The organism is Microcoleus sp. MON2_D5 (genome assembly GCF_036701905.1).
Lineage (GTDB): Bacteria > Cyanobacteriota > Cyanobacteriia > Cyanobacteriales > Microcoleaceae > Microcoleus.
In genome coordinates this window covers 1-46,001 of sequence record NZ_JAUBRM010000061.1, presented here as the reverse complement: position 1 = coordinate 46,001, position 46,001 = coordinate 1, and the positions used below count along the sequence as shown (strand labels likewise).

The 46,001-nt window shown below is 43.2% G+C and carries 33 protein-coding genes; 11 read left to right on the top strand and 22 right to left on the bottom strand.

Features of this window, described 5'->3' with window-relative positions:
- Positions 1-74: 74 nt before the first annotated feature.
- The 3 genes from QUA47_RS21475 to QUA47_RS21465 all read right to left on the bottom strand — a co-directional run bounded on the left by QUA47_RS21475 (position 75) and on the right by QUA47_RS21465 (position 3,208).
- The gene (locus tag QUA47_RS21475; protein ID WP_333432246.1) at positions 75-965 is read right to left on the bottom strand and encodes a restriction endonuclease; all 891 of its coding nucleotides are present in this window, start codon (positions 963-965) and stop codon (positions 75-77) included.
- A gap of 200 nt (positions 966-1,165) precedes the next feature.
- Positions 1,166-2,017, bottom strand: coding sequence for an adenine-specific DNA-methyltransferase (gene yhdJ, locus QUA47_RS21470; protein WP_333432245.1), 852 nt, complete (start codon positions 2,015-2,017; stop codon positions 1,166-1,168).
- 66 nt (positions 2,018-2,083) lie between these two features.
- Complete coding sequence (locus QUA47_RS21465) at positions 2,084-3,208, bottom strand: THUMP domain-containing protein (RefSeq protein ID WP_333432244.1); 1,125 nt, start codon at positions 3,206-3,208, stop codon at positions 2,084-2,086.
- Positions 3,209-3,672: 464 nt separating this feature from the next.
- On the opposite strand from QUA47_RS21465, the gene QUA47_RS21460 reads away from it, so the two are divergent.
- The 3 genes from QUA47_RS21460 (at position 3,673) to QUA47_RS21450 (ending at position 6,217) form a co-directional block, all read left to right on the top strand.
- Complete coding sequence (locus QUA47_RS21460; protein WP_242724717.1) at positions 3,673-3,825, top strand: hypothetical protein; 153 nt, start codon at positions 3,673-3,675, stop codon at positions 3,823-3,825.
- 142 nt (positions 3,826-3,967) lie between these two features.
- Positions 3,968-5,116 carry a JmjC domain-containing protein gene (locus tag QUA47_RS21455; RefSeq protein ID WP_333432243.1) on the top strand — a complete coding sequence of 383 codons (1,149 nt, stop codon included), beginning with the start codon at positions 3,968-3,970 and terminating at the stop codon, positions 5,114-5,116.
- 78 nt (positions 5,117-5,194) lie between these two features.
- Complete coding sequence (locus QUA47_RS21450) at positions 5,195-6,217, top strand: sucrase ferredoxin (RefSeq protein WP_333432242.1); 1,023 nt, start codon at positions 5,195-5,197, stop codon at positions 6,215-6,217.
- 95 nt (positions 6,218-6,312) lie between these two features.
- Here the strand turns inward: QUA47_RS21450 and QUA47_RS21445 are convergent, their stop codons facing one another.
- From QUA47_RS21445 to QUA47_RS21425, 5 genes are all read right to left on the bottom strand, one after another.
- Positions 6,313-6,747 (bottom strand): GNAT family N-acetyltransferase, encoded by a 435-nt coding sequence (locus QUA47_RS21445; RefSeq protein ID WP_333432241.1) that lies wholly within the window; start codon positions 6,745-6,747, stop codon positions 6,313-6,315.
- A gap of 94 nt (positions 6,748-6,841) precedes the next feature.
- A complete protein-coding gene (locus QUA47_RS21440) occupies positions 6,842-8,188 on the bottom strand; it encodes a TldD/PmbA family protein (protein ID WP_333432240.1) in 1,347 nt (448 codons plus the stop codon).
- A 146-nt stretch (positions 8,189-8,334) separates the two neighbouring features.
- Positions 8,335-9,813, bottom strand: a complete 1,479-nt coding sequence (locus QUA47_RS21435; protein ID WP_333432239.1) for a TldD/PmbA family protein — start codon at positions 9,811-9,813, stop codon at positions 8,335-8,337.
- 306 nt (positions 9,814-10,119) lie between these two features.
- Positions 10,120-11,424 carry an aspartate aminotransferase family protein gene (locus tag QUA47_RS21430; protein WP_333432238.1) on the bottom strand — a complete coding sequence of 435 codons (1,305 nt, stop codon included), beginning with the start codon at positions 11,422-11,424 and terminating at the stop codon, positions 10,120-10,122.
- Positions 11,425-11,673: 249 nt separating this feature from the next.
- Positions 11,674-12,711 carry an adenosine deaminase gene (locus tag QUA47_RS21425; protein ID WP_333219732.1) on the bottom strand — a complete coding sequence of 346 codons (1,038 nt, stop codon included), beginning with the start codon at positions 12,709-12,711 and terminating at the stop codon, positions 11,674-11,676.
- Positions 12,712-12,966: 255 nt separating this feature from the next.
- Here QUA47_RS21425 and QUA47_RS21420 point away from each other — a divergent pair, with 255 nt between their 5' ends.
- The 4 genes from QUA47_RS21420 to QUA47_RS21405 all read left to right on the top strand — a co-directional run bounded on the left by QUA47_RS21420 (position 12,967) and on the right by QUA47_RS21405 (position 20,175).
- Complete coding sequence (locus QUA47_RS21420; RefSeq protein WP_333219730.1) at positions 12,967-14,304, top strand: adenylosuccinate synthase; 1,338 nt, start codon at positions 12,967-12,969, stop codon at positions 14,302-14,304.
- Positions 14,305-14,494: 190 nt separating this feature from the next.
- Entirely contained in the window at positions 14,495-15,100 is a 606-nt protein-coding gene (locus QUA47_RS21415; protein ID WP_190656458.1) for a 50S ribosomal protein L25/general stress protein Ctc, read from the top strand.
- Between the two features lie 154 nt (positions 15,101-15,254).
- Positions 15,255-15,383, top strand: a complete 129-nt coding sequence (locus QUA47_RS21410) for a hypothetical protein (protein ID WP_333432237.1) — start codon at positions 15,255-15,257, stop codon at positions 15,381-15,383.
- Between the two features lie 184 nt (positions 15,384-15,567).
- Complete coding sequence (locus QUA47_RS21405) at positions 15,568-20,175, top strand: tetratricopeptide repeat protein (RefSeq protein ID WP_333432236.1); 4,608 nt, start codon at positions 15,568-15,570, stop codon at positions 20,173-20,175.
- Between the two features lie 172 nt (positions 20,176-20,347).
- On the opposite strand, the gene QUA47_RS21400 is transcribed toward QUA47_RS21405, so the two are convergent.
- From QUA47_RS21400 to nadD, 13 genes are all read right to left on the bottom strand, one after another.
- A complete protein-coding gene (locus QUA47_RS21400) occupies positions 20,348-23,575 on the bottom strand; it encodes a tetratricopeptide repeat protein (RefSeq protein ID WP_333432235.1) in 3,228 nt (1,075 codons plus the stop codon).
- A gap of 91 nt (positions 23,576-23,666) precedes the next feature.
- Positions 23,667-24,662 (bottom strand): STELLO glycosyltransferase family protein, encoded by a 996-nt coding sequence (locus QUA47_RS21395; RefSeq protein WP_333432234.1) that lies wholly within the window; start codon positions 24,660-24,662, stop codon positions 23,667-23,669.
- A gap of 360 nt (positions 24,663-25,022) precedes the next feature.
- Positions 25,023-27,275, bottom strand: coding sequence for a glycosyltransferase (locus tag QUA47_RS21390; RefSeq protein ID WP_333432233.1), 2,253 nt, complete (start codon positions 27,273-27,275; stop codon positions 25,023-25,025).
- Positions 27,276-27,277: 2 nt separating this feature from the next.
- A complete protein-coding gene (locus tag QUA47_RS21385) occupies positions 27,278-30,688 on the bottom strand; it encodes a glycosyltransferase (protein ID WP_333432232.1) in 3,411 nt (1,136 codons plus the stop codon).
- Between the two features lie 60 nt (positions 30,689-30,748).
- Positions 30,749-33,088 carry a glycosyltransferase gene (locus QUA47_RS31055; protein WP_445302536.1) on the bottom strand — a complete coding sequence of 780 codons (2,340 nt, stop codon included), beginning with the start codon at positions 33,086-33,088 and terminating at the stop codon, positions 30,749-30,751.
- 139 nt (positions 33,089-33,227) lie between these two features.
- Complete coding sequence (locus tag QUA47_RS21375) at positions 33,228-34,445, bottom strand: DegT/DnrJ/EryC1/StrS family aminotransferase (RefSeq protein WP_333432230.1); 1,218 nt, start codon at positions 34,443-34,445, stop codon at positions 33,228-33,230.
- 44 nt (positions 34,446-34,489) lie between these two features.
- Positions 34,490-35,080: an acyltransferase gene (locus tag QUA47_RS21370; protein WP_333432229.1), complete on the bottom strand. Its 591-nt coding sequence runs from the start codon at positions 35,078-35,080 to the stop codon at positions 34,490-34,492.
- A 9-nt stretch (positions 35,081-35,089) separates the two neighbouring features.
- Positions 35,090-35,758, bottom strand: coding sequence for a methyltransferase domain-containing protein (locus QUA47_RS21365; RefSeq protein ID WP_333432228.1), 669 nt, complete (start codon positions 35,756-35,758; stop codon positions 35,090-35,092).
- Positions 35,759-35,776: 18 nt separating this feature from the next.
- Positions 35,777-36,373 carry a sulfotransferase gene (locus QUA47_RS21360; protein WP_333432227.1) on the bottom strand — a complete coding sequence of 199 codons (597 nt, stop codon included), beginning with the start codon at positions 36,371-36,373 and terminating at the stop codon, positions 35,777-35,779.
- Between the two features lie 293 nt (positions 36,374-36,666).
- The gene (locus QUA47_RS21355) at positions 36,667-37,272 is read right to left on the bottom strand and encodes an aspartyl protease family protein (protein ID WP_333432226.1); all 606 of its coding nucleotides are present in this window, start codon (positions 37,270-37,272) and stop codon (positions 36,667-36,669) included.
- A gap of 21 nt (positions 37,273-37,293) precedes the next feature.
- A complete protein-coding gene (locus QUA47_RS21350) occupies positions 37,294-38,247 on the bottom strand; it encodes a GDP-mannose 4,6-dehydratase (RefSeq protein WP_333432225.1) in 954 nt (317 codons plus the stop codon).
- Positions 38,248-38,665: 418 nt separating this feature from the next.
- Positions 38,666-39,685: a type I glyceraldehyde-3-phosphate dehydrogenase gene (locus QUA47_RS21345; RefSeq protein WP_190656404.1), complete on the bottom strand. Its 1,020-nt coding sequence runs from the start codon at positions 39,683-39,685 to the stop codon at positions 38,666-38,668.
- Positions 39,686-39,875: 190 nt separating this feature from the next.
- Positions 39,876-40,592: a nicotinate (nicotinamide) nucleotide adenylyltransferase gene (gene nadD / locus QUA47_RS21340; protein ID WP_333432224.1), complete on the bottom strand. Its 717-nt coding sequence runs from the start codon at positions 40,590-40,592 to the stop codon at positions 39,876-39,878.
- A 963-nt stretch (positions 40,593-41,555) separates the two neighbouring features.
- Here nadD and murC point away from each other — a divergent pair.
- From murC to QUA47_RS21320, 4 genes are all read left to right on the top strand, one after another.
- Positions 41,556-43,112 carry a UDP-N-acetylmuramate--L-alanine ligase gene (gene murC, locus QUA47_RS21335; protein ID WP_333432223.1) on the top strand — a complete coding sequence of 519 codons (1,557 nt, stop codon included), beginning with the start codon at positions 41,556-41,558 and terminating at the stop codon, positions 43,110-43,112.
- Positions 43,113-43,262: 150 nt separating this feature from the next.
- Positions 43,263-44,219, top strand: a complete 957-nt coding sequence (gene murB / locus QUA47_RS21330; RefSeq protein WP_190656399.1) for a UDP-N-acetylmuramate dehydrogenase — start codon at positions 43,263-43,265, stop codon at positions 44,217-44,219.
- Between the two features lie 62 nt (positions 44,220-44,281).
- Positions 44,282-44,632, top strand: coding sequence for a YbaB/EbfC family nucleoid-associated protein (locus QUA47_RS21325; protein WP_006634273.1), 351 nt, complete (start codon positions 44,282-44,284; stop codon positions 44,630-44,632).
- A 166-nt stretch (positions 44,633-44,798) separates the two neighbouring features.
- Entirely contained in the window at positions 44,799-45,302 is a 504-nt protein-coding gene (locus QUA47_RS21320; RefSeq protein ID WP_333407537.1) for a low molecular weight protein-tyrosine-phosphatase, read from the top strand.
- Position 45,303: 1 nt separating this feature from the next.
- Here QUA47_RS21320 and QUA47_RS21315 read toward each other — a convergent pair whose 3' ends face one another.
- Complete coding sequence (locus QUA47_RS21315) at positions 45,304-45,915, bottom strand: hypothetical protein (protein WP_333432222.1); 612 nt, start codon at positions 45,913-45,915, stop codon at positions 45,304-45,306.
- Positions 45,916-46,001: the final 86 nt, after the last annotated feature.

Sequence of the window (46,001 nt, the reverse complement as noted above, 5' to 3'; positions counted from 1 at the left end):
TGAATATTCTTTAACTCTGCTTGAATATATCCCTCGCTCCTGTTCTTAGTTTGCGCTCGATTATTCAGCAAGCCCTAATTAAATTCTAATCTGCTTTGCTTAATAATCTCGCTCAATATAGTGCTTAAGTACCCTTTGGCAACAGCTTGTTCAAATCTTTCTATCAGAATAGGAACATTTATTATTTCTTCTATACATTCCATGTACTGAGATACTATAGCATTTATTGAATACAGCTTTCGAGCTTGTGCTTCAATCTTTGATTTAATTTCACTATCTGAATCTAAAGATTTAACTACAAATGTTATCGGATACCTTTCAATTTTATCAATGTCTAGGAAATATTTATTTACATCTACAGTTTCAGTCACTTGAAAAAAACGTCCTAGGGGTTTCATTACAAAGTCAATTCCCCCATCATTAGCATTTGTCCTACCTGTTTTAAACAGCTTTAAATTTTCTTGCTGGAGTCTGTCTAGTGCATAACCCCAATAAATAACTCGGTCATTGTAGTAGTATTTTAATATACTGTAGCTGACTATCTCTAAAATTCGAGCATCTACATTTGGCGCTACCATTTGTTTGATAAATTCTCTGACTTGAACCTCTGTCAATCTTTGAGCATCTTTACAAATTTGAATAAACTTTTCAAAGCTATCTCTCTTAGCTTCAACGTAAGCATCAATTATTTGGATTACTGTTTCTGCTATATTGTGTTCATTCTCATTGATTTTGACTTTTAATAAATTTTCGTTAAACCAATACCTGTTATTTTTCTGATTTCTCAAAATTGGGATGAACTCACAAGTGGGAAAATATTTTTTAAATTCTTCATTCATCCTATGGTTCAAGCCATGATTTTGAAGCTTTTGCCCGAATGGTAATTCACGCTGTCTCTTAAAAAGATTGGTATAAACTGCACCTTCATAATCTGAATACATTCCTGTCCGATCAAATTTTTTCACCAAATAATCTTCAACTAAAACCTAGATTGCGTATAAGTTGGCAAAACTTCCTCTTGATTTTGAGCCTTTATTTGAAGATTTATTCTTTATATTCAAATATAAAATTAGCTGGCTTTCACGCAATATTTGATACCCCACGTCGCCAAACTTATCCTCTAAAATGGTTTTAATTATTTTTGTAAATTCATGTTCCATTTTTATTAGAGTTGTAAGTTTAGTGTTAGCTGCTGTGGCGAAACTTCACCGGAGTTGACTTCAGACATGAGAGCCTCTTCACTCTCATCCGGAGTAATTTGCAACCTCCGCAATCCTATTTGTAGATACTTTTCTTGTAATTCTATGCCGATTGACTTTCTTTTAAGCTGTTTGGCAACAAATGATGTTGTAAAAGTTCCCGAAAATATATCTAGTACAACGTCACCCTCATTACTACTGGCTTTGATAATTCTTTCTAACAATGATGTTGGTTTTTGGGTAGGATGTTCCTCATACTCAGGCATACGATATCTCACTCTCGGAAACTCCCACACATTACCTGGAACTTTTTTAGAATTATATACTGATGGTGTAGCCTTGCGGTAGTCAATTAGTTTTCTCACAGATCCGGTTTTTGCCTCTACCAGAATATCGGAGGAATTGAATGTATAATTTCGTTTGTCCTTGACACAATATAAAATTGGTTCGTACAGAGAACCGTAAAAATTTTTTGCTTGTACGCCCGAACTGTCATAATACCACACTATTCGAGAAAGGATTGTTAAGCGATCGCGCAAATATAAATCAAAGTAGGGCATACTTTGAGTTGACGCCATCAGATACAAACTGCCATTATGCTTGAGCTTATTAACACATAAGTTCAACCAAGTATAACTCCATTCTAAATAATCGCTTTCAAATTCCCACTTGTCTTTAACACCATTGAAATTTTTGCCAATATTATAGGGAGGATCGGCAAAAATTAAATCGATTGAGTTGTCTTGGATTTTACTGCCAAGCACTTCTAACACATCTCCTAAAATGAGCTTGTGGTCGTCAATTTCAAAAATCTTCATTCAGCCTAACCTCTTCCAATTAATATTGGCTATTGCCAAGTGTAGTGAGATATGTTCTATAAATATTTAATACAGTTCATATTTGAGCAAAGTACACGGAATCGAGCCATTAAAAACCGGAATCCGCCGCGATGTCCTGAGTCCCACCTTTTTGCCCAACTCCTTATTTCCAGTCAAAATAAACGCATTCCAACCTTTAAAACGATTCTTGAAAATATCCCCCAACATCTGGTACAAATCTCCCAATTCGCTAGCATCTCCCAGGCGCTCTCCGTAAGGAGGATTGCAAATCAGAACACCTCTGTCTGCTGGTGCTTCCAACTGAGATAACTCGGTTTGAGCAAACTGAATCTTACCAGAAATACCAGCTTGCTGCGCGTTCGTGCGAGCTTGGCTTAACATATCGGAATCGCGATCGCACCCTGCAATCACCTCTTTAAGTTGCGGCAATTCGCTATTTTCAGCTTCGGCCCACAATTTATCCCACAAAGGTTCGTCAAAATCCCGCCAAGTCATAAATCCAAAATTTTCTCTAAACAATCCCGGTGCAATATTCAAGGCCTTTAAAGTCGCTTCCAAAGGCAAAGTTCCCGAACCGCACATCGGGTCTAAAAAGGGCAAATCTGGCGTCCATTCTGCCATCTCCAACAAAGCCGCAGCTAGGGTTTCTTTGAGGGGAGCAAGCCCCATCGCCGGTCGATATCCCCGGCGGTGCAAACTGCCGCCAGAACTGTCTAAACTTAAAATAGCTCTATCTTGATGAATGTGAATGTTAATTAGCAAATCGGGATGCTCTACATCGACATTAGAACGCTTGTTAAATTGAAGGCGCTGTTGGTCGGCGATCGCATTTTTGACCTGCAAAGCTGTAAAGTGAGTGTGGTTCAAATTTTCGTTGCCACCGGTGCAGTTTACTGCTAAAGTATTTTCGGGATATAAGTATTCGTCCCAAGGGATTTTCTGCACTTCCCGGTAGAGCATATCCGAGTTGTAACACCGGAATTCGGCGATCGGCATTAGCACTCGAAAAATTGTTCTCGACCACAGATTGACGCGGTACAATAAAGCGCGATCGCCCGCAAAGTAAACCCCTGTAAAATCTGGCTTGACATCCTGGGCCCCTAAACGTTCTAATTCTTGGGCGGCAATAGTTTCTAAACCGCGCGCAACTGTAGCAAAATATTGATTCATTTGTTAATGGTTAATGGTTAATGGTTAATTGTTATTTGTTAATTGTTAGTGGTTACTACTGACAACTGATAACTGACCGATCACCATAGTAGCTGGTTTTAATCATAAGTCTCAAAAAAATAATCTACCTTAAGGCAGATGCGTAGGTTCGGCAATGCTAGCTTATTAAAAATAATGTTCAACAAGCGCTCGCATTTCCCTGCCTCTATTTATTTATAGCGCTGACTGCGAGAACACATACGCTAAACCTTAAAACTCTTACTTTAACAGGAATTCAGCTCTCAAGCTCAACTTGATATCTCACTTTTGCAGATGAGTTTGCTTGTCTATTATTGAAAATTTTTATTAACAACTTCACAATTTATTGACTTTATGCTAAGGTACTTAGAGCTTGAGATTGAACCCTCAACACAATTGTTAAGGAACCTCTTAGCTAGATCGGTTTACTACATTTGGAGACATTTATGTCAAAGCAAATTGACGGATCGACTTTCAAACAATCCCGTGCCAGCAAAATTCAAGTTGAAGTCAAGGAAATTGCCAAGCAGGTAACAGCTAAAAACATCTCTTCTCATCTGAATGTTGATGCTGATGGTGACGATGTTAGCAACGAATAATTAAAAGTCTTTTCTGTTAGACTTCGCATCCCCAAGCAAGAAGTAATAGATTTTACTCCTTGCTTGCGGGATAACTCTAGGGGCATTGCCTCTCACAGTTAATTTGTTCAATTTTTATTGATAAAAATTGTCATAAAGAATTATGCGATCGATCGCCAACCTATTGCAACCATACAATCTCAAAGAATTTTTAGACCACAATTGGACAACCAAAGCCGTTTTGATCCCCAGCGAAGGTAAGAAAAATTTTGCACACCTATTTTCGTGGGAAAAACTAAACTACATCCTCAACTTTCACCAACTAAGATATCCCGATATTCGCTTAGCAATAGGAGGAAAAGTCCTCGATGAAAGCGCCAATGAAAACCTCATCAAATCCTGCCAATCGGGAGCAACTTTAATTATCAATGAAGTACACAAACTAATTCCCGAAATCGCTCACTTTGCTGCGGCAATCAAATCAGACTTAGGTTATGCAAATCAAGTAAATGCTTACTGTTCCTGGCCCGAAAAACAAGGATTTTCCTCCCACTACGACACCCACGAAGTTTTTATATTGCAAGTAGATGGAATCAAGCAATGGTATGTATTTGAAGACACAATTAAGTATCCGCTGAAAGATCAAAAATCCTCATCTTTTCCACCACCAGAAACCGAAGCAGATTTAAGCTGTATTTTACATCCAGGGGATGTGCTTTACATACCGCGCGGACATTGGCATTATGCAGTTGCTTGCGAAGAACCCTCGCTGCATTTAACATTAGGAATACATTGCAAAACCGGAATTGACTTTTTAGAATGGTTGGTTAGCGAATTGCGCGAACAATCAGATTGGCGCAAAAGTTTACCGCTACGAACAAACGCCGATGCGATTAATGCAAATGTCAACAGTTTAATTGCTGAATTGCACCGCTACGCAAACAGTAAAAATCTTGCAGATGAGTATAGCAGTTATCTGGACAGTTTAGGAAAACCTGTTGCCAAATATTCTTTGCCTCATCAAGCAGGGTTCAATATTTTTCCCTCTGGTGTGCAAACCAAGTTTAAAATTCCCAAGTTTCAGCGGGTAAGAATTCACGAATTATCTGATGATGGCGGATACAAAATAGTTGTTGCAGGTAAAGAAGTATCCCTGAGAGGAGTCACAGCTAAATTTATGGACAATTTATTTAGTACGGAGTTTTTTACTGGGGAAGATGTTATGGATTGGTTGCCGGATTATGATTGGGAAATAGATATAGTGCCACTTTTGTCAAAGCTGGTAGTTGAAGGAATTATTTTTGTTGGTTAAAACTGGAGAAGAACATGAGTTCTTATAAATGGGTTGTAAAAAGAGCAATTTTTGACACATACAAGGAGTTAAACAATAATGGATAAGTTTTTTTGTGCTGATGCTTCTAAATGCGTTAAAGAGGATATTATTGGCAGCGGTAGTAATTACCAAACCTATATATTAATTGAATGTTGTTTTCCTTGGGAAGCTGAAGCGTTTAATTCTAAACAAATTTCCCAAAATCTCAAGGATTTGGTAGAGGAAGTAGAACATTCAAAACAGAAAATCCGATTTTTATTGATAAATAACGACCGAACCAAATGTTCAGATCAGCGTAAAGTTGTGATTTATGAGAATAAAGATCTGGAACTTTTTGGGGGTTACGAAAAGCATGAATTTAATGTAGATAGTTGTGATAAAGTAGCGGGAATTATCAACAGCTATTTAGCTGGAGAAGTTCCTGGTTGCGAAACCGAAAACAAGCAAACTAGAGATATTTTGGTTTGCACTCACGGCAGTCACGATATGTGTTGTGCGAGATACGGCAATCCTTTTTATGCCCAAGCAACTGCTTTAGCTTCTGAGTTAGAATTGAATGATGTTCGCGTTTGGAGAGCCAGTCACTTTGGCGGACACCGCTTTGCACCGACTGCGATCGATTTGCCTGATGGCAGATATTACGGAAATCTCGATCGCGCGTCGTTCCAATCCATTTTAACGCGAACTGGCGATATCGAATGCTTGAATAAAGTTTATCGTGGTTGGGGAATTTTGCCAAATCCTATCCAAGTTTTGGAAAGAGAATTGCTCGTGCTTTACGGGTGGGATTGGTTTAACTACAAAGTCGCCAGCAAAATTCTCGATTTAGACACAGAAAATGATGCTTTTTTAGCTGAAATTACCTTTGAAAAAGCCGACGTTACGTACACTTATCGTGCCGATTTGGTAAAAGATGAAACAAAAACTGTTCGACTCAAAGGTTCCTGTGGTGCTAAAAAAGAGTCAGAATTTGTCAAATATTCGGTAGAAAATATCCATTTTTACTCAACAAAAACAGACGAGTTAAAGTTGGCAATCTCTCCTTCAGTTTCGCTGCCCAAATTGGTCGAGACTACGTGATCTGCTGTCCCGCATCTAAATTATTCTTTTTTGCGGGCGGGACACCTCACAAGAATTTCATCAAACTTGAGTGTAAAATTTAAATATGCCGATGATTAAATCTCTAACTGCATAAATATGTGCGGGATTCCCAGGTAGTCAAAGGGGTTTTCTTGTTCGGAAAATCCGAGTTTTTTGTAAAAATTAGTGGCATTAATGCGAGACATAAGTCTCAAAGTTTTGATATTTTTTTGCTGAGCTTTTGCTATTAATTTTTTAATCACTTTAGTGCCAATTCCCTGATTTTGAAATTCAGGAAGTACGGCAACGTAGCTGATGCTTCCTAATTTTGGGGATAATTCTCGCAGTCGGGCTGAAGCAATGATTTTGCGATCGCACATGGCAATTAAATGCAAAGCACCATCTTCGTGATTATCCCTTTCGCTACCCATCTCCATTCCTAGAGGCGATCGCAAAACCAGCCACCGCTGGTAAAACATCTCTTCTAATTCTTGTTTGTTTCTAACCGGGCGTATATCTAGTTGAGGCATTTTTATCTTGTAGGGTGCATCGCCGCCAGATTTTAGATTTAATTTGCAGATTATACCGTAGGATGCCGACGCACCATACGGGATAATGTGCGAGTTACAAACTGTCAGTAATACTGGTGAAATTAAAAGCTTTCACGCGCACTCCGGGCACGACACTACCGCCGTAACGCTTCACCGCACTAACTGCATCCACATCGCGCAACATATCAGGTAAAACTTGATTGAAACGCAGGTTTTTAATCGGGTAAGCAATTTTGCCATCCTCAATCCAAAAAGTACCGTCGCGAGTCATTCCCGTTACTTCCAATGTTTTCGGATTAACGTAACGCACGTACCAAGCTCGACTGACAAAAATTCCGCGCTCGGTTTGAGCAATTAAATCTGCTAAACTTTGGTCGGAACCTGTCATTACGATCGGGTAATAAGCACCTTTTGCCTCTTTGCCTTTTTGTGCGGCCCAGTAGCGAGAATAAGACAAACTTTGAGGGACGCCATCTTTGATGATTTCCAAATAGTTATTGCTCAATCCGTCGCCGAAAAAAGTATTCGATCGCAACAAAGGATGAGCCGGATCGCGCTGCACTTGCACTAACGGGCTAAAAAGTTGTTCCCCCGCGCGGTTTCCCGCTGGTTTTCCCTCTGCATCGGCGATCGACATAAAGGATCGCCCCTCATCCGCCGCCCTCGCATCCAGCCCCCAAATCACCCACGGTAGCAAGCCCGCAAAAGCAGCGCCGTCAAAGATTACTGGATAAACGCCCGGAGTGATGGGGCGCGGGTTGCGGGATGCGATAGCCCGATCGAGCACTTGTTCTGCTAATTGGGCGATCGGCAATTCGTTGATACTCCAAGCAGTGCTCTGAGCCCAACTAGAACCGTCTTCAACGCGAGCAGTAAAGCTGAAATCCGCCTTTGTAGACTGGTTGCAGGCGCGGAGTCCGGTTGACGAGGCGATCGCGTACAGCGACGCCTCAGTGCTCAAAGTGCCCGAACCATGAGCGCCCCCCTGGGAGGATCTCGCGCAAGCTTGCTGCACCATTTCTGCCCGCGCTAGAGGCGATATAGTTGCGGTTGCTGTGTCGAATGCGGGCGATCGCAAATCGTAGGTTTGAGGCGGCAGTAGCGGCATCCATTCGGGGTCTGTCGGCGCAATTCGGGCCAATTCTTCCGATCGCTTGACTGCGGAGGCGATCGCATCTTCATCAAATTCTGTAACAGCAGCAGAGGCGCTTTTGTTGCCAAAATAGCTAGTAATGCTCAGGCTAAATACTGTTTTGCTGATATTTTGGCTGATTTGATTTTCCGAGAATCTCGAAAGAGATTCCTCGCCTGTAGAGAGACTGACAAATACTTCCTCTGCTTTGGATAATTTGACTGCTTTTTCTACTACAGATAAGGCTTGGTCTTCACTTAAACTTGCGGGCGATGTTGTTACAATCATGATTAGTAATTAGGCATTGCGAATTGGGCATTGCGAATTGGGCATTGCGAATTGGGCATTGCAAATTGGACATTGGGCATTGGGCATTGTTAGCAATTAACTAATAACTAAGAACCGATGCCCCATGCCCCATGCCCCATGCCCTATTACCCAATTTGAATATCCCTCACTCGCACCGGCACACAAGCGTGAGTCATCTGAGCAACCTGCACCGGCTCGCCCTTGCCGCATATATGAGTACCGCACTGAACCAGCTCCGAAGCCGGCCCGATTGCATCTATTTGATTCCAGAAATCAGTAGTCATTGCTTGATAAGTTACATCCTTCAACATACCGACAACTTTACCTTTTTCCACCTTCCAAAAAGCATCGCCGCCGAATTGAAAATTGCGGCGCTGCTGGTCGATCGAATAACTACCCATACCGTCGATTAAAATCCCGTCTTCCGTATCCGCAATCATCTCTGCCAAAGTAGCAGTATGGCTGCCGCCATCCGGGCCCGGTTCCAATCCCAAATTAGGAATTCTCACCATCGGCACGCTCGACCAACTGTCAGCGTAAGCAGAACCGTTGCTGCTACCGCGTCCGAGGCGATAAGCCGTCTCTCTGTCAGTGAGATAATCAACTAAAATTCCATCCTTGACAACGTACCAATCTTGTGATTTTACGCCCTCATCATCGTAACCCATTGTACCGCGGCCGCCCGGTTGAGTGCGATCGCACTTAAAATTCACCCAAGGTGCAGCGTATTGCAGTTTATTTAACTTATCAGTAGTAGCAAAGCTCGTGCCAGCAAAATTAGATTCGTAGCCGTAAACCCGGTCTAATTCAGTTGGATGTCCTACTGATTCGTGGATTGTCAAAAACAAATTTGTCGGCTTGAGAATCAGGGATTTGCAAATACCAGCAGGGATTTTAGGAGCGCGGACTTTCTCAATAGCTTCGGCAGCAACTCTTTCAACTTGACTCAACAAATCATCGGGATTAATATGTTCGTAACCGATATTAAGTGGCGGGCGTTCGTAACTGCGACTTTGGGCATCGCCGCCCGCAATTGCCGTACAGTCAAAGCCCGGATAGCTGCGGTAGATTGTTTGTTCGATTAGCGAGCCTTCTGTAGAAGCAAAAACCTTGTCTTCGCGGCTGGACTGCAAAAAAGAATCAGCTTTTTTGATGCCTTGTGCGCCGTGTGCTAGCAGCTTCTCGTTGATAGTTAGCAGCAGTTCCGCTTTATCAGCAACTGGTACCGAAAAAGGGTCAATGGCGATGGGAGTAATGTAGGTATCGACATATTTTTCGATCGGCACTAACCGCACCGGTTCCTTTTGAGTCAAGCGGCTGCCTTTAGCGATTTCTACAGCCAAAGCGACTATTCTTGCAACCTCTGCCGGTGTTTTGCTGTGACTGGCGGCAAACCCCCAAGCGCCGTCTAGAAGCACCCGCACGCCAAAACCGGAACTTACATTATCTGACAGTTGACTTAAAGATCGATCGCGCGCGTAAAGATTCTGCCTTCGGTAAGTGCAAAAACGCACATCACCGTACTCGCAACCTGTTTTACGAATCAAATCTACAGCCAAATTTGCTAACTCATTAGCAGAGATTTTTGCCGTTAATTGCACCATAGTTATTCGTCATTCGTCATTAGTTGTTAATTATTATAGCGCTTTTTAATTATTTGAACGAACCGCGAAGACGCAAAGAGCGCGAAGGAAGAACTGCATCTTCTTCTTTCTCCTCCTTCGCGTCCTTCGCGCCTTCGCGGTTCATTTAGTCTAATATCTTGCACCATTATCCATAGATATTTTATGGGCGGGCAGGATGCCCACCCCACAAGAAATTTACTGTTTGTGGAACAGGCATCTTGCCTGTTAATGTGGAACAGACATCTTGCCTGTTAAGCGAGAATGGTGGAAAATCTCATTTTAATCCTACTCCATCTCCTGCAAAACCCCTGTCAAAATTTCCACAATGCGATCGATATGTTCCTTCTCAATAATCAACGGTGGCGACAAAGCAATAATATCACCCGTCGTGCGAATTAGCAACCCTTTTTCATAGCACTGCAAGAAACAATCAAAAGCCCGTTTCCCCGGCTTCCCAGCAAGAGATTCTAACTCAATCCCAGCGACAAGTCCCAGATTCCGAACATCAATTACGTGCCGCACCCCCTTCAAAGAATGCACCGCATTCTCCCAATAATCTGCCATCTTATCTGCCCGTTCAAATAACCTTTCTTCCTCATAAATATCCAGCGTCGCCAAAGCAGCCGCACAAGCCAGAGGATGACCCGAATAAGTATAACCGTGAAAAAGCTCGATCGCATTTTCAGGAGCATTCATAAAAGCATCATAAATGCCTTCTTTCACAAACACCGCCCCCATCGGCACCGTACCGTTAGTTATACCTTTCGCCGCCGTCACAATATCGGGAACCACCCCAAAATATTCCGTTGCAAAACTAGAGCCAAGCCGCCCGAATCCGGTAATTACCTCATCAAAAATCAGCAGAATTCCGTATTTGTCGCAAATCGCCCGCAGTCGCTCCAAATAACCTTTCGGGGGAATCAAAACACCTGTAGAACCAGCCACTGGTTCCACAATTACCGCTGCAATATTAGACGCATCGTGCAAAGCGACAATCCGCTCCAATTCATCCGCCAAATGCGCTCCCCATTCTGGTTGTTTGCGGCTGAAGGCATTGTGTTCGAGATTGTGAGTGTGAGGCAAATGATCTACTCCTGTGAGCAAACTGCCAAAAAACTTGCGGTTTGTACCGATACCGCCGACAGAAATTCCCCCAAAACCAACGCCGTGATAGCCGCGTTCCCTGCCGATTAATCTTTGGCGGGTTCCTTCACCTTTCACCCGGTGATAAGCAATCGCAATTTTTAAAGCAGTTTCTACAGATTCCGAACCCGAATTAGTAAAAAAAACGCGATCGAAATTGCCCGGAATCATCTTTACCAAACGTTCCGCCAATTCAAAAGCACCCGGATGTCCCATCTGAAAAGCCGGAGAGTAATCCAAACGCAAAACCTGCTGTTTAACTGCTTCGGCAATTGTCTCGCGGGCGTGTCCTGCATTCACGCACCACAGCCCCGCAGTACCATCTAAAATTGAGCGGTTATCATCGCTTGTAAAGTGCATATCTTTTGCCGATACCAGCATTCGCGGATTCGCTTTAAACTGTCGGTTGGCAGTGAATGGCATCCAGTAAGCGTCCATATTTGTCATCGTTTTTTTATTTTTTTATATTGATGATTCTGCCTCCAAACTATAACTTGCTATCGATTGCAGAGCGCCCGACACTTATTATAATTTTACAAACATCTCTTTTAAACGAACCGCGAAGACGCAAAGAGCGCGAAGGAAGAGAAGAAAGAGGTTTTTATCATTTTCAAGTAGAGTCTTTGCCTGAAGACATCTACCTATCTTCTTCTTTCTCTTCCTTGGCGCCTTGGCCGTTAATTAAATAGATATTCTTTAATTAACGATCGCCTCCACAGACTCATGCTGCAACAAACCAGTTAGCATTTTCACAGGCCGCTCCCCGTAGGGCCACGCGAAAGCATGGCGGAAAGCAGCTTCTTGACACGCTTGCAACTGCCGAAAATCAATGATATCCAAAGTTAACAAATTCTCGTACTCGAAAGGCAATCGCACGTTGTGCAATCCCGCGTTGTCGGTACAAATGGCAATATCGACGCCAGCTTCAAAACATCGATCGAACACAACCTTCAATTCGCGCATATCCTGCAACGTCCCCGTTTTGAGATAGGTAGTCGGGCAAACTTCCAAGCATTGACCCCTGCGCGCGACTTCTGGCAGCAGTTCGGGATATTTTAACGGAATTTGAATCCCGTGGCCGATACGCATCAGATAAGGCAGAAGTTCGGGATAACAACCAGACGTAGTTTCATAGAGGTGGCCGGTAGTTTTGATGCCGATCGACCTCGCATACTGGTACAATCCGACAAACTCGTCCAAACGCTCGCCAATACAATCATCGCCACCAGCTATATCGATCGCACAAACATATTCCCCCATTTGCGCCGCCAAATCTACGATCGCCCGATTCACCTCATAGGGTAAACGCGAGTGCATACACAAAATTTGGCTAGTAACAATCGGACAATCGCTAATTTGACTTGCCTTGCCCACAACCTTTACAATTTCTGCCATCAAATCAATGCGTTCTGACTGATTCAAATGTTCTGGAGTCCGCAAATAAGGCGTATAGCGCAACTCCAAATAAGCCAGATTTTCAAACACGTAAGCGCCCCGCATCAACCGATAGATGAAATAAGGCAAAGTCTCAACAGTTTGAACGCTTTCTACCAGCGTGTGCAGTTCCAAATACTCATTGAGAGTATTGCGCGGACGAGTGTAAAACTCCTCAAACTCCGAGTATTCTTGAAATCGATTAACCATCTCAGCATTGTGGCGATCGAAATACCGCCACAGCACCCTAGGAACAACAGAACCACCCAGATGGCGGTGCAACTCAGCGTGTAAAGTCATGGCAACAAAGCCTCTATTTTCTCAATCTTAACAAAAATTAATTTGACCGAAAACAATGGGGTCTGTTGCCCCCGGACTCGTCTGTGGCTCGCCTCTCACTAATATGCCTAGCCGATCGACCTGTGAACCAATGTATCCGTGGCGTAGCCTCTAAAATCTAAAATCCTAAATCTAAAATTTAAAATTGATTGACATTTTGGACGCATTCATACATAATCGGAGATTGTGTCAACCTGAACTGAACGCGAGAAACCCTTGGCTAACGTAGTTGTGATCGGCGCCCAGTGGGGCGATGAAGGAAAAGGCAAAATTACCGATTTGCTCAGCAAATCCGCAGATATCGTTGTCCGCTACCAAGGGGGCGTCAACGCGGGTCACACCGTGGTAGTTAACGGTCAGACTTTCAAGCTGCACTTAATTCCGTCTGGGATTCTCTACCCTGATAAAGAGTGTATCATCGGCTGCGGCACGGTCATTGACCCCAAAGTTTTAATTGCAGAGTTAGATCAGTTAGAGGCACTGAATATTTCGACAGCCTCCCTGATGATTTCGGAGACGGCTCACGTCACGATGCCCTATCATCGATTAATTGATGTAGCATCGGAAACGCAGCGGGGAAATTATAAAATCGGGACGACGGGACGCGGCATTGGCCCTACTTACGCCGACAAGTCCGAACGCACTGGCATTCGGATGCTCGATTTAATGGACTTGGAAGGGTTGCAAGAACAACTGGAATGGACGATTAATTGTAAAAATGTCCTTCTCGAAAAACTCTACAATTTGCCACCTCTAAATCCCCAGGATGTAATTGATGAATATCGAGTTTATGCGGAACGTTTGCGACCGCACGTAGTTGATAGTTCCCTGAAAATTTATGAGGGACTTCACAAGCGGAAAAATATTCTGTTTGAAGGCGCGCAAGGCACTTTATTAGACTTAGACCACGGCACTTATCCTTACGTTACTTCGAGCAATCCCATCGCAGGCGGTGCTTGTGTGGGAACCGGAGTCGGCCCAACAGCGATCGATCGCGTAATTGGCGTAGCAAAAGCTTATACAACCCGCGTCGGAGAAGGCCCCTTCCCTACCGAAATGGTAGATGGAATAGGCGCAATTTTGGGCGAGAGAGGTGCAGAATTCGGCACGACAACGGGCAGAAAACGCCGCTGCGGTTGGTTCGATGCGGTAATCGGCCGCTACGCAGTCCGCATCAACGGCCTTGACTGTCTGGCAATTACCAAACTCGATGTTTTGGATGAATTAGAAGAAATTAAAGTTTGCGTTGCTTACGAAATTGACGGCGAACGCTGTGTTGATTTCCCGAAAAGTTCCCGGATATTTACTCGCTGCAAACCTATTTACGAAACCGTTCCCGGTTGGAAACAGTCTACGGAAGAGTGCCGGAATTTGGAAGATTTACCGCCGCAAGCATTGGATTATCTGAAGTTTTTGGCAGATTTGATGGAAGTGCCGATCGCAATTGTTTCTCTCGGTGCGAGCCGCGACCAAACTATTATTGTAGAAGACCCGATTCACGGCCCGAAACGCGCTTTGCTTTCAGCAGACGGCCATCCCGCCAAACCATTTTAGGTTGGAGAGTTTAGATTGGGAAAGATTGATGGGGAGATTGGGAGAGTTGAAGAGGCAGAGATTCGGAGAATAGCCAAATTCGCAATTCCCAATTCCCAATTATTATCAAATATTCAGCGAATTTAATTAACTTCGATCGCTGTAGCATAAATTTGATAAAATGTAAAAACAATCAACAGAAAGTCATAAAATGGAACTCGCAGTAGAATGTCAAAAGCGGGCAGAAGGCAGCAAACCTAACGCCCTCCGCCGCTCTGGATTGATTCCCGCCGTCCTCTACGGCCACAAAGGCTCTGAATCTATTTCCCTTACCATCAAAGCCAAAACAGTTGAACACCTGCTCAAAAAGCACGTAGTCAACAATACCCTAATTGACCTCAGCATTCCCGACCTCTCTTGGAGCGGAAAAACCTTGCTGCGGGAAGTTCAAGTTCATCCTTGGAAAGGCTATCCTTACCACCTGAGCTTTTTCTCCGTGGCGACTCAAGACAGCCTGGAAGTTGAATTGTCACTGCGTTTTGTCGGCGAACCAGTCGGCGTCAAGTTAGAAGGCGGCATCTTGGATACCGTGCTGACGCAACTGGCAGTTAAGTGCAAACCTGACAGCATTCCTGAAGCAATTGAAGTAGATATTTCTAATTTAAAGCTAGGGGATGCGGTGCACATTCACGAATTAGTTTTGCCTGAGGGAGTGGTAGCTCTCGGCGAACCAGATCAGGTGGTTGTTACGGTGCTGGGAATTCAAGCAGGTTCTGAAGCCGAAGACGCAGAAGAAGACGCAGAGGCAGCAGCTTGATTAGTAATTGCTAATAGTTGTTAACTAATTGTTGAAAAAAAAAGGGCGATCGCTTTCTCCCAAAAGGGCGATCGTTTTTTGCTAAAAAGGCTATTCTCGTTTGGGTGGGCTCGCACATTTTGCGCCGTTTGTAATATTTTTTAGGCGGCCTCCCTTGCCCAGTCCACAAGAAAGCCTCGCACAAGCAAGAACCGACATGGTTTACTTTACTTTACAAAACGGGCGATCGTCAGGAGCTACACAAGTCGCCACTGGCGCGCAAATCAGCCAGAAACCAGGCTGATTCTTACATATTTAGCAGTCAAATCAAAAAAATCATTGGAAAACGCGGTTAATCGATAGCCCCAAGAGTGAAAAAAATTAAGAATTGGGGGAACAAGTCCGGTAATGTTAGTGTCAAACCCGAGTATAATTGTGAAACGTTTAGACTACCCTATTTAATTCCTGCCTCTGGAGCCGCCGCCCCTATGCCATCAACAGTCAATACAGAATCAACAGCGGTTCAATTTAACCAACAGGGAGAAATATACTTATCCCAAGGAAAATTAGAAGAAGCGATCGCCTCCTGCGAGCAAGCTTTGAAGATTCATCCCAATTTTGCACCAGCTTACAAGACTTTGGGCAACGCGCTGCAAGCTCAAGGCAGGATGGAAGAGGCACGGCACTGGTACGCTAAAGCGATTGAAATAGAACCGAATTTTGCGGAAGTATACGCGAATTTGGGCAGCCTGGGCGCGCAGCAGCAAAAATGGCAGGAGGCGATCGGATTTTATCAAAAGGCGATCGCGATTAAGCCGAATTTCGCGGGAGTGTACCGGAATTTAGCAAAAGTATTCGGACAAATTAACAAACCCGAAGAAGCCCAGCAGTGCTGGTATCAAGCATTTAGTTTGGAACCGGAAAAAGTAGCGCCTGGGGAACACTTGAATATGGGCGACGCTTTTTTTCGGCAGGAAAAATTCCCAGAAGCGATCGCTTGTTACGCTCGCGCCATAAAATTAAATCCTAATTTGCCGCAGGCTTACCAAAATTTGGGCGAAGCGCTCAAAAAACAAGGCAAGTTAGAAGAAGCGACAGCATATTATCGCAAAGCTATTGAACTGAACGCAGCTAATGCGAGAAATGGCAGCGAGGGACAGCAAACTTTAGCGGGTGCCACTGCGAAAAACGGTGCAGTTAAGCAGCAGCCAGCAGCAACCGCAGTTAAGCAGCCAGTGCAGCAGCCAGTACAGCAGCCAGTGCAGCAGCCAGTTAATTCTACAATTAATATAGAAGATCCAGAAGCATACAAAATACTGGCAGAAGGCTATTTCGCTCAGGGTAAATTGGAACAGGCGATCGCAGCTTGTAAGAAGGCACTGCAAATTAAGCCGGAAGCGCCTCTATACAAAATGCTGGGCAACGCGCTGCAAGCTGGCGGAAAAATTGATGAAGCTAAAAGTTGCTATGTCAAAGCAATAGAAATTAACCCAAATTTTGCCGAAGCATATGCTAATTACGGCAGCATTTGCGCGCAGCAAGAACAGTGGCAGCAAGCGGTTTCTGCTTACGAAAAGGCGATCGCCCTGAAACCGGATTTTGCCGGTGCTTTTCGCAATTTTGCAAAACTTTTGACGCAGTTAGGCAAGTCGGAGGAGGCGGCTGAGGCTTGGTATCGAGCATTTGCGATCGACCCGAAGTCTGGAACCGCTGAGGAACACGAGAATTTAGCCAAAACTTTGATCGAGCAAGGTAAGGTAGATAAGGGAATTGAGTGTTACCGACGCGCGGTTGAGTTGAACCCAAATGCTGGCGCAGCTTATCATGAATTGGGCGAAATTCTCAGAAATCAAGAACAGTGGGAAGCGGCGGTAGATGCTTACAGTAATGCTATTAGAAACAATCCCGATCTTTCTTGGTCGCACAACAATTTAGCTGAGTCGCTGGTTAAGTTGGAACGGTGGGAAGAAGCTGTAAATGCTTACCGCAAGGCGATCGAATTAAATCCAGATTTTAGCTGGTCTCACAACAATTTAGCAGATGTGTTGCTGAAGTTGGAACGGTGGGAGGAGGCGGTAAATGCTTATAGGAAAGCAACAGAATTAAATCCAGATTTCAGTTGGTCGCACAACTATTTAGCAGACGCGCTAATTAAACTAGGAAGGTGGGATGAGGCAATTTCGGCTTACCAAAGGTCGATCGAACTCAATCCCGACCATTTTTGGGCGCACAACAATTTAGCAGAAGCGCTGGTGAATTTGGAACGGTGGGATGAGGCGGTTGTTGCCTACCGGCGTGCTAACGAAGTTAATCCGAATTTCTTCTGGTCGCAGAGCAAATTGGGCGACGCGCTGCTAGAAATGGAAAGGTGGGAGGAAGCGATCGATGTTTACCGACGCGCGGCCGAGTTAAATCCTGATTTTCCGTGGACTTATTACAACATGGCAACGGCTTTTGAGAAGCTGGAACGGTGGGATGAGTCGATCGCCGCTTACCGCCGCGCTGCGGAAATTCAGGCGGATTTGCCGTGGCTTTCGCAAAAGTTGGCTGATGCTTTGAGGATGCGATCGCAGTGGGATTTGCGGGATGCTATGGGTTTGTACAGGCGGGCGATTCAGGAGAATCGTGATGACGTGCAGTTGTATCACAAGGCCCTGGAGATTGCGCCGAATGATGCTGACCTTTATGTTGAGTTGGCGGATGCTTTGGTGCGGAAGAATTGGCCGGATGGGGCGATCGTCTTTTATCAGATGGCGTTGCAGATTAGGCCTGATGACCAGGCTATTTCTGGGCTGTTAGAAGAGGTGTTAAAAAAAAAAGGGGTAAGTAGGGCGGTGTTAGGGGGAAGACTATCCGCTAATGTACCAGAGCGCAGTGCGATCAAGCTGAATGCTGGGGCTGCCCTGGATTACCGCAAACCAAAAAGGCAACTAGAGGAAGAGAAAGCTTTTTATGGTAAAGTCAAAGAAATAACCTCCTCAACACCCTTACCTCTAGAAAATCCTTACGAGCGCTGGCAGAAGCAAAACGTGCCTACAGGAGATGATTTGCGTCGGATGTCGGGCATGGCTAAAACATTAGAGTATCAGCCTCTATTTAGCATTTTGATGCCGATTTATAACCCACCTGAAGCTTTGCTGCGAGAATCTATTGAATCCCTAATCAATCAGGTTTATCCGCAGTGGGAACTAAGTATAGCTGATGATGCTTCAACCCGGTCTTACGTTAAGTCAGTTCTAGAAGAATATGCTGCTAAAGACGATAGAATTAAACTTGTATTTAGACCTGAGAATGGTCAAATTTCTGCTTGTCTAAACTCTGCTTTAGCCTCAGTAGCAGGAGAATTTATAATCTTATTAGACCACGATGACATTCTGGCACAGGAGGCGCTTTATGAGGTAGCTTCCCTGCTAGAACAGAATCCTGAAGCCGATTTTATCTATTCAGATGAAGATAAATTAGACGAAGAAGGCAGGCTAACTGACCCATTTTTTAAGCCGGATTGGTGTCCTGAGTCGTTTCTATCGCGGATGTACGTTGGTCGTCTAGCAACTTATCGGTGCGCTTTAGTCAATGAAGTTGGTGGGTTTAGAGTAGGTTATGAAGGCAGCCACGATTATGACTTAGCCCTAAAATTAACTGAGAAGACTAATAAAATTTTTCATATTCCCAAAATTCTTTACCACAGGAGAATACCAACGGGCTATGGTGAGAGGGTTTATAGCACTAAGAATACTGAGGAAGCAACACAAAAAGCTCTGGAAGATGCACTGCAACGGCGAGGAGAAAAATATACCAGTATCATAAGTGTGCCTGACTTACCAGGTGCTCATATTATTCGCTATCACATAGCAGATTTCAAGCTGGTCAGTATTATTATTCCGACAAGAAATCTAGGTAATTTCTTGGAGCGGTGTCTTAAATCTATCTTTGAAAACACTACCTACCCGAACTATGAAGTAATTGTCATTGACAATGGTAGTGACGAACCAGAGACAGCAGCAGTAATTTCCGGATGGAAAAGCAAGGAACCTACTCGATTTAAGTGTTACGAGTTAGATATTCCCTTCAATTTTTCTCGACTTAATAACTACGCTGTAGCTCAATCTCAAGGGGATTATTTACTGTTCTTGAATAATGATACAGAAGTTATTACCTCAGATTGGATTGAGGCAATGGTTGAGCAAGTTCAAAAGCCAACAATTGGTGCTGTTGGTGCTAAACTGCTTTACCCAGACAATACAATTCAGCACGCAGGGGTTATATTGGGACTGAGGAGCCTAGCAGATCATGCTCACAGGAATTTTGATGCTACCGCTCCCGGATATAACGGTCAGATTGCCACCGTGAATAATTACTCAGCAGTTACGGGTGCTTGTTTGATGTGTCGTCGAGAGGTTTTTGAAAGAGTTGGCGGATTTGACGAACAGTTAGCTGTGGCATTTAATGATGTCGATTTGTGCCTAGAAATAATGCAACGCGGCTACCGGAATGTTTATCTACCTCATGTTGTTTTGTATCATTACGAATCGAAGAGTCGGGGGGTAGAGGATACTTCTGAGAAACAGCGTCGCTTTATGCAGGAACAGGAAACCATGAAGCAAAGGTGGAAAAAGATTATTGACTATGATCCCTGCTACAATATTAATTTAACAAGAACTAGAGACGATTATAGTTTAAGGGTTTTCTCCACTTTGAAAATTCATGTTTACGAACCCAAACACCCTTCACAACTCTTGTTAGCATCTGCTGTAGATTCACCCAAAGCTGGAATACAGTTAAATGTTAGTATGATTTATTTTGGTGGCTGGGTAATAGGTAAAGCCTCTCCAGCAACTAAAATAGAGTTAATATCTTCGGCTCAAACTATCCGAGAAATTCCTGTTGGTCTACATCGACCGGATGTGGGTCAAGTTCATGGAAATTCATCTTGGGCTGAAAACTCGGGTTTTTGGGCAGAAGTGGAGTTAATCGAAATACCACGCGAAGCTGAACTACTTTTACAGGTTGTTCTTGAAGATGGAAGCCAGGTTCCGTTAACGGTAGTGTGCTTTGAGGACTTATTGACTCAAAATAAAATTACTGAATTCCCCTGAGATGCGGGTGCGTTGCCATCAATCATCTACTGGAGAAGCTTGAAAACCTGACAGCGACGCACCATAAAATTCCCATGCAACCGGATTTGATATAACTCCTTGCCACAATAGAGCCTGACTAATCCAAAAGATAATTGCAATGGGTAGTTGAATTAACTGTAAGCCTCAACTTTTAACTTGAGGGAGCAGAAAACCAATTGATTGCTTCGAGCAGTTCTTCTTCTTCAACTATTTCCTGAGCTGATGGCAGCAAGTACCGGTGACCAAGGCGGCTAGTAGCAAAGCTGCGTTGAGGGTGAATCGTTTGTTCTTTGTCCTCATGGCGAACTTCGATAATAGCAGCAAACTCTAGGACAACACCTTTATAATATCGAATTGCAAATTCAAGCGGAATCTTCTGCTTGTAAAGTTCGATTAATATATGGGGGGGGACAACGTATACAATTTCCTTGAGATACCACCTAGCACCAAGCGACACTGACCCCACGTGTGCAAACCAAACGCAGAGGTGCATATAGCTATCCTCTTGGTAGTAATTCTTCTGTCCGTAAATAAATGTTGAATTATACCAAACATAGGGAATCCAGAACTCCAATTTAGCACCGTCAATGCAAACGCGACTAATTTCTTGGAATAGATGTATCGGGTCAGTCAAATCTTCTAAGGTATGTGATGAGTGAACATATTCAACGCTGCGATCAGCAAATGGCAATGTATCAGTCTGTAGGTTAAGTACGTGATCAACAACGCCAGGGATCTCACAGCAATCTAATCCAATTGTTCCTGGTTTTTTGTTGTTGCCGCAGCCTAGATCTAATTTTAGATATTCCTGATGAGTTGTGGCTGGTTCGAGTTGTAATTGAATCAAGTCATTTTGGGTTAACTCGTTCTCAATTAACTGTGGCTGTTCTTGCGACTTATCCAAATTTTTGACTACCTTAATAACCTCATCATAAATCACTTTCCAATCACAATCATAATTTTCCCATCCCCCCCCAGTAGTAACATTAATAATATGCTCAACAGGGACAGGTACTATATCTACACAATTTTCGCGAACCTCTAACCACCAAGGTATCTGCGAATAATGTCCACGATCGGAGTGGGCTACTCCCGGCTTGTTAGCAATCCAAGTTACCAACGTTAATCCAGAACCAATAACAGCTATGTATGTATCTACCGTGCCAGCCCAGACAATTGTTTCGTAGACAGGACATTCAAGCGCATTGTATACCTTAACATTAAGAGAAATGAGAGCCTGTATTTGCTCCATATTGGCTTTCTCGGTGGAAAAACCATCAAAGACAACTGCCATACCTGGATAATCTTCAAATATTTTTGTGATGATATTTGCATATCCTTCTACTTGAGAGATCCAAGCCTTATTGTGGCTGCGAAGATTAATCCATAGCAGTGGAAAATGTTTCTTAGCTGCTTCTACATTTTCCAGAAATGACTGACTGCACTTATTGAAAGCAGCGGTCTGAATTCTGATCGCTAAATCGTCTTTGATGAATGAGTGAGTTGCGTAGAGAGCAAAATAGTTATTGTCTAATAGGGTTCCAAAAAAACTGTTATTGTCGGATAAACGAACAATTTTTTCGGCCGTAATTTCCGGGAAAAGTGCATCAATTTCAAGATATTCATTAGATCCTATTAAGAATTTATCGATTTTATGCAAGAGGTCATTTTCATATAGATAGTAAAGTCCGCTGATTTGATTCCAGAAATAGTGACCCAAATTGGGTATCGTCCCGACAATACCAACAACTTCTTTTGTTTTTTCATTTGATATGTAAGATTTGAATTGCTGCCAAAAAGTAACAGCATGAGCCTTAAATTGATTAATAATTTTTTCAGCACTCAGCCAGGTACTCCATTCATTAGACAAGTTGATTACCAGCTCTAATCCGGGAAAATAAATACATATCTTTACACCGCCCCACCCCCCCACAATCAGGTAAAATATTTCGGTGCTTTGAAATTGATAAATTAATATCGGTACACTAGGATTGTGTTGGATATAAAATGAACGATCGCTCCTAAGTACCTTACCTGTAAAGGGGCAAACTGAATAAATATAACCTGTTTCTGCTATGCTTTGCTGAAAATCATTAGTTGCATTAAGTAAATTCCATGAGCTAAAATTTGACTTTTTAAGAGTTTCTTTGCCGAGGCTTATACCTTTAAATTCTTCAAACTGGTTGAGATAAATTTCTTCTAAAATTAGAGAGTCTTGTTCGATCAACTTCAAGTTAGCTAAGGAAAGGTTTGCCTCTTGAATAATCGTCTTTTCAGCTTCATTAAACTCACTTAAAGATACCATTTTTATCGCGGTATATTTGCTGGTCTGACTGAAGTATGTGCAGGCATCTTCCAGTTGAATTTCAGCTTGACTATCTATATCTGTCTCGTGTAAAGGAGCCAGTTGATTCAAACCCTTCCAAATCTTTTCATAGATTTCTGCCTCGCTGGGTTGCCTTTGGGCTTTTTGGAAGCAGGCGATAGCTTCCTCTAACTGACCTTGTGCTGCTAAAATAATTGATAATTTATAGGACACACTGGCATGGTTGGGAGTAATTTCCAAAACTTTGCGGTAGCAAGCGATCGCTTCTTTCCACCTCTCCTGTTGTTCTAAAAGCACACCTACACTTAAGTAAGCTTCTTCCGCTACTGGTGGAAGAGTTAAGGCATATTTGTCAGTTATTAAATCATCAATTACGGCTAGTGTTGGCGAAAATTCAACAGCACGACTGTACGCCTGATTTGCCTTCTGCCGTTGACCTTTTAATTGCAGGATGCAACCCAAATTAAAGTAGTATAAAAAAGCCGCCTTGGTGTTCGGTTTGGGTTGATAGACAAGAGTCATTTCAATACAACTTACTGAAAATGCTGACCCGATGGAAAAGAAACGAAATTCTGTTCTGTGACCTTCAATAAAGTCCAAGTAAAATTCAAGAGAGGTTTGATGACTATCAACCTTGGCTTCATATAAAACATAAGGACAAGGAGAGACCACATCAAAGTTAAAACTGCGAGCACAGTCTTTTTCCTCAGTCATTTCTAAACTGTTGTCGGGAAAATTGAATCCCACCCTAACGCGGTACAACCCATCTGGAATGTCTATATACGGCCCGTAAAACACAAAGCCTTGATTGCCCTTCAAGCTTAAATACCCTTCATTGGTCTCCTTAACGTTGTTTCCGGGTAAAATAGCTAATTCTTTGGCATTGATTTCTAGAAAATTTATCGCTTCTAAGCCATCTAAAAAGCATTTTGATGACGAGTCGGGATTGAGGGCAATGACTCGGTGATAACAAGCAATTGCACCCTCCAAGTCACCCTCCTTTGCCAAATTTTCTCCTAATTCGTAGTAAAACTCAAAATCTTGGTTCTTCATCACCAATTGCTCCTAAATATTTATTGCATTTTTTCTATTAGACGTAATAAATTGTCAATTTATTACAGTTACTATGCTGGAGACAAATTTCCTACCAATATTTTTTGATTTTTTCAATCCACAGCTCACACAGACGAACCTCTATCTCGCCTAGAAAATTATTTTGATTGAGATAAGCATACATCTCTATCATTAATTGGCAAACATCGCTAGCATCACTCGTAAAATTTTCCAGTAAGTCAATTAAAGTGTGAACCTGAGTATACAAAGGAATTTCCTCACTAAAATCTTTCATCAGGTTGTGTTCATTTCTCAACTGGTACACTGAAGGCGAGAGAAAGAGAACACGGGAGTTTATGCACCATAAAAGTCTCTGAGCAATGTAGCTTTTCCAAATATCGGTAACACGACTGCTCACACCAATAGGCAGCAGCATCAGAGGAAAAGCTTGCTTGTAAAATAAAGTATTTTGCGTATTGAAAGGACTATAACATCCGGGCGACAGTGACAAGTTTTTATCCGGTTCAAACTGAATATTTTCATCACCAACCGTCAAACGATAGATAGCGTCTACATCGGGGTCTAAGTCTGCTAGTCCTTGCTGGACGTAACAAGTAACCTCTTTTTCTGCGGTCAGCTTCTCATCGACTAAATTATTAACTTTGTCAAGGGGCAAGCCTCTGGGCCATATTTTTTTATTTGTAAAGTAAGAATAGACATTAACTGCACCTTTAACGTCTACCGCTGGAGTCTTAACAAGGGAAGGGAGGAAATTGGGATACTTGTCATCATAAGGAATATTGTCGTCGTCTGTTTCCGCGATCGCTTCTGCACCTAGACGCATAGCATACAAATATCCTAAATTTTTGCGGGAGTAATGATTCATAGGAATCAAAGATGCTAGCTCCCCAAAATCTTCGCATTGCTGCTCTACATTAAAGTAGTCAGCTCCTGGCAACTCAAAATCTCTAGGAGTTTTTTTATCCCCAATTACAATAATTTTCCACCCTAAATCTAGCAAAATATCTCTGTATTTGAACAGAGCGGCAGTTGGTTTATTAATTGTTGTTATAACTAATGATTTCACGGCTCAAACCTCAATTTTTTTTATAGAATTCAAACATTACCCATCCTTGCCTAGACTATAATCCGCACCAGATCCTGCATCTTATACCTTTTCCTTTCACCCCATCAACTGTGTAACCATATTTTACCATAAAGTTGTGGCAATCGATAGATTTTTCCACCCGCTTTACCTGCCTCCCCGTTATGATGATCTAGCTTGTCAGGTTTTTGCTGATGAGTATGATTGGGCTCAAGCGCTCGATCGTGAATGGTCTGGAAACCAGTGTGGAACAAGGACAGTCTACCACCCTTACATTTTCGGTTTAATTAGGTGGAGCTACTTGGTAATGTTTAGCCTCATCAGACCATTGAAGCTGAACAACTAACTCATAGACACACAAGTTTCTATCGACACTACTTTCCTAAAGGGAAAAACATCATAGCCAACACCACCCCGCCAAAAGTTATGACCCTCAGCAGACAAGTAGTAAGTTTCTAAATCATATTTGAGCCGACCTATCATCCTCTTATACTCATCCTCAAAATCGCCAACCGTATAAGCCGGATGTTGCAACCGCAACTGATTTAAAAGAATTACTTTTAAATTCTCCTCGTGCATTTCAGCACCTGCACCGCGAAGCACATGATCCACACAGTGAATAGATTTTCCTTGCGGACGCAGAAACTTGCGTATCCCTCTGTAAACATCTTGAAGCGCTTCTCCAAAAATATGTTCTAGCACGGAAATTGAAAATATGCAGTCAAAAGAAGCAGGATTGATACCTTGGATGTTCGGTTCAAACAAAGCTCTAATGATTTTCACATCAGGATACTGCTGCCTATATTTCTCATATTCTATCGGCCCATTACCCGCTCCCTCATAAGGGTCAACTATTGTTACCTCATACCCCAACTCAATTAGAAACCCTGCAACTGCTGGGATACCACCACCGACCTCTAAAAGTTTACCGCCGATGGGCACTTGGCTTAAAATCTCTTTAACAATCCAGGGCCTTTGCACATTTTTTAAATCCCCGTTTAGTTGACACAGTTGAGGAATGTAATCTGCACTATCACAAAAATCTCGTGCTGTAGCATAACTCATTGCTTTCTCGCTAGTAGGCTTCGCATATCTCTCGATCAAAAACTGCTTAGACTCTGGCTCCAACAACCGAATGGGAAGAATTGAAAATTGCTGCTTTTCGGCTTCTATAGCGTGCAATTGAGACTGAAGTACCGCTAACTTTTCTTGTGTTTGATGCAGTTGAATCTTGGTTTGTTCCAGTTCCCCTTGCGTCTGGCGGAGTTGAGTATTTGTATTTTCCAATTCCCCTTGCGTCTGGCGGAGTTTAGCATTTGTATTTTCCAATTCCCCCGCGGACGGCTGGATTGTTTCTATCTCGGCAATTTTCTCTCCTGTTACTTCTTCGTTGGGAGGTGGCGGCGTTTGAAACTCTAAACTTCTGCTCAATGTAGTTGCTTTTGAACTCCCAATCTTTTCATAAAATGACTTGAGACTTTCACTGTTTGTTTGCCAGTTAAGATTATTTCTAGCAAAGTTAACAGAGCCACAACTTAACTTTTCGTACAAGTCTTGATCGTTCAATATTAATTTGACCGCATCAACAATACTAGCAGCATCAACAACTGGCAAGATGAAAGCATCTTTCTTATGTTCCATCATCAGAGCAATATTTGTGTCTGGCAGAATGACAGGCTTTCCCATTGCCAGAAATTCTGGAAGTTTGGATGGAAAGCGATAGTCATTAAATTTATCCGGCCGCCCTGGCTGAATTAAGAAATCAGCTAACGCCATCACATCTGGCATTTTGCTGTAATCTATATATCCCAACTCTATTGAATGCTTCTTAAGCCATTGGTCGCTTTCACCCAACAACTCGCAAGTGTCCATACCAGTGCGTATCAATACAGCAGGTAAACCCTCGCGGTTGATTAAAGCAACAGCTAAATAAATACTCCTAACTTCGTGTTTATTGCCTGCATGAACGTTACCTGTGTAGCAAAAAATAATGCTATCTTTAGGAATGCCAAAGCTCTCAGCAAACTGTGAATTTTTCCGCCTAATAAAAAAATGCTTCGTGTCTGCACCCGGCCACAGAGTGAGACTGGGAACGGAATCTGGAACAAATTCTTTTAACTTCTCAATAATGACTGTTACGCCATCTGCTGAAGCGAGAAAGTCACGATAGAGTTTTGGATGCGAAATACGTTCTGGAATTTCTATATAATCAATGGATGCTAGAATTTCTCTAAAAGGTTTTTTGATATCTTTTTCAATGATATATTCCTCATTATCTTCGAGGTGAATTACCAACTTGAAGTTATAGAGTAACTTAAGTTTTTCGCAGTAAATTCTGTTGACTTCACGGGGTGTCCAAGCATGGACAATATCAGGCTCTTTGCCGTTGTGAAAAAAGTCTTTCAAATTATAAATTTCGCTAAATTCTGTAACTTTGTAGGAAGTATTTTGTAGTAAAGCTACAGTATGCTTGTCACGGGGGACACATACCACACAATCTAACCCCTGAGCAATCAGGTTATTAGCAAAATGATGGACGTGAATAGCACTTTGTGAATGAAAGTCGTTGTAAAGAACAAACAAAATATTTTGCATGGCTATGCCCGAATAGTGTAATCGTTGCGATCCGAATCAAAATTAGGATTATAGTAGGAATCTCCTTGCTCTATATCCATTTCCCAATGATCTAGGAGCAACATTCTATCTACTGAATCGTCATATCCTTGCCGCCTTACAGGTTCGTGGGAAATTAAAACTGCTCGTGGGGTCAAAATAATTCGCTTGCCATCTTTTTTCAGACGCAGACATAAATCAATCTCTTGAAAGGACGCAAAAAAGTGTTCGCTAAAACCTCCTATCCTGTCAAATTCACTTTTCTTAACCATCATACACGAATCGGTTACGGCTGATACTTCTCTGGCACAAACTAAAGAGCCTGCATAGCCATCGGAATTGGAAGGAAAACCTTTCATAACCCAATTAACTGTACTTTTATCGCCTAAAACTAGACCGGCGTGTTGTACAACTCTGTCGGCGGAAAGCAAGAGCGACCCCACTGCACCGACATCAGGCTGTTCAGCGTAGTAAAGAAGGTGTCTTAGCCAATCTTCAGTTATAATTTCAGCGATATCGGTAATAAAAACAAGGTATTCACCTCGTGCAGATTTTGCTCCTAAATTGTAAGCGCGAGCGGGTGTAAATGGCTGCTGCAATTTAAGGGATTTAACAGATATTGGATTTTGCCCGTTCAACGATTTAGGGGTATCTGCTGTTTCACTTTCAACCACCAAAACTTCAAGATTAGGATAAGTTGACTGGGAAATGATATTTTTTAAACAATCTTCCAGAGGTACATCGGCATCTTTAACAAGCATAATAATGCTGACAAGAGGATTCTGATTTCTGGGTAGCGGGTTGATATTCACCCTGTGTCCGCCTACCCCCGGTTCCGCTTTCGCTGGCAAACCCAACCGCTGCAAATGGGAATTAACAGCCGCTTGCTGCAACGGCTCAATTCCGGCTTTGGCATTAATATCTCCAGCAATGCTTCCCCGAATTTTTCGCCAGTGGTAGAGCATCTTAGAAATATGCCCAATTTTGTTGGTTCCTTCAGAAATTCGCAACAGAAATTCGTAATCCTGAACGCCATCATACTCGCTCTTAAATCCCCCGACAGCTAATGCTAATTCTCTGCGGACACATAAAAGGTGTCCTGCATACATGACTCCTCGAAAATATTCGGGAGACCAATCTGGTTTAAAAAAGGATTCAACATAGTCAAGGCCAGAAAAGTCAATCTTATCTTCGTCAGAGTAAACAGCATCAAACCCTTCCGAAAGCTTGTCTAGGCTGTCTTGCAAAGCTGTTGGAGCTAAAGTATCATCGTGATCTAAGAAGCAGACGTAATCTCCACTTGCCATGTTGAGAGCGTGATTAGTAGCTGCACTAATTCCACCAGGCTCTGTGAAAGCAATTTTAATTCGCGGGTGTTTTTTAGCTAAGTCTGCCAAGACACTGCGAATTTCTGGAGTTTTAGATCCGTCATCAGCAATGCACCACTCCCAGTCTGCTATTGATTGAGTGAGGACGCTCAAGGCTGTTTCGACAAACCAATCTAAAGAGGAATTCCAGGTTGGAGTAATGATACTTATTTGAGGGGTGGTCGTGTTAGTGAAAGGAAGTTGTGATTCAATGACCGGGTTGAGAATCTGCCAAAATTTTTCGACACTTACTTCAGAGAGTCCTAATAAATTTGGGTAGTAAGATTGCAGGTTTTGAGCGTTGTTGTTATCCAGTTTGCTTTCAATAGGAATTATTGGCTGAGGAAGGGCTGCTAACCCTGAATTTACTGGTTGCACTGGAGACGGTAAACGCCCTAAACCTGTCTGAATTTGTTGTAAATAAAAACGTGATCGTTCTAAATCGGCTTGAATTTTTTGCAATTTGGAAATTGCTGGTTTTTGGATCGCAGGTTGAGGGAGTTGCTGTTGAATTTCGGGTTTTTCTAATACGGGGTCAGGCACACAAGATAGGCAATATTCTATTGCTTTACCTTGACTATCTTTGAATAAGGGAGTTAATTGTATTGGAGCGTCCCGAAACTGCTCCTGCTGAGAATTCAGGGGTATTCGCAGGCTAAATCTAGCGTTTTCTGCATTTTCTATATTGGGATAAGCCTGCTTAACATCAGGACTGGCGATGCCGAGAGTCAAATCAAAGTCTGCAAACTCTTGACCGGCAATTAAAACTTTAAAACCGTCCACCGTTCCAGCATTCAATGAGACCGCCCATCCGTCTAAGCGCAATCCTTGGTTGTCGATCACAGCTACATCAACATTGCCTAAAGCTGGTAGAATTTCAGTTGGTTCGAGACTTTTTTCTTGATGTAAAACAGGCAAGCTCTGAATTTTTTTATCATTTCTTTTCTGCACCTTGATCGATCGCGTTTTCTCTACAATCACAATATCTTGCATACTGGTAAAGCAGCTTCTTCCAGACCAATAGCCGTAGTATTTTCCTGTCACCTCTAAGCCACTGTCTTCCATCCACTCTAATAGTAAGGCTTCTTTGTAGCCGATCGCGCTCTCCGGCACAGCCAAATCGTTTGTAAAGCAATCTTCCAGTTTATAGCTAATATCCAGAGTGCTAAGACCCTGCGCGATCGCTAATTCTGATTCTTCATTCAGCAGAAAACAGGTACAAAAACAACGACCGCCTAGTTTGAGCACTCGGTTAATTTCCTCCAAATAATGCTGCACTTCCTGTGCTTGCATATGAGTAAAAACAGAGGTGAGGAAAATAAAATCAAAACTTTCATCGGCATAAGGAAAGATGAAGTCTACTGCTTGTACCGTTCCGGTGGGGTTGTACATCTGGTTATAGATGTTTACGGGGCGGAACTTAAAGTGAGGAAAACGAGGAGTAATGTTTTGTTGAGCCCAGTCAATCAAACTGCCGATAATATCAAAGCCCTCGTAGCTTCCAGGTCGTTTCAAGTAGTAGGCTAAACCATAGGCTAAGCGGCCAACTCCACAACCGATATCAAGAACGCGGTCTGTGGGAGCCAGCCCCCCCATTTGAATGAAATAAGCTAAGAAGTAATAGGCTACCTCGAAATCGCTACCCACCAACGCGATGTATTCTTCAGTAGGTTTCGGCAGAGAAGGATTTAAAGCAGTGATTAGAAGATTGCCTTCGCACCCATTAAATAGGGGGGTTACAATAACTAATGAGTTGCTAAAATGCCACTGAATGATAGGTACTTCAATGCTAAATCGAGCATTGCCAGCGCTATCCAGGTAAGGGTAAATTTCTTGAATATCTGGGCTGGAAATGCCCATAGTTTGCTCAATTTTGTGAACCTCTACGCCGGCGATGGAAACTTTAAAGCCACTTACTGAGCCGGAATTGAATGAAGCTACCCAGCCATCTAAGCGCAATACTTGATTATTAATTGTGGCGAGGTCTAGTCTACCTAAAGTTAGTATCGGTTTAGTTGTTTTTAGCATTTTGTTTATTTATTCAATAATTACAGGTTAGTGAGTAGATGCTCCCACAATCCTATCCTATTACCCCCTGGCTTTGACGGCAACTGCCTGTCGCACCAACTGTTTCCACTCAGCAGAGTTGGTCAGCGACTGGATATCGATTCCGCCTTCTTTCTCTAAAGAAAACTTGGTAAAACTCTCTAACCAGTTTAAGATTGTTTCCGATTTTGGAAAAGGCGTACATTTCAAAGATTCCTGCAAACACTCTTTCATTTTGCTCAGTTCACCACTGTGATAAGCATACCATGCCTCCCACACAAGGAGTTGGTAATGTGTCTTACTTTGTGCCTCTTGCTCTCTAGCAATAGCTTCGCTCAAAAAACGCGAGTGCGCCAATTCCTTTTGAAATTGGTAAGATTGAGATTTTTGTAGATTTAATTCACTATTAACTTTATGCAGTTGAGACTTCAATACCTCTACTTCCCGCTGAAACTCACTTATTTGGAATAGTGACTCTTCTAATGCTTGCTGAGTTTCGTGCAAGAGACTTTCAGATTGCGTTAAATCCTCCTGAGTTTCACGCAGCGCATTTTGAAACTGCTTCATAATTACCTCAGTTTTGTGCAATTCAGCCTGAGATTGCTCCAAAACTACCTCAGTCTGATGCAGCTTTCTCTCTGATTGTTCTAATTGCTCTTGAGTTTCATACAACAGAGACTGTGATTGTTCTAAAGCTTCCTCAGTTTTGTGCAATTGCTCCTGAGATTGCTCTAAAGCTTCCTCAGTTTTGTGCAATTGCTCCTGAGATTGCTCCAAAACAGTCTCCGTCTCATACAACTGAGCCTGGGATTGTGCTAATAAACCTTCAGTCTGTTGGAGTTGGGCCTGGGATTGTTCTAATAAATCCTCAGTATGAAGCCACTTAGTCTCAGATTGTTCTAATTGCTCTTGAGTTTCATACAACTGAGCTTGGGATTGTGCGAATAAACCCTCACTTTGTTGAATTCGAGCCTGGGATTGTTCTAATAAACCCTCAGTCTGATGCAGTTTAGTCTCAGATTGTTCTAATTGCTCTTGAGTTTCATACAACTGAGCTTGGGATTGTTCTAATAAACCCTCAGTCTGTTGAAGTTGAGACTGGGATCGTTCTAATAAATCCTCAGTCTGTTGAAGTTGAGACTGGGATTGTTCTAATAAACCCTCAGTCTGTTGAAGTTGAGACTGGGATTGTTCTAATAAACCCTCAGTCTGTTGATGTTGAGACTGGGATTGTTCTAATAAACCCTCAGTCTGTTGAAGTTGAGCCTGGGATTGTTCTAATTGTACCTCTATGGAGCGCAAATGAGAGTAGGTTTGCTCCAAAACCGCCTCAGTCTGGTGGACTTGAGATTGAGACTGCTGTAAGGCAACTGTACCAAAAACATCTTGCTCTCCAGCCAGCTTAATTAAATCTGAAAAATCAAAAGAATATTTCTGCTTTAACTTTTGAGCCAGTTCTTTCTGGCTATACATTTGATATAAAATATCAAAGCAAAAGTATCTGTGAGCAGGATTGCTATGTCTAATCGCAAACATAGCAATAATAAAGGGAGCCAACTCTACTTCAATATCTTTTATATTTAATCGCGACTCTATTCCCTCTATTCTTGCACTTACAGGAAATATATCTAAAAATATATTTAATGTGTCTGGACTAATATAGTTTTTCAGAATCTGACTAAATTCCAGATGATGTCTCATCTGAGTCTCTGGTTTATTTCCGCTCGCATTCGCTTCCTGCAAACGAATCCGAAATTTTACTAGGGACTCTGGCATAATAAAAATTTCATATTTTATGCAGAGCCGTATCCAAAAATCAAAATCTGGCAATAGAGCAAACCGCTCGTCATATAAACCGATATCATCATAACAATGCTTGCGAATTAAAATACTTGGATGGCACAAGCAGTTTCCATTAAAAAAGAAATGCCTTAACCACTCAAATCTAGTTCTATTAGGTTGTATAAATACTTGGCTGTAAAAATGGTTTTCTTCTGTGATTTTTTTTCCTTCCTCATCTATAATTTGGGCATAGCCAAAAATAGCCCCCTTTTCTGGATGTTCATCTAAAAATTTAACCTGCTTTTCGAGTTTCTCTGGCATCCACGCATCATCAGAGTTGATCACTGCTATGTATTCACCTTTTGCCTCTTGTATACAATTATTCATCGCTGTACAAGCGCCCTGATTTTGCGAAAAGCAAAATAGTTTAATTCGCGGATCGTCAAATCTTTTCATTACATCTACAGTTCCATCGGGCGAACCATCATCGGTAATTATAAATTCCCAGTCTTGATAAGTCTGGCTTAAAACACTTTCAATCGTTTCTGCTACATACTTCTCATGGTTATAGGAAGCCATGACAACTGATACTTTTGGCATAATTTCTTTCCCTTTAAAATTTTAAAAGTGGATCCCAATACTTTAGAAGCATTTTTTAGGCTAAATTAAAATAAGACGAATTGAACAGCATTGATTATTATAAAGAAGTTCAGATATTTGTCTCCCCTAATTTAACTAATTAAGCAAGAGGTAAACTTTCTAATTTCCCTCTGATTTTTTCACCCTGTGCAACGACTAACCCGATTATCTCACAGATTTGACTAATTTCGCATAACCCCACTGCCGTACCTGTGGGTAGCAGTAACACCCGTTGCACCAGTTTATCTGTTTCTGGCAACAGTAGTCCTGCATGGGGAAAGTAAGAGCGATAGGGTTCCATCTGATGACAACCTGGATAGAAATAGCGACGAGCAAGTACATTCTCCTGAGAAAAAATATTTATTAGTTGGTCGCGAGTAATTTGAGTTAGAGACTCATCAACTTCGAGTACAATGTATTGATAATTACATCTTTCTGTTTCTCCGTAAGTGAATAAGGAAATGCCAGGAATGCCAGCTAGTTCATGCTGATACTGCTTGTAATTGGCATAATTGATAGAGATAAAGTCATCAAGACTCTCCAGGGAGGTTAATCCCATTGCAGCCGAGACTTCGCTCATTTTACCATTAGTGCCGATGTAAACAACATTATCATAACCAGCAAAACCAAAGTTTTTCATCAAACGTATTTTAGCAGCTAGTTCGTCGTTATTAGTAACGATCGCGCCGCCCTCGAAAGTATTGAAAAATTTGGTAGCATGGAAGCTGAACACTTCCGCCTCACCAAAGTTCCCAATCATTTGTCCCTTGTAGGAGCAACCAAAGGCATGGGAAGCGTCAAACATCAACTTGAGGTTGTGTTTCCGAGCAATCTCGGTTAAGGCTTCTACATCACAAGGTTGCCCCCACACATGAACTCCTATAATACCAGTGGTGCGAGGCGTAATCATTTCCTCGACTCGCCAAGGGTTGAGGGTGTGGGTGCGAGGGGCTACATCGCAAAAAACGGGCGTGATTTCTTGCCATTGTAAAGCATGAGGTGTCGCGATGAACGTAAAGGAAGGTACAATCACTTCACCAGAAAGCCCTGCTGCTCTAATTGCAAGTTCCAGCGCTACTGTCCCGTTACAGGTGGCGATGCAGTGCTTGACCCCTAGCAAGCTACTGATTCGCTGCTCTAATTCTTGTACATAAGGGCCGTTGTTGGTTAGCCATCTCCTGTCTAGGATATCATTGATGCGTTGGAGGAGGGAGGCGCGATCCCCTATGTTAGGCCTTCCTACATGGAGTGGTTCGTTAAATGCTGGCTTACCACCCAATATGGCTAAGTTTTCTAAGTTAGATTTTTTTGTCATCATTAGAGTAGAGTGTCTAATTTTTAAATAGCACTAAATTTTAAATTTTAACGCTGGTTTTTTGGGAGGTAATTACCTCTACCATCATACAATTCTTGACGCAACTGAGCTTCTAATTCTAAGATTTTATCTTGAGGACGGGTCTTAATCGCCTTAGCTGGAGAACCAAAATATATTTTCCAAGGTTCGCAATCTTTCGTCACTAAAGAATTAGCACCAATAGCAGCACCTTCACCAATAACAACTCCGGGCAAAATCACTGTATTTGCGCCGACAATTGCGTGTTTTTTTATGTGAACAAACGAGCGAGTAGGTAGACGATAAGGCTCAGGTACAGATGGGTTAGTTAAGCAACCACCCGAATAGTCTTCATTTCCTGTATAAACTCTAACTCCTCCTGATAACCCAGTAAAATCTTCCATCACTAACTCACCGCCACCAGTAATTGAGGTAAACGAAGCGATGTGAATAAAACTACCAATTCGGGTACTTTTGCCACCCATGATAAAAACAAAATCATCAATAATTACGGAGTCACCTATAGCAATAACTTCAGGGGATATAATTTTAGCATTGGGCCAAATAATCACATCTTGACCGACTTGTGCTAATTCTAATTTGTAGGGTTGATTTGTCATACCAATTAATTATTTTTCTCCCTCACAGATAAGTAAAGAGTCTTTACGAGTTTCTAGGTTTCTTAATTCGGGTAGGTCGCTATTTCCCCAATCAACATCTCTAATTATAGTAAAACCGGCTTCCCGTAATCGGCGATGTAACTCCTCTCGATCGTACAACCACTGATGTCCCCACCACCGAAAAGAAATATTAAGCATCTCGGCACGAGTTTTAATAAATTGATATTCTGGCCACTTTAACCAATCTTGATCTCTCCAGTTTCCCAAGTAAGACTTTTCAATTATCAGATCCAAAGATGGCATAGCTATCCGCATTACAGCTCCTGATTTCAGCACTCGGTAACATTCTTTGAGAAAGTTTAAACCGGCTTCTGCTGATAGATGTTCTAAAAAGTGTTCCTGGTGAATTAAACTACAAGAATTGTCATCATAAGGTAGCCCTTGGGTAATATCTAATTCTAGGTCAGTAATCCCAGGATGAAGGCTCTCATCTATATTTATCCATCCTGCTAGTTTAACTTTACCACATCCTATATGTAGTTTATGTTCAATCAATTGTCTATCGGGAAAAGATGAATTGATTTTATGACTAAATTGTAAACCTGATTTTACTTGTTGTAAATAAGAGTCGGAGCGCTCTAAATCTTCCCTAATCTGCTGTAACTTATCATTAAACATTTGGCCCACTCCTCCTGATTATTGGCTTTTATTTAAGTGAGGGAATTTTGTTCTAACTGGAGAAACATCCAGGAATTTACAGAGTTGGTCATAAGATCCTTCCGAAGCCGTGTTAATTACTAAAAGTGCATCACTCCTGTATCTAAAATATTCTCTAACCATTTGATTATGAAATTCATAGACTTCAATATATCTCGATTGATCGTATAAACCATACTCATCAGCATGGAAAATATATTTACTGGCTTCTGCCATCCAACCTTGATAAACATAACTTGCTGACTCCAAATCTTCCCATGAGAAGGTTTTGCCTTGACTGAATAGTTTACCGTGAAAGCGTTTAATAGATTCAAACCATACTTGGCTATTGTCTCTAATAGTTAAAATAAATTTACTCTTAGGATAATATGTATCTAAAATTTGAAACGTATAGGGCAAGCTAAAAGGTATATCTTTGAAACACTGATAGTCATAGCAAAAATCAATTAATTTGTCAAACCTTCTTTCAGCCCAGTCTTTTAACATCATTTCGGCTGGAAGCTGAGGTGCAAACGGAAATCCTAATTCAATCAGTGCGGCTTTCGTAGATTCAGTTCCAGTTTTGTTCATGCCCACACAAAAAATTTTGTTATAATTGAATTGAATTGAATTGAATTGATGCTTTCGAGTTTTTAATTTCTTGTAACCAAGAGCGCGACCGCTCCAAAGTTTCTTTAATCTCTTGTAATTTTTTTAGATCCATTTCAATGATTAACTGTTTCAAATTTTGCGAATCTCAAGTGGTATGAAAAATATACGACAAGTATCTATCGCCATTCACAAAAAAAATTTTTTCTTCCTAAGGGGATTTATTTCCTTGAAAGCTGCTCAATAAAAATTAGCTTAAACTCGAGCGAGGTACTTCACTGTCATCGCCACTTAAAAACAATCATTTCCTCAGCCTGCTTAAATTCTATATCAAACAAATCAAACACCACCTCCCTCCCCAAAAGTATTTCCTCACAAAAATAACTTTGTGTCCAAGCTACAGGAGCCGTAAAAGTATGACCATCCAACTCCATTTCAATATCTCGTAATAGATATTCGATGCTGCCACCAACTCCCTCAGCTTTACTGATAATCTCTCCAGCACTTGTACTTAAACCCAAATCTTCGCCAAGCTGCTTAGTGATTAAGCTGAGTTCAGCTCCCGAATCCACCAGCATTTCGACTCTTTCGGAGTTTTGAACTTTTAGATGCAATTCATATCTTGGCTGCCAATCGTGAGATTTTAATGACCTCATCCTGACCGGATAAAACCTGACTGGTTCAATAAACTCGCTTTCAAATATGCGACCGATGACATAACTTAAATTGGGTGTATCAGCAGGAATCCCGTCCTTCATTTTTCGATAATCGCGATCGGGACTAATCACCCCTTTGTTAGTATAAGCTATCCATTCACCTCGATATTTTTTCAACTCTCGGCGATGGGCTTTATACCACTCCTTAGCTGTTGCATATTCTGCATCCATATTTCACCTCATAATTTTCCCTCAAATCATCCTCGCTTCCACCATCATCCGCACCACATCAGGCATCTTATACTTCGCCTCCCAGCCCAATTTTTCTTTTGCCTTAGCCGGATTTCCCCTCCCAACTGCAATCTCCGTCGGTCTGTAAAGACTCGCATCGGTTACTAAATGTTCCTGCCAATCCAAACCCGCAGAAACGAACGCGGTCTGCACAAACTCTTCCAAAGGATAACTTGCACCCGTGGCAATTACATAATCGTCCGGTTGATCCTGCTGCAACATCAAATACATCGCCTCCACATATTCCGGCGCCCAACCCCAGTCCCGCTGCACTGAAATATTTCCCAAATGCAGTTTTTCGGAACTGCCCGCAGCAATTCGGCACACAACAGATACAATTTTTTGGGTGACAAACCTCTCCGGCCGCAGCGGCGACTCGTGATTGAACAAAATACCAGAACACGCAAACAAATTGTACGCTTCCCGATAATTCGCTACTTCCCAAAATGCCGTTGCTTTCGCCACCGCGTAAGGACTTCTGGGGCGAAAAGGCGTATTTTCATCGGCTGGATTGCCTCGGGTATCCCCAAAACATTCGCTGGAACTGGCGTTGTAAAGTTTGATTTTTCCCCCTGTAAACCGAATTGCTTCTAAGAGATTCAATGTGCCTGTGGCAATGCTTTCGAGGGTTTCTACGGGCTGTTCAAAAGACAGACCGACGGAACTTTGACCTGCTAGATTGTACACCTCATCTGGCTCTATTTTGGCAAGCACTTGCAAGACGCTGCGAAAATCGTTGAGCGACATGGATTCTAGTTTTACTCGGTCTCGGATGCCCAAACGGGCCAGGTTTCCGAAACTAGACATTTGGGCGTCCCTGGAGGTGCCACAAACTTCATAACCTCGATCGAGTAACAGTTTAGCTAAATAAGCTCCGTCCTGACCTGATATACCACTAATTAACGCTTTTTTCATACCACATTTTGCTTCCAAAACTCTACCGTAGCTGTTGCTATTTTTTCAGGTTTTTAACTTTTATAGCCGGAATTTTTATTTTTTTAATATTTGGGGTTTTCGGAGAACTTAACTAAAGCAATTTTAAGCGCTTACTACAAACAAACAACAAATTTATCATTAAGCAGCCCCGAAAGCCCGATCGTAGTATTATGGCAAAAAGTTCGATAGCTGGGAGTAGCAGCTTACCAATATCGTAGGGACAGGGCAGTCCCGTGTCCCTACGATATTTCATCTTCTACTCGCCAACTATCAACTGCCAAAAGTCTCTACCGCTCGAAAACAGAAATAACCAGTCAGCTAGAAATCGACTCAAAAGTACAAAATATTAGCCTTTTTTACCTTCTGCCGAATGACTAAAGCCTTCTGCCTTCGGATACTAGGCTTCCCAACGTTCGGCGACCAATTCAGCCAAGTCAACCACCCGCTGACTGTAGCCCCACTCATTGTCGTACCAAGCCAACAGCTTCACCATGTCGCCATCCATCACCAGCGTCAAGCTGGAATCCAGAATCGAAGAAGCATCACTTCCGCGATAGTCGCATGAAACTAAAGGCAAATCGTTGTACTCCAAAATCCCTTTCATGGAGCCAGAGGCAGCTTCTTTGAACACTTGATTTACTTGCTCGGTAAAAGTCTTTTTCTCTACCTGAGCCACAAAATCAACTACCGACACATTAGGAGTCGGGACGCGCATGGCGATACCGTTTAACTTGCCTTTCAATTCCGGAATCACCAAAGCCACAGCTTGGGCTGCTCCGGTAGAAGTCGGCACAATATTCATTGCTGCCGCCCGGGCCCGCCGCAAGTCGCGGTGGCTGGCATCCAGCAAGCGCTGGTCGCCAGTATAGCTGTGGGTAGTGGTCATCATACCTTTGACGATGCCAAAATTTTCGTGCAGCACTTTCAGTACAGGAGCCAGACAGTTGGTAGTACAGCTAGCATTGCTGATGACTGTGTAGTCACTGTGCTTGTAGTTGTGGTGGTTGACTCCCATCACATAAGTGCCAACTTCAGAACCCTTGCCGGGAGCGGTAATTAGCACTTTTTTAGCGCCGGCAGTGATATGCTTCGATGCACCAGCTTGGTCAACGAAGACGCCGGTCGATTCAATAATCAGATCAATACCCCAATCTTTCCAAGGCAAGTTTAGCGGGTTGCGATCGCTCACGCATTTAACTGTCTTGCCGTTGAGAGTAATGGAATTTTCATCCGCACTGATGTCCACATTCTTCAACGTTCCCATCATGGAATCGTATCTCAGCAAGTGAGCATTACTTCTGGGATCGGAAGTGTCATTAATAGCTACCAACTCTAGCTGGCTGTTTTCTCTGCCCAGCCAGCAGCGCGCAAAACTGCGCCCGATACGTCCAAAACCATTGATCGCGACTCTAATCACCTTGTACCTCCTAACGATGGCAGCCTCTAGCTCAGGCTTAAATTTTGAAAAAATTTAAGAATTGACTTATGAGACAAGATCATATCGCAAAGGTCGATCCTTTCTAACTTTTTGTGTCGATCAAAAAAGCTTGAACTTTTCTAGAAGGCTGAAATTGCAAGACCGAAGGCATTAGGCTTTCTGCCGCTGGTTACTGGTAAAGCTGATGGGCTGCAATATAAGTCCCGACAACTTCCGGGACTAAGTAGCGGAGGTCGATCCTTTCGGCGCAGCAGCGGCGGATGTGGCTCGACGAAATCTCGATCGCAGGCATGGAAAGCACCTCCCAGCGAATCTCCACGTCCAAAAGAGCCATTTGTTCGGCAACTCGTCGGCCCACAGCATTTGCCTGAACCTGCATCCTGTCCCCCGCGGAAGTGAGGGGTTTTCCACCCGGACAATCTCCCCACTCAGACAGTTCCCCAATCTCCCCGCTTTCTGCAGTCTCTCGATCTCCCTGAGTCGGACGTGGGGCCACCAACCAGTCGCACAACCCGGCAATTTCGCCGCATCGGTGCCATTTGGGCAGAGTAAGGAGTGCGTCACTACCAATAATCCAGTACCAGCGATGATCGCCTGGATACAATTTTTGCAAATACAGCAGGGTGTCAATCGCAAAACAACTGTCGGAGGGATTTGCCGACTGCGGCGAAATTAGGAAGTCGGGGCGATCGCCGATCGCCAGAGCGAGCATTTCCCGCCGCTGCTCAAAACTTGCCAAATCCGGGCGCCACTTGTGAGGAGGAGAGCGATCCGGTACCCAAATGACTCGATCGAGAGCAAATTGACTCGCAGCCGTCTCGGCTACCAACACGTGACCCCAGTGAACCGGATCAAAAGTCCCCCCCAAAATCGCTATTTTCCCCATATTTCCCCAAAATCAGGATTAATACAGACATCGCGCCAATTTTATGTTTATACACTTTTAACCATAAGCTCGTTTATTAGAAAACCCTCGCTTCACATTGGGGACAAACCCTTGGACGACCCTAGTTTCGACGATCGTCCCGGACGCTAAAACCGATTTTGTTAACCCCCTTTATTCGTTCAAACCTTCAACCCGAGTTCAAAAACCCGGTTCTGAACGTCGGAGTGGTTCCGGGACTCGGTGATTAACCTTGCCAATATTAATCCCAACTTGTTTTGATTGCGCGATCGACCCCCTGAGCATTTGTGGGTTGGCGGGTCAAAAAGTTTTGACAGTAGATATACTTTTTAGCGCAGTGGTAAAAACTTTCAGGGCTGCCAAGACGGTTCATCGGCTTCTCGATCGAGCCCATGATTTGGTTGGCTCAATGGCTATTCGACTATTCCGACTAACTACATAACTTATATATACAATATAGTAAAAATATATACTATAGCTGCGCTCGTGTCAATCTCTGACTTGGCCGAGAAAATGACCGTAAAGGTAGATTTATGACTGTAAAAGGAGCGAAATTTGGTCATACGTGGTAGTGTTTGTAAATCCTTATGGGTTTTACCCTCAATCTTGGTAGAAAGGTTGTGGGGCTTTTGCTACCGTATCCGAGCACAGCAGGCGGATAGAAATAGAAAGAATGCAGGAGTATGCAAGCACCCAAAATTAGTCTGTTGGGCCAGACCCCAGACCGCGTTTTCTGTTACCTGTTATTTTCGAGCTGTGACTGTTCCGGAAAACTACTCGGTACTAAGTCATATAGGATACAAGACAAACATCTCTACAAGTCCCGCAAATCTAGGGACGCGCAGAGAATTTTGTACAAAATCTCTAGCGAACTGTATCCTGAAAAAACAATTCTTGATATGATATCGCGTGTTATTGGCGTGGTGTGGTGTGTGAGGAGCGAAGATGCCGAGTTCTGTTGATTTCAGCGGTAGACCATTTCATTTCATCGGCATTGGTGGGATTGGGATGTCAGCCCTAGCCTACATTCTAGCTAAACGCAAGTTGCCTGTGTACGGCTCCGACATTAAATCGAGTCACATAACCGAGCGCTTGCAAGGAATGGGAGCTCATATTTTTTGGAGTCAAGACGCCAGCAATTTTGAACTATTTCAAACGGCCCTCAACGGTAGCAGTCCCGACCGCGCGCAACAGGAAAAAACCGTATCCTCGGCAGTCGCGGGTACGGTAGGGACTTCTGTTGCGACAGCCAAAGCTCTCCAATTGAACGGCAACGGTTCAAGCGCCCAAGCAATTCCGGGATTGCCTCAAGTAGTATGTTCGACGGCTATTCACCCAGCAAATGCCGAATATCGAGCTGCTTTAGATTTAGGCTGTCCGATTTTTCATCGCTCGGATGTGTTGGCAGCGTTAATTCAAGATTACCAAAGCATAGCCGTAGCGGGGACTCACGGCAAAACTACTACTAGCAGCTTAATCGGCTTCATGCTGATGGCTGCGGGTCTAGACCCGACGATCGTGGTAGGAGGCGAGGTAAATGCTTGGGAAGGCAATGCCCGTTTGGGAGAAGGCCCCTACTTAGTTGCCGAGGCTGATGAATCCGACGGTTCTCTCGTCAAGCTGGTTGCCAAAATTGGCATAGTGACGAATGTGGAACTGGATCATCCAGACCATTACGATACCCTGGACCAGGTAATAGACACATTTAAGGTGTTTGCCCAAAACTGTCAAACCTTGGTGGGCTGCATTGACGACCAAATCGTCAAAGACTGCCTTCAGCCTCATGTCAGTTATAGCTTGCAGCCGGACAGGGGTGCTGACTACACGGTTTCGGGCGTGGAGTACGGAGCAGAAAGCACCAAGGCACGGATTTGGGAGCGAGGAACTTTCCTAGGGGAAATCGAGTTGAAGTTGCTGGGCACACACAATCTCAGCAATGCACTAGCTGCGGTAGCAGTAGGCCGATTGTTGGGGTTAGAGTTTTCGGCGATTGCCAAAGCGATTGCTGGCTTTGAAGGAGCTCGCCGCCGTTTTGAGGTACGGGGTTTTCACAATGAAATCCTGTTTGTGGACGACTACGCCCACCATCCTAGCGAAATTCGCGTTACCTTGGCGGCCGCTCGCTTGCGTATCGAAGGTAGCGAAAAAAATCCCAAATCCCGAAGAGTGGTTGCAATTTTTCAACCCCACCGTTACAGCCGGACTCTGACATTTTTGCCAGAATTTGCTCAATCTTTTGGGGATGCTGATTTGGTTGTGGCTTGCGATATTTATAGTGCTGGGGAACCAAATTTAGGAGAGATTAGCGGGCAGCAGGTTGCTGATTTGATTGCTAAAGAAGGCCGACAGGTTGAGTTTGCGCCTTCTCTGGAGTCAGTCACTAAGTTTTTAACCCAAAATCTGCAAGCGGGGGATTTGGCTCTGTTTTTGGGGGCTGGTAATCTGAATCAGATTATTCCAGAGGTTATGGCTTTTTATCAACCAGCCGATCGCCCCGATTAGCTCGCCAACTGAGTAGAGTCGATCGACATTATGGCGTTGCACGTTGTGCCGAAACTTCTGTCGGGCGGCTCGCTCAAAGCGGCCACATAAGTTAGCTAAATGGATTTTCAACCACGTCTTTGAGCGAAGGTATTTTTAAGGATTTTCAAGATGGTGACTATCTCGAATGACTCCTCTGTTAAGGACAATCGGCGAGTGTATTCTCCTATTTCTTTGCGGGGAACTGATTGCAAGATTAACTCCCAAGTTTCGCTGGCGGGTCTGACTTCCTTCCGAGTCGGCGGCCCTGCCGAGTGGTACGTTGCTCCCCGCAGTATGGAGGCTTTGCAAGCGAGTTTTGCCTGGGCACACGATGAAGGGATGCCGGTGACTCTGCTGGGTGCGGGTTCTAATTTGTTGGTGAGCGATCGGGGTTTGTCCGGTTTGGTCGTCGCCACTCGCTACCTGAAACAGGTGAATTTTAATGCAGAAACAGGTCAAGTGACAGCGGGGGCGGGAGAGTCAATTCCCCGCCTCGCTTGGTTGGCGGCTAAACGGGGCTGGAAAGGTCTAGAATGGGCAGTCGGCATACCGGGTACAGTGGGAGGGGCTGTGGTGATGAATGCAGGCGCTCACAGAGGCTGTACTGCTGATATTCTAGTCAACGCTCGCGTCCTATCCCCTGGTGGTAAGGTGGAAATTCTGACTCCTCAAGAGTTGGAGTACCGCTACCGGACTTCGGTGCTGCAAGGGGGCGATCGGCTAGTAACAGAAGCGACTTTCCAATTACAGCCGGGATTCGACCGATCGCAAGTAATGGCAGAAACTAATGACCATTTCAGCCAGCGGCGGACAACTCAACCTTACCACTTACCGAGCTGTGGCTCAGTCTTCCGCAACCCCGGCCCCAAGACGGCAGGTTGGTTCATCGAACAAGCGGGACTGAAGGGATATCAGATCGGTGGCGCACAAGTGGCTCAGCGCCATGCTAATTTTATTCTTAACTGCGGGTCGGCAACGGCCAATGATATTTTTCAAGTGATCCGCCACGTTCAACAGCAAGTCGAGCAGCGGTGGTCGCTGTTGTTGGAGCCAGAAGTTAGAATACTGGGAGAGTTTCCCTTCTAAGGCATCATTGAAGTAATACGGAAACGGCAGACTGCCAGCCCACACACCATCACAAAGTAGCTATGACAAAATCAGGACAAGGATTTGGCTTCGGCCTGGGAAAAATGAAAGAACTGACTGAAGCTTTCAAAAAAGCTCAGCAGGTTCAAGAAGGAGCTAAAAAGCTCCAAGAAGAGTTGGATGTAATGGAAATTGAGGGAACTGCCGGCGGCGGCTTGGTCAAGGTTTTTCTCAGCGGCAACCAAGAACCCCGCCGCGTGGAAATCTCACCGGATGCCCTCGGTGAAGGTGCTGATGTGGTTTCTGAACTCGTCACGGTGGCGATGCAGGATGCTTACGCTAAGTCTACGATGACGATGCGGGAGAAAATGGAAGAACTCACCGGTGGACTAAATCTCCCCGGTTTCGGTTAATCATGAGTCATCAGTCATTAGCGGTTAGCTATCTGTGTTTAAAAAGGAATCTATAGCTAATGACTGATTGATTTCTATCAAGCACGAAAATTTTGGAAAAAGGGGAAAGGAAAAATTTTCTTTCTTCTTTCCCATTAAAAATTACCAATTACTAATTATCAATTAAATGTCTTATAAATTATTGTTTGTCTGCCTCGGAAACATCTGCCGATCGCCCTCAGCAGAAAATATTATGAATCACTTAATTAAAGAAGCGGGTTTGAGCGATCGTATCACCTGCGATTCGGCCGGAACTGCTAGCTATCACATTGGCAGCCCCCCTGACAGGCGGATGGCATTGGCGGCAAGGAAGCGAGACATTGAATTGCTAGGCGAAGCCCGCCAATTTGCCAGGAAAGATTTTGAAAATTTTGATTTGATTCTGGCCATGGATCGGGAAAATTATCGCAATATTCTTGCCCTGGATGCGGCTGGAAAGTATAAAGATAAAGTGCGACTGATGTGCGATTTTTGCCAGAAATACGACCTTAAAGAAGTGCCTGATCCTTACTACGGTGGCCCGGAGGGATTTGATCGAGTAATTGATTTGCTGCTGGACGCTTCAGAGGGTTTGTTAGAGTACGTAGTCAGTCTGAAAAAATTAACAGTTGGCGGTCAGCAATCAATTTAAATTAAAAAAGTGCCTTTTTCCGCCCGAATATTAGCAATGCTGTAGGGGGGACAACGCTAACAAAGCTCGTAACTAGGGATATCACAGTTGTTCCCGCTCCTCCTCCCAAAATGATACTGGGTGACAAAGAAAAAGTTAAACTTGTCAATACAAAATGGGGAGAATTGATACTCAAAGCAGCAATTGGCAGCAAAATAGATGGATACCAAGGCATTAGCCAAGGTGTAGCCAACAAAAACAAAGTGAGAGTCGTCCATCCAATATCTGATACCAAATTAATTTCCGAATCTTTTTTGCGGAATAATGATTTAATTAACGTCCCTGCATAGTAAAAAATCCAGCTTAAATACGCAAAATATTTGAGGAATGATAGAATACTTTCCCTAGTTTCAACACTTACATTGGGCAAAAAATCCATAAATAAATTGATCGCATGGTGAAACGATCGAGCAGTCGCCCCGGCGGTTCCCGGATTTAAAAGACTTCTCCAAGCTGAAACTGTGGGCATAAATGTATAAGTTATCACCGCGATAATTAATAAAGAAAGCAAGACTGATGCTGCTAAATCTTTCCACCGACGCTGCTTGCAGAGGAAAGCAAAAACTAAGGGCAACCAAATTATCTGGGAGGGTGACAAAGAGGTCTATGAAATAGACTGGATAAGGGTTGCAGCCCGCATACCTTGTTGATAAAAGCGGC

Excerpts from the sequence above, each read along its gene's own strand:
- QUA47_RS21390 (WP_333432233.1), bottom strand. The coding sequence starts at position 27,275 with ATGCAAAATATTTTGTTTGTTCTTTACAACGACTTTCATTCACAAAGT.
- QUA47_RS21440 (WP_333432240.1), bottom strand. The coding sequence starts at position 8,188 with ATGATTGTAACAACATCGCCCGCAAGTTTAAGTGAAGACCAAGCCTTA.
- QUA47_RS21415 (WP_190656458.1), top strand. The coding sequence starts at position 14,495 with ATGGAACTCGCAGTAGAATGTCAAAAGCGGGCAGAAGGCAGCAAACCT.
- QUA47_RS21435 (WP_333432239.1), bottom strand. The coding sequence starts at position 9,813 with ATGGTGCAATTAACGGCAAAAATCTCTGCTAATGAGTTAGCAAATTTG.
- QUA47_RS21405 (WP_333432236.1), top strand. The coding sequence starts at position 15,568 with ATGCCATCAACAGTCAATACAGAATCAACAGCGGTTCAATTTAACCAA.
- nadD (WP_333432224.1), bottom strand. The coding sequence starts at position 40,592 with ATGGGGAAAATAGCGATTTTGGGGGGGACTTTTGATCCGGTTCACTGG.
- yhdJ (WP_333432245.1), bottom strand. The coding sequence starts at position 2,017 with ATGAAGATTTTTGAAATTGACGACCACAAGCTCATTTTAGGAGATGTG.
- QUA47_RS21365 (WP_333432228.1), bottom strand. The coding sequence starts at position 35,758 with ATGTTTAATGATAAGTTACAGCAGATTAGGGAAGATTTAGAGCGCTCC.
- QUA47_RS21425 (WP_333219732.1), bottom strand. The coding sequence starts at position 12,711 with ATGACTTTACACGCTGAGTTGCACCGCCATCTGGGTGGTTCTGTTGTT.
- QUA47_RS21455 (WP_333432243.1), top strand. The coding sequence starts at position 3,968 with ATGCGATCGATCGCCAACCTATTGCAACCATACAATCTCAAAGAATTT.
- QUA47_RS31055 (WP_445302536.1), bottom strand. The coding sequence starts at position 33,088 with ATGCCAAAAGTATCAGTTGTCATGGCTTCCTATAACCATGAGAAGTAT.
- QUA47_RS21355 (WP_333432226.1), bottom strand. The coding sequence starts at position 37,272 with ATGGATGCAGAATATGCAACAGCTAAGGAGTGGTATAAAGCCCATCGC.
- QUA47_RS21325 (WP_006634273.1), top strand. The coding sequence starts at position 44,282 with ATGACAAAATCAGGACAAGGATTTGGCTTCGGCCTGGGAAAAATGAAA.
- murC (WP_333432223.1), top strand. The coding sequence starts at position 41,556 with ATGCCGAGTTCTGTTGATTTCAGCGGTAGACCATTTCATTTCATCGGC.
- QUA47_RS21450 (WP_333432242.1), top strand. The coding sequence starts at position 5,195 with ATGGATAAGTTTTTTTGTGCTGATGCTTCTAAATGCGTTAAAGAGGAT.
- QUA47_RS21320 (WP_333407537.1), top strand. The coding sequence starts at position 44,799 with ATGTCTTATAAATTATTGTTTGTCTGCCTCGGAAACATCTGCCGATCG.
- QUA47_RS21350 (WP_333432225.1), bottom strand. The coding sequence starts at position 38,247 with ATGAAAAAAGCGTTAATTAGTGGTATATCAGGTCAGGACGGAGCTTAT.
- QUA47_RS21375 (WP_333432230.1), bottom strand. The coding sequence starts at position 34,445 with ATGATGACAAAAAAATCTAACTTAGAAAACTTAGCCATATTGGGTGGT.
- QUA47_RS21400 (WP_333432235.1), bottom strand. The coding sequence starts at position 23,575 with ATGAAGAACCAAGATTTTGAGTTTTACTACGAATTAGGAGAAAATTTG.
- QUA47_RS21385 (WP_333432232.1), bottom strand. The coding sequence starts at position 30,688 with ATGCTAAAAACAACTAAACCGATACTAACTTTAGGTAGACTAGACCTC.
- QUA47_RS21370 (WP_333432229.1), bottom strand. The coding sequence starts at position 35,080 with ATGACAAATCAACCCTACAAATTAGAATTAGCACAAGTCGGTCAAGAT.
- QUA47_RS21430 (WP_333432238.1), bottom strand. The coding sequence starts at position 11,424 with ATGACAAATATGGACGCTTACTGGATGCCATTCACTGCCAACCGACAG.
- QUA47_RS21460 (WP_242724717.1), top strand. The coding sequence starts at position 3,673 with ATGTCAAAGCAAATTGACGGATCGACTTTCAAACAATCCCGTGCCAGC.
- murB (WP_190656399.1), top strand. The coding sequence starts at position 43,263 with ATGGTGACTATCTCGAATGACTCCTCTGTTAAGGACAATCGGCGAGTG.
- QUA47_RS21465 (WP_333432244.1), bottom strand. The coding sequence starts at position 3,208 with ATGAATCAATATTTTGCTACAGTTGCGCGCGGTTTAGAAACTATTGCC.
- QUA47_RS21445 (WP_333432241.1), bottom strand. The coding sequence starts at position 6,747 with ATGCCTCAACTAGATATACGCCCGGTTAGAAACAAACAAGAATTAGAA.